Source organism: Pseudomonas sp. HN11 (assembly GCF_021390155.1).
Lineage (GTDB): Bacteria > Pseudomonadota > Gammaproteobacteria > Pseudomonadales > Pseudomonadaceae > Aquipseudomonas.
Genome location: NZ_CP089985.1, coordinates 6,023,283 through 6,080,067, shown reverse-complemented (window position 1 = coordinate 6,080,067; position 56,785 = coordinate 6,023,283). Strand labels below are relative to the sequence as shown.

52 protein-coding genes and 3 pseudogenes (2 of these 55 only partly in view) are annotated in these 56,785 nt (G+C 56.5%); 26 read left to right on the top strand and 29 right to left on the bottom strand.

The window, feature by feature from the left end; all coding sequences use genetic code 11:
- On the top strand, window positions 1-104 hold the final stretch of the coding sequence (locus LVW35_RS28015) for an acetyl-CoA hydrolase/transferase C-terminal domain-containing protein (protein WP_233892943.1). It extends 1,819 nt beyond the left edge of the window; the window shows 104 of its 1,923 coding nt (coding positions 1,820-1,923); the start codon falls outside the window, past its left edge; the stop codon is at window positions 102-104.
- Window positions 105-235: 131 nt separating this feature from the next.
- Here LVW35_RS28015 and LVW35_RS28010 read toward each other — a convergent pair whose 3' ends face one another.
- A complete protein-coding gene (locus tag LVW35_RS28010) occupies window positions 236-808 on the bottom strand; it encodes a xanthine phosphoribosyltransferase (protein WP_025856334.1) in 573 nt (190 codons plus the stop codon).
- Window positions 809-867: 59 nt separating this feature from the next.
- The gene (gene rep, locus LVW35_RS28005) at window positions 868-2,877 is read right to left on the bottom strand and encodes a DNA helicase Rep (protein WP_233892942.1); all 2,010 of its coding nucleotides are present in this window, start codon (window positions 2,875-2,877) and stop codon (window positions 868-870) included.
- A gap of 256 nt (window positions 2,878-3,133) precedes the next feature.
- On the opposite strand from rep, the gene LVW35_RS28000 reads away from it, so the two are divergent.
- The gene (locus LVW35_RS28000) at window positions 3,134-4,807 is read left to right on the top strand and encodes a putative bifunctional diguanylate cyclase/phosphodiesterase (protein WP_233892941.1); all 1,674 of its coding nucleotides are present in this window, start codon (window positions 3,134-3,136) and stop codon (window positions 4,805-4,807) included.
- On the opposite strand, the gene LVW35_RS27995 is transcribed toward LVW35_RS28000, so the two are convergent.
- Complete coding sequence (locus LVW35_RS27995) at window positions 4,804-6,216, bottom strand: NorM family multidrug efflux MATE transporter (RefSeq protein ID WP_233892940.1); 1,413 nt, start codon at window positions 6,214-6,216, stop codon at window positions 4,804-4,806. The genes LVW35_RS28000 and LVW35_RS27995 overlap by 4 nt on opposite strands.
- 150 nt (window positions 6,217-6,366) lie before the next feature.
- Between LVW35_RS27995 and LVW35_RS27990 the strand changes: the two genes are divergently transcribed.
- The gene (locus LVW35_RS27990) at window positions 6,367-7,287 is read left to right on the top strand and encodes a LysR substrate-binding domain-containing protein (protein WP_233892939.1); all 921 of its coding nucleotides are present in this window, start codon (window positions 6,367-6,369) and stop codon (window positions 7,285-7,287) included.
- Window positions 7,288-7,464: 177 nt separating this feature from the next.
- Entirely contained in the window at window positions 7,465-9,441 is a 1,977-nt protein-coding gene (locus LVW35_RS27985) for a methyl-accepting chemotaxis protein (RefSeq protein WP_233892938.1), read from the top strand.
- Between the two features lie 3 nt (window positions 9,442-9,444).
- Here the strand turns inward: LVW35_RS27985 and LVW35_RS27980 are convergent, their stop codons facing one another.
- On the bottom strand, window positions 9,445-10,359 hold the full coding sequence (locus tag LVW35_RS27980; protein ID WP_233892937.1) for an ABC transporter six-transmembrane domain-containing protein: 915 nt from the start codon (window positions 10,357-10,359) through the stop codon (window positions 9,445-9,447).
- Between the two features lie 111 nt (window positions 10,360-10,470).
- Between LVW35_RS27980 and LVW35_RS27975 the strand changes: the two genes are divergently transcribed.
- On the top strand, window positions 10,471-11,055 hold the full coding sequence (locus tag LVW35_RS27975; RefSeq protein ID WP_233892936.1) for a TetR/AcrR family transcriptional regulator: 585 nt from the start codon (window positions 10,471-10,473) through the stop codon (window positions 11,053-11,055).
- Here the strand turns inward: LVW35_RS27975 and LVW35_RS27970 are convergent.
- The gene (locus LVW35_RS27970; protein WP_233892935.1) at window positions 11,052-11,924 is read right to left on the bottom strand and encodes an ATP-binding protein; all 873 of its coding nucleotides are present in this window, start codon (window positions 11,922-11,924) and stop codon (window positions 11,052-11,054) included. The two genes, LVW35_RS27975 and LVW35_RS27970, sit on opposite strands and share 4 nt — an antisense overlap.
- Here LVW35_RS27970 and istB point away from each other — a divergent pair.
- A pseudogene (istB, locus tag LVW35_RS27965) lies at window positions 11,864-12,055 on the top strand (IS21-like element ISPsy14 family helper ATPase IstB); the annotation flags it as partial. The gene LVW35_RS27970 and the pseudogene istB overlap by 61 nt on opposite strands.
- Window positions 12,056-12,611: 556 nt before the next feature.
- Here the strand turns inward: istB and LVW35_RS27960 are convergent.
- From LVW35_RS27960 to LVW35_RS27945, 4 genes are all read right to left on the bottom strand, one after another.
- Window positions 12,612-14,288, bottom strand: coding sequence for a UvrD-helicase domain-containing protein (locus tag LVW35_RS27960; RefSeq protein WP_233892934.1), 1,677 nt, complete (start codon window positions 14,286-14,288; stop codon window positions 12,612-12,614).
- Entirely contained in the window at window positions 14,285-16,210 is a 1,926-nt protein-coding gene (locus LVW35_RS27955; protein ID WP_233892933.1) for an ATP-dependent nuclease, read from the bottom strand. Before LVW35_RS27955 ends, LVW35_RS27960 begins: the two co-directional genes overlap by 4 nt.
- 558 nt (window positions 16,211-16,768) lie before the next feature.
- Entirely contained in the window at window positions 16,769-17,002 is a 234-nt protein-coding gene (locus tag LVW35_RS27950; RefSeq protein ID WP_233892932.1) for a hypothetical protein, read from the bottom strand.
- A gap of 38 nt (window positions 17,003-17,040) precedes the next feature.
- Entirely contained in the window at window positions 17,041-18,603 is a 1,563-nt protein-coding gene (locus tag LVW35_RS27945; RefSeq protein ID WP_233892931.1) for an anti-phage dCTP deaminase, read from the bottom strand.
- Window positions 18,604-18,835: 232 nt separating this feature from the next.
- Here LVW35_RS27945 and LVW35_RS27940 point away from each other — a divergent pair, with 232 nt between their 5' ends.
- The gene (locus LVW35_RS27940; RefSeq protein WP_233892930.1) at window positions 18,836-19,834 is read left to right on the top strand and encodes an SIR2 family protein; all 999 of its coding nucleotides are present in this window, start codon (window positions 18,836-18,838) and stop codon (window positions 19,832-19,834) included.
- 357 nt (window positions 19,835-20,191) lie between these two features.
- Window positions 20,192-20,749: a trypsin-like serine protease gene (locus tag LVW35_RS29295; protein ID WP_442799700.1), complete on the top strand. Its 558-nt coding sequence runs from the start codon at window positions 20,192-20,194 to the stop codon at window positions 20,747-20,749.
- Window positions 20,750-20,823: 74 nt separating this feature from the next.
- On the opposite strand, the pseudogene LVW35_RS27935 reads toward LVW35_RS29295, so the two are convergent.
- Window positions 20,824-21,084 (bottom strand): annotated as a pseudogene (locus LVW35_RS27935) (transposase domain-containing protein); the annotation flags it as partial.
- 153 nt (window positions 21,085-21,237) lie between these two features.
- Between LVW35_RS27935 and tcmP the strand changes: the two are divergent.
- The 8 genes from tcmP to LVW35_RS27900 all read left to right on the top strand — a co-directional run bounded on the left by tcmP (window position 21,238) and on the right by LVW35_RS27900 (window position 30,727).
- Window positions 21,238-22,395, top strand: coding sequence for a three-Cys-motif partner protein TcmP (tcmP, locus tag LVW35_RS27930; RefSeq protein WP_267924876.1), 1,158 nt, complete (start codon window positions 21,238-21,240; stop codon window positions 22,393-22,395).
- 241 nt (window positions 22,396-22,636) lie between these two features.
- On the top strand, window positions 22,637-23,380 hold the full coding sequence (locus tag LVW35_RS27925) for a phage Gp37/Gp68 family protein (RefSeq protein ID WP_233892928.1): 744 nt from the start codon (window positions 22,637-22,639) through the stop codon (window positions 23,378-23,380).
- Between the two features lie 16 nt (window positions 23,381-23,396).
- On the top strand, window positions 23,397-24,686 hold the full coding sequence (locus tag LVW35_RS27920) for a three-Cys-motif partner protein TcmP (protein WP_233892927.1): 1,290 nt from the start codon (window positions 23,397-23,399) through the stop codon (window positions 24,684-24,686).
- A gap of 169 nt (window positions 24,687-24,855) precedes the next feature.
- Window positions 24,856-25,548 carry a TnsA endonuclease N-terminal domain-containing protein gene (locus LVW35_RS27915; protein ID WP_233892926.1) on the top strand — a complete coding sequence of 231 codons (693 nt, stop codon included), beginning with the start codon at window positions 24,856-24,858 and terminating at the stop codon, window positions 25,546-25,548.
- Window positions 25,545-27,467: a Mu transposase C-terminal domain-containing protein gene (locus tag LVW35_RS27910; protein WP_233892925.1), complete on the top strand. Its 1,923-nt coding sequence runs from the start codon at window positions 25,545-25,547 to the stop codon at window positions 27,465-27,467. Before LVW35_RS27915 ends, LVW35_RS27910 begins: the two co-directional genes overlap by 4 nt.
- Complete coding sequence (locus LVW35_RS27905) at window positions 27,464-28,351, top strand: TniB family NTP-binding protein (protein ID WP_233892924.1); 888 nt, start codon at window positions 27,464-27,466, stop codon at window positions 28,349-28,351. Before LVW35_RS27910 ends, LVW35_RS27905 begins: the two co-directional genes overlap by 4 nt.
- Window positions 28,352-28,362: 11 nt before the next feature.
- On the top strand, window positions 28,363-29,409 hold the full coding sequence (locus tag LVW35_RS29290; protein WP_442799699.1) for a TniQ family protein: 1,047 nt from the start codon (window positions 28,363-28,365) through the stop codon (window positions 29,407-29,409).
- Between the two features lie 463 nt (window positions 29,410-29,872).
- On the top strand, window positions 29,873-30,727 hold the full coding sequence (locus LVW35_RS27900) for a hypothetical protein (protein WP_233892922.1): 855 nt from the start codon (window positions 29,873-29,875) through the stop codon (window positions 30,725-30,727).
- A 44-nt stretch (window positions 30,728-30,771) separates the two neighbouring features.
- On the opposite strand, the gene LVW35_RS27895 is transcribed toward LVW35_RS27900, so the two are convergent.
- Window positions 30,772-32,592 (bottom strand): hypothetical protein, encoded by a 1,821-nt coding sequence (locus tag LVW35_RS27895; protein WP_233892921.1) that lies wholly within the window; start codon window positions 32,590-32,592, stop codon window positions 30,772-30,774.
- A gap of 468 nt (window positions 32,593-33,060) precedes the next feature.
- Window positions 33,061-33,252 carry a hypothetical protein gene (locus LVW35_RS27885; protein ID WP_233892920.1) on the bottom strand — a complete coding sequence of 64 codons (192 nt, stop codon included), beginning with the start codon at window positions 33,250-33,252 and terminating at the stop codon, window positions 33,061-33,063.
- Between the two features lie 1,800 nt (window positions 33,253-35,052).
- On the opposite strand from LVW35_RS27885, the gene LVW35_RS27880 reads away from it, so the two are divergent.
- Window positions 35,053-35,211, top strand: a complete 159-nt coding sequence (locus LVW35_RS27880) for a hypothetical protein (protein WP_233892919.1) — start codon at window positions 35,053-35,055, stop codon at window positions 35,209-35,211.
- A 434-nt stretch (window positions 35,212-35,645) separates the two neighbouring features.
- On the opposite strand, the gene LVW35_RS27875 is transcribed toward LVW35_RS27880, so the two are convergent.
- The 5 genes from LVW35_RS27875 to LVW35_RS27855 form a co-directional block, all read right to left on the bottom strand.
- Window positions 35,646-35,993, bottom strand: a complete 348-nt coding sequence (locus tag LVW35_RS27875) for a hypothetical protein (RefSeq protein ID WP_233892918.1) — start codon at window positions 35,991-35,993, stop codon at window positions 35,646-35,648.
- A gap of 78 nt (window positions 35,994-36,071) precedes the next feature.
- Window positions 36,072-36,596: a hypothetical protein gene (locus tag LVW35_RS27870; RefSeq protein ID WP_233892917.1), complete on the bottom strand. Its 525-nt coding sequence runs from the start codon at window positions 36,594-36,596 to the stop codon at window positions 36,072-36,074.
- Window positions 36,597-36,937: 341 nt separating this feature from the next.
- Complete coding sequence (locus LVW35_RS27865) at window positions 36,938-37,273, bottom strand: hypothetical protein (protein ID WP_233892916.1); 336 nt, start codon at window positions 37,271-37,273, stop codon at window positions 36,938-36,940.
- A 371-nt stretch (window positions 37,274-37,644) separates the two neighbouring features.
- On the bottom strand, window positions 37,645-37,857 hold the full coding sequence (locus tag LVW35_RS27860; protein ID WP_233892914.1) for a hypothetical protein: 213 nt from the start codon (window positions 37,855-37,857) through the stop codon (window positions 37,645-37,647).
- A gap of 437 nt (window positions 37,858-38,294) precedes the next feature.
- Window positions 38,295-38,924, bottom strand: a complete 630-nt coding sequence (locus LVW35_RS27855; RefSeq protein ID WP_233892913.1) for a hypothetical protein — start codon at window positions 38,922-38,924, stop codon at window positions 38,295-38,297.
- A gap of 879 nt (window positions 38,925-39,803) precedes the next feature.
- Here LVW35_RS27855 and LVW35_RS27845 point away from each other — a divergent pair.
- A complete protein-coding gene (locus tag LVW35_RS27845) occupies window positions 39,804-40,274 on the top strand; it encodes a hypothetical protein (protein ID WP_233892912.1) in 471 nt (156 codons plus the stop codon).
- Between the two features lie 232 nt (window positions 40,275-40,506).
- Here LVW35_RS27845 and LVW35_RS27840 read toward each other — a convergent pair.
- Together LVW35_RS27840 and LVW35_RS27835 are read right to left on the bottom strand one after the other, a co-directional pair.
- Window positions 40,507-41,358, bottom strand: a pseudogene (locus tag LVW35_RS27840) (YifB family Mg chelatase-like AAA ATPase); the annotation flags it as partial.
- A 138-nt stretch (window positions 41,359-41,496) separates the two neighbouring features.
- Window positions 41,497-41,757: an accessory factor UbiK family protein gene (locus LVW35_RS27835; protein WP_233892911.1), complete on the bottom strand. Its 261-nt coding sequence runs from the start codon at window positions 41,755-41,757 to the stop codon at window positions 41,497-41,499.
- 422 nt (window positions 41,758-42,179) lie between these two features.
- Here LVW35_RS27835 and glnK point away from each other — a divergent pair, with 422 nt between their 5' ends.
- From glnK to sutA, 4 genes are all read left to right on the top strand, one after another.
- Window positions 42,180-42,518 (top strand): P-II family nitrogen regulator, encoded by a 339-nt coding sequence (gene glnK, locus LVW35_RS27830; protein WP_002555808.1) that lies wholly within the window; start codon window positions 42,180-42,182, stop codon window positions 42,516-42,518.
- 34 nt (window positions 42,519-42,552) lie between these two features.
- Window positions 42,553-43,890, top strand: a complete 1,338-nt coding sequence (locus LVW35_RS27825) for an ammonium transporter (RefSeq protein ID WP_017736993.1) — start codon at window positions 42,553-42,555, stop codon at window positions 43,888-43,890.
- A 210-nt stretch (window positions 43,891-44,100) separates the two neighbouring features.
- On the top strand, window positions 44,101-44,526 hold the full coding sequence (locus tag LVW35_RS27820; RefSeq protein ID WP_233892910.1) for a secondary thiamine-phosphate synthase enzyme YjbQ: 426 nt from the start codon (window positions 44,101-44,103) through the stop codon (window positions 44,524-44,526).
- A 102-nt stretch (window positions 44,527-44,628) separates the two neighbouring features.
- Window positions 44,629-44,955 carry a transcriptional regulator SutA gene (gene sutA / locus LVW35_RS27815; protein ID WP_233892909.1) on the top strand — a complete coding sequence of 109 codons (327 nt, stop codon included), beginning with the start codon at window positions 44,629-44,631 and terminating at the stop codon, window positions 44,953-44,955.
- A gap of 192 nt (window positions 44,956-45,147) precedes the next feature.
- On the opposite strand, the gene LVW35_RS27810 is transcribed toward sutA, so the two are convergent.
- From LVW35_RS27810 to lptM, 6 genes are read right to left on the bottom strand one after another with little or no spacing between them, the layout of a single operon-like run.
- On the bottom strand, window positions 45,148-45,843 hold the full coding sequence (locus LVW35_RS27810) for an HAD family hydrolase (protein WP_233892908.1): 696 nt from the start codon (window positions 45,841-45,843) through the stop codon (window positions 45,148-45,150).
- Window positions 45,840-46,739, bottom strand: coding sequence for a tyrosine recombinase XerC (gene xerC / locus LVW35_RS27805; protein ID WP_233892906.1), 900 nt, complete (start codon window positions 46,737-46,739; stop codon window positions 45,840-45,842). The genes LVW35_RS27810 and xerC overlap by 4 nt, the downstream gene beginning before the upstream one ends.
- Window positions 46,740-46,741: 2 nt before the next feature.
- Complete coding sequence (locus tag LVW35_RS27800) at window positions 46,742-47,458, bottom strand: DUF484 family protein (RefSeq protein WP_233892905.1); 717 nt, start codon at window positions 47,456-47,458, stop codon at window positions 46,742-46,744.
- 13 nt (window positions 47,459-47,471) lie between these two features.
- Entirely contained in the window at window positions 47,472-48,302 is an 831-nt protein-coding gene (dapF, locus tag LVW35_RS27795; RefSeq protein WP_038843551.1) for a diaminopimelate epimerase, read from the bottom strand.
- Window positions 48,303-48,305: 3 nt separating this feature from the next.
- Window positions 48,306-49,553, bottom strand: coding sequence for a diaminopimelate decarboxylase (gene lysA, locus LVW35_RS27790; RefSeq protein ID WP_233892903.1), 1,248 nt, complete (start codon window positions 49,551-49,553; stop codon window positions 48,306-48,308).
- Window positions 49,554-49,562: 9 nt separating this feature from the next.
- Complete coding sequence (lptM, locus tag LVW35_RS27785; RefSeq protein WP_233892902.1) at window positions 49,563-49,733, bottom strand: LPS translocon maturation chaperone LptM; 171 nt, start codon at window positions 49,731-49,733, stop codon at window positions 49,563-49,565.
- A 238-nt stretch (window positions 49,734-49,971) separates the two neighbouring features.
- Here lptM and cyaY point away from each other — a divergent pair, with 238 nt between their 5' ends.
- The 3 genes from cyaY (at window position 49,972) to rnk (ending at window position 51,085) form a co-directional block, all read left to right on the top strand.
- Window positions 49,972-50,319: an iron donor protein CyaY gene (cyaY, locus tag LVW35_RS27780; RefSeq protein ID WP_233892901.1), complete on the top strand. Its 348-nt coding sequence runs from the start codon at window positions 49,972-49,974 to the stop codon at window positions 50,317-50,319.
- 2 nt (window positions 50,320-50,321) lie between these two features.
- Entirely contained in the window at window positions 50,322-50,540 is a 219-nt protein-coding gene (locus LVW35_RS27775; RefSeq protein ID WP_233892900.1) for a DUF1289 domain-containing protein, read from the top strand.
- 131 nt (window positions 50,541-50,671) lie between these two features.
- On the top strand, window positions 50,672-51,085 hold the full coding sequence (gene rnk / locus LVW35_RS27770) for a nucleoside diphosphate kinase regulator (protein WP_010207444.1): 414 nt from the start codon (window positions 50,672-50,674) through the stop codon (window positions 51,083-51,085).
- Here rnk and LVW35_RS27765 read toward each other — a convergent pair.
- From LVW35_RS27765 to LVW35_RS27755, 3 genes are all read right to left on the bottom strand, one after another.
- Entirely contained in the window at window positions 51,082-53,922 is a 2,841-nt protein-coding gene (locus LVW35_RS27765) for a class I adenylate cyclase (RefSeq protein ID WP_233892899.1), read from the bottom strand. The two genes, rnk and LVW35_RS27765, sit on opposite strands and share 4 nt — an antisense overlap.
- Before the next feature lie 169 nt (window positions 53,923-54,091).
- Window positions 54,092-54,346 carry a TIGR02647 family protein gene (locus LVW35_RS27760; RefSeq protein ID WP_010207442.1) on the bottom strand — a complete coding sequence of 85 codons (255 nt, stop codon included), beginning with the start codon at window positions 54,344-54,346 and terminating at the stop codon, window positions 54,092-54,094.
- A gap of 96 nt (window positions 54,347-54,442) precedes the next feature.
- Window positions 54,443-54,727: a hypothetical protein gene (locus LVW35_RS27755; RefSeq protein WP_016975869.1), complete on the bottom strand. Its 285-nt coding sequence runs from the start codon at window positions 54,725-54,727 to the stop codon at window positions 54,443-54,445.
- 126 nt (window positions 54,728-54,853) lie between these two features.
- On the opposite strand from LVW35_RS27755, the gene LVW35_RS27750 reads away from it, so the two are divergent.
- Window positions 54,854-55,513: a glutathione S-transferase family protein gene (locus LVW35_RS27750; RefSeq protein WP_233892898.1), complete on the top strand. Its 660-nt coding sequence runs from the start codon at window positions 54,854-54,856 to the stop codon at window positions 55,511-55,513.
- Window positions 55,514-55,638: 125 nt separating this feature from the next.
- On the opposite strand, the gene argH is transcribed toward LVW35_RS27750, so the two are convergent.
- Window positions 55,639-56,785 carry the 3' portion of an argininosuccinate lyase gene (gene argH / locus LVW35_RS27745; protein ID WP_233892897.1) on the bottom strand. It continues 248 nt past the right edge of the window, so the window shows 1,147 of its 1,395 coding nt (coding positions 249-1,395); the start codon falls outside the window, past its right edge; it ends in the stop codon at window positions 55,639-55,641.

The window sequence follows — 56,785 nt, the reverse complement described above, 5'->3', positions numbered from 1 at the left end:
ATCCGGAGCATTTGAAGCGGATGCGGTTGGATAAGCCGGAGGGGCTGAAGGAAGACCTGTATCAGCGTTTATTGCTCGCCGGCCTCCAGGCCACCGCGCACTGACAGCCAGCACAAAACCAATGTGGGAGCGGGCTTGATCGCGAACGCGGAGGTCAGTCGCTGAATCTACTGACCGATCCACCGCATTCGCGAGCAAGCCCGCTCCCACATTTTTAATCGGGTTCAGGCATCGGTTATTCGATGAAGGTAACGACGCCACCTTCCAATGACTTCACCCGCGCCAGCGATTCAACCCGATAACCCTGCGCATCCAACTCGGCGCGGCCACCCTGGAACGACTTCTCTATCACAATCCCCAGGCCGGCAACGGTCGCGCCCGCCTGCTTGATGATCGAAATCAGCGCCTGGGACGCCTTGCCGTTGGCCAAAAAGTCATCGATCACCAGCACGCGGTCGCTGCTGGTCAGGTGGCGCGGGGAGATCGCCACGGTGCTTTCGACCTTCTTGGTGAAGGAGTACACCGTCGCCGACAGCAGGTTTTCCGTTAGAGTCAGGGACTGCTGCTTGCGCGCGAAGATCACCGGCACACCCAGGTTCAGGCCGGTCATGATCGCCGGAGCGATGCCCGAGGCTTCGATGGTAACGATCTTGGTGATGCCCGAGTCCTTGAACAGTGCGGCGAATTCGTCGCCGATCAGTTTCATCAGCGCCGGGTCGATCTGGTGGTTCAGAAAGGCGTCGACCTTGAGTACCTGATCGGAAAGCACGATGCCTTCTTCGCGAATTTTCTTATGCAGTGCTTCCACGGAAAGCTTCCTCTAATGGCGCGGTGTGCGCCGAAAAGTAGATTAAAAAGTAGTCGATTCTAGCGCTTTAACATCGCGCGTATATCCGCCAAGGCGGTATTGCCGCGAACGGCCTTCACCTCGGTCGGGGTGTCGTCATTGCCTTCCCAGGCCAGGTCGTCCGGCGGCAGTTCGTCCAGGAACCGGCTGGGGGCACAATCGATGATTTCTCCGTATTGCTTGCGCTTGGCAGCAAAGGTGAAGGCCAGCGTCTGGCGCGCGCGGGTAATGCCCACGTACGCCAGGCGGCGTTCTTCTTCGATGGTGTCGGCTTCGATGCTGGAGCGGTGTGGGAGGATTTCCTCTTCCATACCCATGATGAACACGTAGGGGAATTCAAGTCCCTTGGACGCATGCAAGGTCATCATCTGCACGCCTTCGGCGCCGTCTTCCTCTTCCTGCTGGCGCTCAAGCATGTCGCGCAGCACCAGCTTGCCGATGGCGTCCTCGACGGTCATTTCGCCGTCTTCGTCTTTTTCCAGGGTGTTTTTCAGTGCTTCGATCAGGAACCAGACGTTGCTCATGCGGTAATCCGCGGCCTTGTCGCTGGAACTGTTGGTGCGCAGCCAATTCTCGTAGTCGATGTCCATGACCATGCTACGCAGGGCGCTGATCGGGTCTTCGCCGGCGCACTGCTCGCGGACCTTGTCCATGAAGCGCTTGAAGCGCGACAGGCGATCGATGAAGCGCGAATCCAGGTGTTCGCCCAGGCCTATTTCGTCGGTGGCGGCGTACATCGAGATCTTGCGTTCAGTGGCATAGTTGCCGAGCTTTTCCAGGGTCGTGGAGCCGATCTCGCGGCGCGGTACGTTGATCACGCGCAGGAAGGCGTTGTCGTCGTCCGGGTTCACGATCAGGCGGAAGTAGGCCATCAGGTCTTTGACTTCCTGACGTCCAAAAAAACTGTTGCCGCCCGACAGGCGATACGGCACCTGGTGATGCTGCAATTTCAGCTCGATCAGCTTGGCCTGGTAGTTGCCGCGGTACAGGATCGCGAAATCGCTGTAGGGCCGGTCGGTACGCAAGTGCAGGCTGAGGATTTCCACGGCCACGCGCTCGGCTTCGGCGTCTTCGTTGCGGCAGCGGATCACGCGAATCTCGTCGCCATGGCCCATCTCGCTCCACAGTTGTTTTTCAAATTCGTGGGGGTTGTTCGAGATCAGTACGTTGGCGCAACGCAGGATGCGACTGGTGGAGCGGTAGTTCTGCTCCAGCATCACCACTTTCAGGGACGGGTAGTCGTCCTTGAGCAGCATCAGGTTTTCCGGGCGAGCGCCGCGCCAGGCGTAGATCGACTGGTCATCGTCGCCTACCACGGTGAACTGGTTGCGCTTGCCGATCAGCATTTTCACCAGCAGGTATTGGCTGGCGTTGGTGTCCTGGTATTCGTCCACCAGCAGGTAGCGCACTTTGTTCTGCCATTTTTCGAGGATGTCGGCGTGTTCCTCGAACAGCTTCACCGGCAGCAGGATCAGGTCGTCGAAGTCCACCGCATTGAACGCCTTGAGCGTGCGCTGGTAGTGGGTGTAGACGATGGCGGCAGTCTGTTCCTTGGGGTTGCGAGCGTTCTCCAGGGCCTGCGCGGGCAGGATCAGGTCGTTTTTCCAGGCGCCGATCATGTTCTTGATCTCATCCACGCCGTCGTCGCCTGCGTATTCCTTTTGCATGATGTCGGTCATCAGCGACTTCACGTCGGTCTCGTCGAAAATCGAGAAGCCCGGCTTGTAGCCCAGCCGCGCATGTTCCTTGCGGATGATATTCAGCCCCAGGTTGTGGAAAGTGCACACGGTGAGGCCACGGCCTTCGCCACCCTTGAGCAGGGTGCCGACGCGCTCTTTCATTTCCCGCGCCGCCTTATTGGTAAAGGTCATGGCGACGATGTACTGGGCGCGGATGCCGCACTGCTGGATCAGGTGCGCGATCTTGCGGGTGATCACGCTGGTCTTGCCGGAGCCTGCACCGGCGAGCACCAATAGAGGGCCGCCGACGTAGTTCACGGCTTCTTGCTGCCGGGGATTGAGTCGGGACATACAGAATTTCAGGAGTCGTTGTTCAAAAGGGCGGGCATTTTAACAGGCTCGCAGGATTCTGCTCTGCCAGAACGACAGTGTGACGTACCACTCGATCTAAATTTGCCGGTTTTGATACTTTGCCGCAGGATGTCGGGGGGTATTTGCGACTAATGTTTACAGTTCGCGTGTTTGGTAACCCCTATCATTGGTGATTATCCGGCCGCACGTCATACTGCCCGCCGCCACGAAATTTTGCAGAGTCTAGGGAGCTAGCTTGTCTACGCCTGTCGAACCCTTGCGTTTGCTGCTGCTGGCCGATGAGCCCGCGTGGGCAGCGTTGTTGCGCGAGTGCCTGGCGCCGATGGGCGATGGGGCTGTACTGATCAGCGCGCCAAACTGGGAGTCCGTGAGCCGTCTGTTCGATGACGACCATAGCGCCGTGCTGTTGACCACACCCAGCCTGCAGCCCGGACCTGGCCGTTGCAGCCTGCCGTGCGTGTTGTTGCTGGAGCAGGAACCTTTGGTTTCGCCGTTGGGCGTCAGCGATTGGCTGGTGCGTGACGTATTGGATGCCGATACAGTGCGCCGCTGCCTGCGCCACGTCCGCGAACGCGGTGTGTTGGAAAACACCCTGCAACGCCTCGCCGAGCAGGACCCGCTGACCGGGATCGCCAACCGCCAGGGCTTCCAGACCTTGCTCGCCGCGCGACTGGCCGAGAACGAAGGTCGTGGCCTGGCCCTCGGTCATTTGGACCTCGACAATTTCCGCCACGCCAACGACGCCCTCGGCCACCAGGCCGGCGACCGGCTGATCCTGCAAGTGGTCTCGCGACTCAAGAGCCAGCTTGAGGTCGGCGACCAACTGGCGCGCCTGGGCAGTGACGAATTTGCCCTATTGATCGACACCCGCCGCGCGCCCCAGCGTGCCGATTGGATGGCCGAGCGCATCACTGAAGTCATGGCCGAGCCCTATTGGGTGGATGGCGAGAGCCTGTTGATCGGCTGCAGTCTGGGCGTTGCACATGCCCGCGCCCGCGCCGGTGCCGACCCGCTGATGTGGCACGCCCATATCGCCATGCAACAGGCCAAGAGCACTCAGGGCTGTACCTTTCATATCTTCAACGAACGCATCAATCGTAACGCGCGCAGCCTGGCCGACCTGGAAAGTGAGCTGCGCCGCGCCCTGCGTCGTGATGAACTGGAACTGCATTACCAGCCGCGCCTGGACCTGGACGATGGGCATATCGTCGGCCTTGAAGCTTTGGTGCGCTGGCGCCACGGCGAGCGCGGCCTGTTGCCTCCGAGTGAGTTTGTGCCCCTGGCCGAGCAAAGCGGCCTGATCGTGCCGTTGGGCTACTGGGTAATCTCCCGCGCCCTGCGCGACATGCAGGACCTGCGCGAACGCGGCCTGCCGCCGCTGCATATGGCCGTCAACCTGTCGTTCCGACAGTTTCAGGACAGCCAGCTGCTTTCCACACTCAGCCGGCTGATTGCCGAGCGGGGCGTTGAGGCGCAATGGCTGGAGTTCGAACTCACCGAAACCGCCGTGATGCGCCGCAGTGACCTGGTCAAGCAGACCATGGATGCCCTCGGCCGGCTCGGCGTGCGGTTTTCCCTGGATGACTTTGGCACCGGCTTCTCGTCGTTCGTGCACCTCAACAGCCTGCCGATTGCCCTGTTGAAGATCGACAAAAGCTTTGTCGGCGGCATGGAGGAGCGTGAAGAGAACCGTAAGCTGGTGCATGCCATGATCAACCTGGCTCACAACCTCAACCTGGAAGTGGTGGCTGAGGGCGTGGAAACGCCAGAGCAGCTTGCATTGTTGAGGCTGTTTGGCTGCGACCAGGCCCAGGGTTACCTGATCAGCAAGCCGCTGCCGTTGCCGGAGTTGGTTGACTACCTGACCTTTGGCAACGGCCAGCAAGCCCGCGTGGGCGAAGGGCTTTAATCCGGCTGTGCAGCCTGGAACCCACCGCGGGTTTCGGGCTCGACACCTTCCTGCCGAATCATCCGCTTCATCTTCGCCTCAAACGCCCACGTCAGGCTGACCGCCGCGCACGCCAGGCCCAGCGCCAATCCCCACCACACACCGGTTGGTCCCCAGCCGAGGATGAAGGCCATCAACCAGGCCGACGGTGCGCCAATCAACCAATAGCAACCCGCGCCGATCAGGAAAGTGGTCTTGGCGTCCTTGAGCCCGCGAATGCAGCCCATGGCGATGGTTTGCACGCCGTCGAACAACTCGAACCACGCGGCCACGGCGAGCAGGCTGACGGCCAAGACAATCACGTCATGGAACGCCGGGTCGTTATGGTCAATGAGCAGTCCGATCAGCGGGTCGGAATAAAGCCACAGCACGGCGGCAAATCCCAACATCACCGCTGCGCCAAATCCTATGCCGACGCGCCCGGCCAGACGTGCCTGCAGCAACTGCCCGGCACCGTAATGCTGGCCGATTCGCATGGTTACCGCATAAGACATCCCTGCCGGCACCATGAACGCCACCGAGACAATCTGCAGCGCGATCTGGTGCGCGGCCAACTGCGTGCTGCCCATGGTGCCCATGCACAGCGCCGCGAACGCAAACAACCCGACCTCCACTGCATAGGTGCCGCCGATCGGCAGGCCCAGGCGCCACAACTCGCGCAGGTACTGGGTATTGAGGCGTAGCAGTCCATTGCTCAGCGGGTAGGCGGCATAGCTGCGGTTGCTGCGGATGTACCACATCAACGTCAGGGCCATGCCGTTGGCAACGATGGCCGTGACCAGGCCGATGCCCATCAGGCCAAGCTTGGGCAGGCCGAACATGCCTTCGATCAGTGCGTGGTTGAGCAGGTAGTTAAGTACCGTACCGCCGAGACTGATCACCATCACCGGAGTGGCCTTGCCGATCGCGCTGGTGAAACCGCGCAAGGCCATGAAGCTCAGGTAGCCGGGCAGGGCAAACGGCAGGATCGTCAGGAATTGCCCGGCCGACTGCACGTTGGTTTCAGTCTGGCCGAACACCAGCAACAGCGGTTTTAGGTTCCACAGCAGCAAGCCGGCCGCCAAGGCCATCAGCCAGGCCAGCCACAGCCCGGCCTGGGTCAGGCGGGTGGCGCCTTCGATATCACCGGCGCCATGACGGATAGCCACCAGGGTGCCCACGGCGGCGATCACACCAATGCAGAAAATCGACACGAATGAATAGCTCGCCGCGCCCAGGCCGCCACCGGCCAGGGCTTCGGGGCTCAGGCGCGCCATCATCAGGGTGTCGGTCAACACCATCAGCATGTGCGCCAACTGTGAGGCAATCAACGGCCCTGACAGCCGCAGAATGGCCCAGAGTTCGGTACGTGCCGGATGCTGCATGATCATCACACTCGAAAAATAGGAGGGTTGGGGGAGGGTGGATTCTCGGCGCTCTCAGCCTATTGCACAAAGGGATAAATGCGATCGTTCACATGATTAAAACTCATGCTGGATGAATCTGATACGTTACGGCATCGCCTTGAAGGAGTTTTCCAGATGTCACGTCGCCTTCCTCCGCTTTATGCCCTTCGCGCGTTTGAGGCGGCATCCCGGCACAACTCCTTCACCCGTGCGGCGGAGGAATTATCGATTACGCAAAGTGCAGTCAGTCGACATATCCGAACATTGGAAGAGCACTTTGCATGCCGCCTGTTCCAGCGCAGCGGCCGCACCTTGCAGCTCACCGAGGCCGCACGCCTGTTATTACCGGGCGTGCGCGAAGGTTTCGCCGCGTTGGAGCGGGCCTGCCATACCTTGAACGCTGAAGACGACATCCTGCGCATGAAGGCGCCGTCGACCCTGACCATGCGTTGGCTGTTGGCGCGGCTCAGCCGGTTTCGGGCCTTGCAGCCCGGCAATGAAGTGCAGTTGACCAGCGCCTGGATGAGTGTGGACGAAGTGGACTTCAATCAGGAGCCGTTCGACTGCGCGGTGCTGCTGAGCTACGGGCATTTCCCGGCGGATTGGGAGGCCAGTTATCTTTTCCCGGAATTGCTGATTCCGGTAGGGGCGCCAAATCTGCTGGAGGACGGACCTTGGGATGCGACTCGTCTGGCCACCGCCGAACTGCTGCACCCTACACCCGACCGCCGTGATTGGCGCAACTGGCTGGAGCGCATGGGGCTGTCATCGCAGGTGTCGCTCAAGGGTGGGCAGGTGTTCGATACGCTGGAATTGGGCATGATCGCCGCCGCGCGGGGTTACGGCGTGTCCATGGGCGACTTGCTGATGGTTGCCGAAGACGTGGCCCAGGGCCGACTGAGCCTGCCGTGGCCAACGGCCGTAGCCAGTGGCGAAAATTATTACCTGGTGTGGCCGAAAACCCGTCCCGGCGGCGAACGTTTGCGACGCTTGGCTGAGTTTCTGCAGGCGGAAGTGAAGGCCATGGAATTGCCCCCCGTCCAACGCCTGGATTGAGTAATTGCAGACCGTTTGTGCAATCGTTTGCGTGATACCCCTGTGATTCGCTCAAGTATTGCTTCGGTCCGCCGAAGTAGGTGTGTTGGAACCATCGTGCACCAACGTTTCCCACTAGATAATTTGCCGAGCATCGCTATGAGATCAGGATGATCCTGGCCTCGGCCAGGAGCTGTCATGTCTCAACCTCGTGCTCGGATTGCCTCCCAATTAGGTCTCGCGCTGGCCGTGATCCTGGCTGTTGCCATTGGCGGCAGCACTGTTTTTGCCTTGCGTTCGCTTGATGCTGCCAACCTCGCCACCCGTGAGGAACACTTGGCCAGCGAGGCGCGGCTGCTCGCCGACCAACTCAACACGTTTCATAGCACCCTGCGCGAAAGTACCCAGCGACTGACGGGGCTTTTTGAAAAGCGCTTCAGTGCCGGCTTGAGCGTGCGCGCCGACCAACCCGTCGCGGTCGCCGGCGTACAGGCTCCAAGTCTGTACCTGGGTAGCGATCTGCTGAACAACAACTTCGATGAAGTGGATGAGTTCAAGCAAATGTCTGGCGGCGTGGCCACGGTGTTCGTGCGCAGCGGCGACGATTTCATCCGCGTCAGCACATCCCTCACCAAGCAGGATGGCAATCGCGCCATCGGTACTGTGCTTGACCGCAATGGGCCAGCTTATCCGCGAGTATTCGGTGGGCAGACTTATATCGGTCGTGCGGTGTTGTTCGATCGTTCCTACATGACCCAGTACAGCCCGGTGCGTGACAGCAGCGGCCAAGTCATCGCGGTGCTGTTCATCGGTTTCGACTATACCGACGCCCAGAACGCGCAGTTCGAGAACCTCAAGCGCTTCCGTATCGGCCAGACCGGTTCCCTGGCCCTGCTGGACGAGCAAAAGCGTTGGCTGGTGCCGCCGGCTGGTGTGCAGGTGCCGGATCAGGCGATCCCGGTGATGCAGGACCTGGCGAAAAAGCCGGGTGAAGGCCGTTTCTGGAGCGACAAGAACGAAGATTTCTACAGTGTCTCGGTGCCCTTCGACGGCGGGCCGTGGGCAGTCGTCGCGAGCATGCCCAAGGCCGAGATTCGCTCGGTGACCTGGGACGTCGGTATCCGCCTGGTGATCGGCAGCGTGCTGGCCATGCTGCTAGCGGTGGGCGCAACGGTCTGGCTGCTGCGCAGCAAATTAGCGCCGTTGGGCGACCTGGTACGCCAGGCCGAAGCCTTGGGGGCGGGCGACTTGAGCGCACGCCTTAATGTGTCCAGCCATGACGAAATCGGTCAACTGGCGCGCAGCTTCAACCAGATGGGTGATGCGCTGTCGACCATGGTCTCGCATATCCGCAAGGCGGCCGAAGAGGTCAACAGCCGTGCTCAGGCGTTGTCTGGGTTATCCGGTGGTGCTTATGAAGGCATGGAGCAGCAGTCCGGCGAGATCACCAGCATGGCTGGCGCGGTGGAAGAGTTCAGCGCTACTTCGCTGAACATCGCCGACAACATGGGCAGTACCGAACGTCTGGCCCAGGAAAACGCCCAGCAAACCCGTATCGGGCGTAACTCGATGCAAGAGGCGTCTGCGTCCCTGGAACACATCGCCACTGCGCTGAACAGCACGGCGACGGTGATCAATACTCTGGGCCAGCGCTCCCAGGAAATTGGCGGGATCGTCGGCGTGATCACTTCGATTGCTGAACAAACCAACCTGCTGGCGCTCAACGCTGCCATCGAAGCCGCACGGGCGGGTGAGCAAGGCCGGGGGTTTGCCGTGGTCGCCGATGAAGTGCGCAACCTGGCGTCGCGTACCCGAGAGGCTACCGATGAAATCTCCGGGATGATCCAGAGCATCCAGCAAGAAACCGGCAACGCCATCAGCACCATGGAGCGCGGCAACGTATTGATGCAGGAAGGCCTGTCGCGCAACGCCGATGTGGCATCGGCACTGGCGCGTATCGACGAGCAAAGCCGCTCGGCCGGTCAGCAATTCGCTGCGATCACCACCGCCACCCAGGAACAGAGCAGCACCGCGACTTTGCTCAGCAGCAACCTTCAGAGTATTGCGCTGGCCAACAGCGAGCAGCGCGAAGTGGTGTCGAACCTGGCGATTACCGCCAAGGAACTGGAGACCCTGGCGGCGGGCCTGCGACATGAGGTGGATCGGTTCCGCTGAGGCCTAGCGGTCGGCCAGCCCTGGGTCCACGCGCTTGCCGATGTCCTTGAGGCGCGCCAACTGGTCGACCATGCCGGGTGCTTCGTCCATGCTGGTGACGAAGGTCCACAGGTAGGTCATGACCGCGTACACGTGGCCGGCCTTGACCGCGGGGGACAAGGCCAACTGGCTGATGGCGACCACAAAGAGCAAGGCGGCCAGCGTGCCGAGAAACAGGTACGCAGCGGCCTCGCGGTCTGACAGCCAGATCCGCAGGCGCGACAGCACCTGGTAGTGACGTCGCAAGGTCGGTGCGCCGACTTTTTCCACCAGGCCGATTTCCTTTTCCAAACGGTTGTTCAGGCGCTCATGCAGCTCTTGGTTACGTTGGGCAAAGCGCGGCAACAGCGTGATACACAGCCCCAGTGCGCCCAGGCACGCGAGGCCGACCCAGGGCTCGATCACGATCAGCATCACCGCCGCGCCAATAATCGACACCAGTGCCGTGGCTATGATCGGCACGTGCTTCTCAAAGAAGTCGACGAACTCCCGTGCGAGCACTACCCGTGCTGCCGATTTCGAGGTGCTGTGATGCTGCAGGCGCTGGTTCAGAATCACCGGCACCGCCAGGTCGGCGTAGATTCGGGTGAAGGTGCGAGTGTCCAGCGCACGGCGTGCTGCGCCGACGACCCAGAACGCCAGGACCACGGCGGCATAGAACAGAGCGTTGCTGGCATCGCCACGGATGATCGCATCCACCGCAAATCCGGCAAACAACGGGTACGCCAGCAGCAGGGCATTCTCCAGGGCGACCAGTGACAGCGTACCGCACAGCTTGCCGGGATAGGCTTTGGCGATGGCCTTGAGGGTCTGGCCGGCGGATTGCTGGCCGATTTTCTTGCTTTCTTCGATCAGGACTTGAGGGGTGACGGATGTCATGGGTGCACCAAAGGGATGATAGACGCTATTATTGAGCGACTGCTCAAGTATCCTTGAGCGACCGCTCAAAAAGCAAGCGCCGCTTATCTGCCGGTGCCAAAAGGAATACCTATGTCGCGTATCGACCGTAAAGACCAGATCATCGCCGCCGCGCTGGAGCTGTTCCGCAGCAAGGGGTTTGCCGATGTGTCCACCCGCGACCTGGCCGAACATGCCGGGCTGTCCCGTAGCCACGTCTATCACTACTTCAGTGATTGGAAGGAGCTGCGCCGCGAAGCTTTTGTGCGGTTTGCCAACGAACAGTTGGACGAAGTGCGTGCGCCCCTTGCAGAAGCCCCCCCCCTGGAAGCCTTCATGGGTTTTTTGCGTGACTGCCTTCCGAGTACCGCCGATGCAGGCTGGGCACTGTGGCTGGATGCATGGGACGAAGCGATGCAAGACCCGCAAATGGCCCAGGCTTACCTGGTGATCAATGCTCAATGGCAAGGCATGCTCGCCGAGGTGATCGAGCGAGGTGTCGCTGCCAATGTCCTGCGTTGTGACTCGCCACAACGCGCTGCCCGCCAGATCTTTGCCGTGGCGATGGGCTACGCCGACGACCTGATGCTCAAACCCTCCAAGGAGTCGGCCGAAGCGGCCTTGGATGAAGTGATGGAAGTGGCGCGGTTGCTGCTGCACTTTCCAGAGTCACTCTAGCCTACAGCCGCGGGCCGATACTGCAACGCCTCCGCCAGATGCGGCCGTGTGATGTTATCGGCGTGCTCAAGGTCGGCTAGGGTACGTGCCACTTTGAGCAGCCGATGGGCTGCGCGCAGGGAAAGCGTCAGCCGTTCACAGGCGTTTTCCAGCCAGCTTTCGTCCATCTTCGCCAGCTTGCAGTGCTTGCGTAGCCCCGGCAGATCAAGGAAAGCATTCGCACAGCCCTGGCGTTGCTGTTGGCGATCGCGGGCATGGGCAACCCGTGCCGACGCATCGGCCGTGTTATCGCCCGCCTGCTGGGTAGGATTCAACGCGGTGGCTTCTCGCGCTACAGTAAGGTGCAAGTCGATGCGATCCAGCAGTGGTCCGGAGAGCTTGTTGCGATAGCGCTGGATCTGCTCCGGCGTACAGCGACAACGTCCGCTGGGTTCGCCCATGTACCCGCAAGGGCAGGGGTTCATGGCGGCGACCAGTTGGAAGCGGGCCGGGAAGCTCACGCGGTCGCGGGCACGGGAAATCACGATGTGCCCTGATTCCAGTGGCTCGCGCAGCACCTCCAATACTTTGCGGTCGAACTCCGGCAGTTCATCCAGAAACAGCACTCCGTGGTGGGCAAGGGTGATTTCTCCTGGCTGCGGTTTTGATCCACTGTAGGTTTTATCAATTAATGCGACTGAAGTGCTCTGGAAGCCGCTTTTTCTGGGCTTGCCTAAAGAAATAAAGTGCGACCGCTTTTGGAAATAGATGCGACTACGTCTAAAAACGCTGCCATTAGGTGCGACTATCCTAAGAGGAGATTTGGAGCCGTTACGGCAACCGCTCGACGCTGGTGACCAGCCAGATGCTGGTGGACAAATGGCATGCACTGATCGGCGATCCGACCTTGGGCGATGCGATCCTCGACCGGCTGGTGCACAACGCATATAGGATCGAACTGAAGGGCGAATCGATGCGCAGGCGCGCAACGAAATTGACGACGGCAGGGACTTCAGACTAACAATGCAAAACTGCGTCGCCGCGCTCCGACTGCCTGTCCAAGTGGACGTGGATCAGATGTCCAAGTGCGCGTGGAACGAGTGTCCAAATGATCGTGGGCTGAGTGTCCATGTGTCGTGGAATCCGCAGTCTTTGAAGCGTCCGGCCAGACTGATCTGCGGTTTGGGATAAGTAAATGCGCAGCGGTTGACCGAATGCAACCAGGCAGGCTCCAGCCTAAAAGGAGCTTGATCGTAAAAATTTAATGTTAAATCTGACAAGAACCACCTCAAATTTACATCCGCAACAAGGCTGCGCTGCATGCCTCCTGCACGGAACATTGCATTCGTGCCTCAGCCCATCACAGATTCTGCTTCATACGTAAGGCAAACAATTCTTTGCGTTAATGCCGATTTCAGCCGGTTAAGCAAAATATTCTTTGCTTTACAGCAATGACGACAATCCACTGCTGAGAAATTTTGGAATCAACCGTTGACCAACGCGATCGTGCAAATTGGCGGGTGTCCACATTCCATGAAATGTGGACACCCGCCAAGGATAGTCAAAAAAATAGTCAATCAATTCGTTACTGTGGTGGATACGAAAGGCGTGCTGTAGGAGAAAAACTCCACCTGCTCAGTCCGATGGACACTCCACTTTTTTGTATAACCCTCTGGTCTTTCTCGTACTGCAGCATGCGTGATTACCAACCGCCTCTTGGCACGAGAAACTCCTACAAAAAATGCACAGCGATTCGCATCTTGATCACCGAAGAAAATTTCGTTATCGACGGCCATGATGATGACGGAATCGAATTCCAATCCTTTGCTTTTATGGATGGTTAAGATTCTGACTGCTTGATCGTCCGAGAAGCGCAGCAGTGCCTTGGGAAGCTCAGGCTCAAGCTTAAGCAAATCTTCAATGCGAGTTCTTGTGTCGCGCAATACTTCCCCTAACCGATCCTGTGATTCGTAGTCTGGAGAGAGCGCAGTCAGCGTATCTAAACCAATATGCTGGAGAAGAGCTTTCGCTGTTTCCCACCACCCCTCGAATGACTCACCGATTAAGTCCGCTATCGCGACGTTCTTACGCTGTGCTTTGATGAACCGGCCTAGATCCTGCCGCACACTGGCCTGTAATTCTTCATCTGCGTATGGAATCAACTGGTCCATCAGTCTCATCCACGCCTTGGGCTCGCGCTGGCCATAAATGCACAATAGGTAGTCCACAACTAGGCGCGCAGCAGGCTCAACGGTGATGTCCTGCATTTGCTGTTCATTTCGGTAAGGGATGCCCCGCGCCTCCAAAGCGCTCATCAGTTGAAGGGCGTATTGGTCAAGGAGTTTGGACACCAAAATGGCGATTTGAGAAATAGGTACTGACTCTTTGCGGACCCATTCAGAAATCAGATCCGCCAGGCTCTCAGCTTCAATCTCGCTATTTTCATACCTATAGGCGAACACCTCGCCTTCGTCTCCCTCAAGCTGGTCGTCAGTCATGACCGAGGCTGGGTCAAGCACTCGGATAATCTCATTCTGCATTCGCAGTAAACGGGGTTTGGAGCGAAAATTGCGATACATATTGAGTGGGATTGCATTGAAGTCCTCGGCAAACGTCTTAAAAATTCCGTCAAGTGCGCCTGCCCAACCCATAATTTTCTGCTTGGTATCCCCAACTGCTGTCAGTCGAATGGACGTGCCAATGAATGCAGTTTTAATCAGCCGATACTGCTGATCAGTGCAGTCTTGGAATTCATCCAGAAAAACATCGCTGTAAGTTTGCCGAATCGCATTTCGAGCGATGGCCGATTTCTCGAGTATCTGAATAGCCAGAGGAACAAGGTCACCGAATTCAATCTGTTTACTGCCAATTTTTCTATCGCCGATTTTGTAGCCTGGATCGAGACTGTCGTTACCTGTTAGAACTGGCCGAAATCTATCGATGATCCGTTTTGCGAAGGCGTGGAACGTGTGGCTATCGAAGCGTGATGAAAGGTCGTTCCCGCAACGCCGCTGAACACGCTCCTTGAGGTTTTTACTCGCATCTACCTTGAATGAGATTGCCAAAATCCGCTTTGGATACCGGCAGGTGCCGGTTCTTAAGAGGAAGTCTGCGCGCTGAGCGAGCATTTCTGTCTTGCCCGCCCCAGGGCCAGCGGTAAGAGCCAGGCAGCGCTCTTGTTCCCTTGCAGCGAGGGATGCATTGGGTTCGAGCGTCAGTCCGTCTGCTGGTTGCCACGCATCAATGGAGATCACTCAGGAATCTCCTCAAGCATAGCGATGACTGCATCGGCCAAATCATTGAGTGACTTAGGCATTCCTATGAGCAACTGATCATCGGTTAGCTTGGCCAGTGCCTCAAGGTGTGCTGCGGGCTTGCTACCTAGCTTGAAGCTTTGATGATACGTACCAAATAACTTCAGCTCCTCAGGGGTGTATTGAGCTGAATTGTGATGGCTCTTACCCAGGACTGCCTTGATGGTCTGGGCATCTGGATCTTCTTTAACCACTTGGTAGGCATCTGGGTACGCAAGAAGCAATGCAAAATCCAGGTCCATTGGGAAGGAGAAGAAAACACCACGCTCTTGTAGTGCGGCGAAGAAGTCCTTGTTGTCCTCACCAAAATAATGGTGAGTGCGCAAAGGCGTGACGTCATCGTCCCACTTCGGAATTGTCACTAGATTGGAAAGCATTTTAGTGGGCTCGAATTTAGCGAATTGGTCGTTCACATATTTTATCCGCCCCCATCCCGCCGCATATCGAGCAACATCCAGATCCAAGAGAGTCACGTACGGGATTTGCAGCTCTGACAGCAGGCGCCAGAAGTGATTCACATGCCTGCCACCCAATGGCGCAATCGTGATCGCTGATTCATCCACTGGTGTGCCTTTGGCGCGTAGCAGCCGGGGTAAAACGATCTCCTCACTATCTCCTTCACCCAAGACAACCAACCGGGAAAAATAGACTTCCGGAAATGCTTGAACGGCTTCACGCACATACTTGTGAGCATCGTCGGTCTTTTCAGGAAGCTTGATACATGTGACTCGCGTTTGCCGAGCATCCGTTAGACGGAGGTAGCGGATATGTTCCGGCTCCACTCTGCGCAGCATGGAGGGCGCATGTGTTGCTATCAAAGCCTGAGCATCGGGATGTTTCACCATCGAGTTCAATGCGTTGACGATACGGCCCAAGTAATGGGGGGAAAGACTATTCTCTGGTTCCTCAACCGCGATGAGGGTAAAAACAGGTGGCCGCAGCCTGTCAGGGTCGAAAGACGTATTTTCTCCAGACAAGACTGCCCGGCCAATAGCCTGGGATGACAGAACCAATGACAGATAGAGCATCGACTTCTGGCCGTCACTCAAGCGGGCAAAGTCGACGAGATTGTCGTCATGCCCAGGGGAAAAGGAGACGGACAAATGCCGGAGAAGGGACTCGATTTCGGAGGCCACAAAGGTGATCTTGGGGTCCGTGAAGAAACGGCCCTTATGCAGCTCGCCCCATACAGCCCTAAGACTGGTACTAAATGCGTCAATGCAAGGGTTGGCGGCTAAGCTTTCGCTGATTTGATCAGTGAGTCCCTTGATAGTGGATCGCTCACTGTCCCATTGCACTGAGCGCAAAATCCGCCCGAGTAATGCATTGGCGCCATAGGCGATGTGATCTGCGGGGTCACGTCTGGCTGGGAGGTAGTGCACGTGGATGTGGTTGCGTTCTGGACGTGCAACCTGTGCTGTGTTGAGTGGAGCTCCCTCTGTATCCACATCAAGCACATACACCAGGCTTTCTTCAATATCGCCATCTATGCCCATAGTTGCTTCGAGGCGGTAGCGAACACGTGGGATGCCATCCAGCTCATCAAGCCGCATGTGCCCGAAATGGGGAGCAACGGTGCTGTTATCTTCGTCTTTGGTCAGCTCGGGAAAAAGGAAGTCGGCTTCTATCCAGAGCTTTCGCTCTTCTGGAGCTTCAACTTCAATGTGTGGGACATGGAAGTCGGAGCGCTGGATGCGCCGCAGTGAAGGATCGAAAGCGAAAAGTCGGCATAGAGCTTGTAGAGCAGCCGTTTTACCCGAGCCGTTCGGACCAATCAGATAGGTGATTTTGTCAAAACTCAGCTCTGTAGGTTTCAGTCCAAAGGATTGAAAGTTAGACAAGCGTATAGATTGTAATTTCATAGCTCGACTGGACCATCCCTTCCATATTCATCTTGGGTTCGCTTCCGAACCCCCACCGCTTAATTTCCCATAGTGGCTATCAAAGTGCCATACAGACGATTGAATAGGGTTAGCGAAAACATATGCTAAGCACCGGTTTTTACGACGCATTGGGCAACCCGAAATCTGAAACGCGGTTGCCCCAGAGAACCCTAGGGTGTCTGGCTGACCTAGCGAGAGACGGCAGCCTCTCCGGATTCACCGTTAGCGAGGCGGCTGAATGAGGGCGACGTAGGTGCAGAGAAGGGTGATGAGGATGCTCGTGAAGGTGATTGTGTTGGTGTAACTGGAGAGGAATGCTTCCATGTTGGTTTTTCGGTAAGGGCACCTTGAAGATTGCCCAGGTTAAAAAACCTTTTCAAGCTCACGATGAGGCGCGGGCTAGAACATTACCGTCCCGAAAGCAGACGCTTTGAAGCGCAGGTTTGAAGCTTCGGATGCAGGTGGGAATTATGGCCGGGCCGAGTCTGGCTCAGAAGGCCCAGCCCAGGTACAAGCACGCCGAAGTCGCCAGGAGGCTTAGACGAAGTGCCGCGTCCTCTGCAAAATCCTTGCAATTAATCCGGCCTCAGCTGGAGACACCCGTTGTTTGGGAAATGCCAGCACTTTGCGTTCAGTCAGCGGGAACGCTCTCGCAGATTCGATGAACGCGGGTAGGGGTAGGTGTGACTGATCTTTGGAGTCATATGCGTCAAAGCTGAGCGCCAACTGTACTCCGACTTCATGCTGGCCCGCTTCGTCAACGTTCTTCATAAAAATGCTCCACAATTCCTAGCAGCAAACCGGATCCGCTAAATGCCGCGGGAGGATAGTCCCTGTACGATGAGAGATTCAAGGGTCGGAATAGCTTCTATTGTGACGAAAGCGACGGGATGCGCTTCCCTGGAGTGCATATTTCCTTCGGCATTTTTTCGCCCCTGCGGGTGAGCAGAGAAAAAACGAAGGAATCGAGAGGGGGCTACACCGTCGAACGGCATCACTCTGACCTTATCTATCTCGTTTTCATTTTCAGTTATAGCATCCTCGTGTAGCTTGGTTGCGAGGCTCTTTCTGTAGGGTTCCAGGAAATAAACCTCTCGGACGCCAGCTGCCACGATGTGCCGAGCACATGAGTGACAAGGATAGGTGGTGACAAACAACTTTCCACCCCGAATTTTTCCCCCATCGGTACCGCCAGCACTCAGCAACGCGTGCATTTCGGCATGCACAGCTCTCGAAAACTCAATAAGGCTCTTGAGCTGTGATTTTTTTCGGATTACCTGATAGACCTGCTCGCGTTTATCTTCCTCGATAAGGCCTTCGCTGGCCAGGAGATCGACAATTGCGTTGGACATGACCCTTTTTTCTTGGTCATTGGAGCAAAAGCCACCATTTAGGTTCCAGCAGCGCCGATCTTCATCGGGTGAGCTGCCATATGTCTCAGTTTGATAAAGCCCACCGAATGCTTTTGGTACATCGTTCCAGCCGGTGGCGAGAATCTCCCCATCAGCACTTGTGATTGAGGCTCCTACCTGCCGGGAAAGACAAGCCGAGTTTCTTGCTGCTGAGAATGCTGCATACATCGCCCGCTCATTCAATGTTGGAGTCGCAATCACCGTTCCCAGCATGAGGTCAAGAAAGCGTTTTACTCGACCTTTACGATGTGTATCGGTAGTTTTTTCAACACGCAGGAAGAAGTCAGCTTGAGGGAATGTGTCTTCGACCCGCTGACCGTGGTCGATCTCTTCACCAGAATCTCTATCGATTAGATCATGGATGTGATCGCCTGGCCCTTTAGTGCGTTCGAGCCTGGTGATCCGCATCTCAATGGGTGAATACACGCCTACAACATGGAGCATATCTCCGTATACGGAGCGCAGGAGCTTCAGCTCGTCGATATGTTTGATCGAATCGATTATATGGCAGTATCGAACAGTGACCTTAGGCACGACAGCTGATGCTGGAGTTTCGAAAAGGTCAGGTTCATGACTTTTTTCTGATTCTTGCTGAGCCTCTTCGCGTTCCAAAGTGATTCGCCTTATAGCGAATCGAGCCAGGATTTCGTTGCCATACTCCGCGCGCAGCTCATTTCCCGCTTCGATTAGATTGCGTATCGATTTTTCAGAGGCCAAGGTTTTTTGCTTACGAATTTCATCACTCAGCCTGATGATGTTTACTTTTTCGTAGCTATAGTCATGGCCAAGCAGAAGTTCTTGAAAAGTCTGCGCCACGTCGTGCAGGGGGGTACCCATCGGACCGCAAAGAGCAATGACGATTTCAGGTGTGATGGTCTTCCCAATTGCACCGATGTCGTCGAAATGTCCGCTTTTTTCGCTATTCGCTGAAGCTATGAGCCGAAAGTCTGGTGCTGCCATAACGAGTCCCTGTCAGGTAGTGCGCGTTTGGCTTGATCATCGCATACTGCCATCACTTGTACGCAGTTTCGCGACGAAAGAATGAGTCGTGATCGATTCGTAACTCTATTACTCAGCGCGGCTTGGACTCCGCCGAGTAGAACCAGCGCTACAGGGTTCACTGTAGGCTATTTTTGACACCCCTATTCCTGCAAACGTTAATACTTCAACTCCAGCATAAAATGGATACCTTATGCATAGCCTTCTTCTTGGAAATGGCATTAACCGCGTAGCGATGCAGAGAGGATGGAACGAAATCCTTCAGGAGCTAGCGCTGGCATTTGATGGTCTGGATTTGGTCCCCGGCATTGAATCAAAGCCACTGTCCATGTTCGTAGAGGAGTTATGTGCAAGATCTAACCTTTCATTCCAGAAAGCTGAGCATGCTGTGAAGGTTGAGTTCGCCAGACTGCTCAAACAAATTCAGTCAGTCGAGGCCCACGAAAGAATTTGTAGTCTATTCAGTGTGATCATGACCACAAACTATGATTTCACGATTGAGGAGGTCTTTGCAGGACCACTCCACTCCCCTACGTTCCTTGCGCCTGAATCGAGATACAGCCTCTTTCGCCGGCATACCGCCGGAACGAAGGATGTCTGGCATGTGCATGGTGATGTAGCCCGACCTGGTTCAATGGTTCTAGGGTTTGACCATTACGCTGGGTACCTGCAGAAAATCCGCAACTACGTAACAGATTCGGTCGAGGTCAAAGGTCATCCACACGGACGCGTTGGAAGTCCGGTAAAAGGGGGAAACCTCGACTTTACTGAAAATCGCTCTGTCTATTCTTGGGTGGATTATTTCTTGCGTGATCACATACACATTGTGGGGTTAGGCTTGGATTTTACGGAGATCGATCTCTGGTGGCTCTTGTTGCACAAACGGCGACGTCGGCACCAAACGGGGCAGGTTTTTTACTACCACGTGTCACTCGATACGGAAGCAAATGAAACGCCTGTCACGTCGTTACTCCGGTCACTTAATGTCAGCGTGGTTCCAGTCGTCGCGGGGAGCTATCACGACGGTTACCTAAAAGTGGCTGACCTTATAGAACGGCAAATCGCATTTTTTCCTGGTCTTCACCCCATTCCACCACGTTATGAAGAAAGCCAATCATGCGCGCCAATGGTGGCCAGCATCCACTCTGCGCAGGGCACGCTTAAGTTTCCGAAACGGAAAAAGCTTGGGTGAAGGGGGCTCATATTGGTTGGGTAAGGGGCCGGATAGTGGTATCTGGTCTATAAATAAAATAGGTAAAAACCTCAAGGAGATCCTACGGTGTTGACGCTGACATCGGATTGACCAGGTGCCGACGCAAGACTGCCCCATCTCCAAGAGAGAAGAAGTCGAGTAAATACAGTGAGTAACGAGATGTCAGACTGGATCAGTGAAATTTCGGCAACTGGGTCAATTCGGCATGGGCGCTAACAGGTTACTGCTGCAACGAGCTTGAGCCAGGCCCTTAAACTCGGTGCTGAAGGTTACGCCAAGGCGCTGCCAACCGGCCTGCCGCAAGTTCAATCAGCTGCGGTTGCTTCTTTTGCGGTAATGGATGTGGGCGCCGTCGCACAAGGTCGAAACTTGGGCGGCCGTGACTTGATGGTGATCAAGATGAGAACTGGATTCATCTCTCCCGCTAATCCTATAGCAATTTCGTCACTGAGTGGCCTTAACGACGCGAGGTATGTACGAATCGTCGGCTTCGGGGATGACGGACAAGCGAACGCTGGCCGCAAACTGTTCGCCGATGTGCCGATAGCGTCATCAAGGTGCACCCCGAGTCCTGTATTGGGGGCGGCAAGTTGCAAGGCCGATCGCGAATTGTTTGCAAGAGACCCGCAAGGTGCATTCGACGCCTGCCCAGGTGACAGTGGTGGCCCAGTCTATGTGAGGAGCCAATTCGGCCGGTACCGCTTAGTTGGGATCGCTTCTCGGGCATCAGGTTTCTCTTCCCAATGCGGTGGGGGAACGATAGTGACGCTGCTCGATGCAGAGCGCTTAAGTTGGATTAGCTCGCAAGTAGGGGTGCAGGTCAACGCGCAACCGTTGAAGCCGGAACTACCCGTGGCCACGTCTTGCGAGCCATCGGCTTGCTATTATAAATAGCTGTCGCAGTAGGACATCGAACAAAAACGGAGTAAGCGTCCGCCCAACTCACCCAGCGCAAGTCAGGCAGGCAACTACTGATTCGGCAGTAGATGATGAGTTTCACGCGCTCGCTGCGTCGGCAACCGTATGAGCACATCTTTGAAATAAGCATACGGATCATGCCCACTCATTCGCGCCGATTGGATCAAACTCATGGTAGCCGCCCGTTTCCTGCGTAGCGACCCGGCAAACAACCAGTTTGAACGCCCAAGTACCCAAGGTCGCATCTGATTCTCCACCTGATAGTTGTCGATGGAAACAGCCCCATTGTCCAGGTACCGCGTCAGCGCTATCTGGTGAGCCCTCACCGGTGCTTGCGAAACATATGGAAAGTCATAGCAGAGTCCAGTTGTACCGACCGTGCGGGAGCTCACTCGAGCACTATTCGCACGTATAATTTATAAGGTAGTGTCCCGGCACAACGAGAAAACACATGGAGTGAAAACTTGCCAATACCTAAGGAATATCATGGCCGCGAGCAGGCATACGTCAAACACACGATTCTGAAGACGTACCTTCAGTGCTTATTCATGATCATCGGGCGCAAGGAAACCGTCATCAATTACGTTGACTGCTTCGCGGGTCCGTGGGCAGAGGAGTCGGATGATTTAAAAGACACCTCCATCGGTATTTCGCTTCGTCAGATGAGGGAATGTGCAGAGACGCTGAAATCTAAGTTTGGCGCCAATGTAAAATTTCGCGCGCTTTACATCGAGAAGGACAAAAAAGCCTTCGGAAAGCTCGAAGCGTTCCTCGCTGGGAACAAGCAGGCTTCTGTAGACGCCTCCTGCATTCAAGGTGACTACACCAGCAAGATCGATGACATCGTTCAGTGGGCGTCAGGCAATTTCACGTTTTTCTTTATTGATCCCAAGGGTTGGAAAACTGTAATCAGCGCGCCAGTTCTGGCCCCGCTCTTGGCACTGAATAAAGTCGAGTTCCTCATTAACTTGATGTACGACTTCTTCAACCGCGCTATGTCGATGAAGCCGCATCAAGCAGATGTTGAAGAACTTTTAGGAAGGCCGGTTGTTTTAACTGGAAATGAAACCTCATCCGAACGGCAGTCGCTGGTAATTGCTCAGTATCGCGAGGTCATTGGGGACTTGTATGGTGGAAAGACGGCATATGTATCAGTTGAGCGCCCAGGCATGGAGCGGGTGCTTTATTTCTTGGTATATCTGACTAGGCATCCTCTGGGCATTATCAAGTTCAAACAAGCAGCTGAAGAAATGGAGATGGTTCAGCGCATCAGCCACTTTGAGTCGAAGGTTCGAGCACAAATCAGCAAATCTCCCATCGGCGATTTGTTCGGCTCGGACCAAGCTCTACAGCCTGTTGAAAAAATCAAAGACAATCGACTGGCAGCAAAAGAGTTTCTTCTGACGAGACTGTCAAAAAAACCTCTGCTGATAGATTACGACTGCTGGTCAGAATTTCTCATACAGACTGATTATTATCCGACCGATCTTCAGCTGGCCTTTAAGGAATTGGCAAAAGAAGGCCGAATCCTAAATCTTGATGCAAATATTGCCAGGCGGAGCAAATTTCCGGTTAAGCCCGATTGGCCTCGAAAAAGTGAGCGCTGGATCCTTAATGACTGACCAGTGAGGGAATATATGGCGATATTTAGGAAACACTTGATATGATAATTGAAGGCATGTCAGTCGAAAAATCACGTCATTCTTGCGTTTTTTTAAATCGAGCTACGATTGGGCTAAGATTTTCACTGAATATATAAATCGAAAAGATAGTATGGGGTGAAGTCAGAAACGCTGAGTGATGTCAATTTGACATATCTTGCGGCATCTTACTAATATCGCGCACGAAAGGAGCGACAGTGCAATGAGTACCCAAACAAGCATTGAGTGGACCGAGATGACTTGGAACCCGGTGGTGGGTTGCACCAAGGTCTCACCAGGCTGCAAACATTGCTACGCCGAGAACATGGCTCACCGCCTGCAGGCGATGGGCACACCTGGCTACGAGAATGGCTTTCGGTTGAGCCTGCGTCCAGAAAAGCTTCAAGAGCCTCTTCTGCGCAAGAAGCCGACGATTTACTTCGTTAACTCCATGTCTGACCTCTTCCACGAGCAGGTGCCTGATGCTTATATCGATCAGGTCTTCGAAGTGATCCAGCGTGCCTCTCAGCATACGTTTCAGATCCTGACCAAACGAGCTGAGCGCCTGGCTGAGTATTTCAGCACGCGAGAAACGCCGACCAATGCCTGGTTAGGTGTTTCGGTAGAGGACAAGGCCTACGGGGTGCCGCGTATTGATTGTCTGCGTAAGGTTGATGCCACCATCCGCTTTCTGTCAGCGGAGCCTTTATTGGAAGACTTGGGCGAGATTGACCTGACGGATATTCATTGGGTGATTGTCGGGGGTGAATCAGGTGCGAAGGCGCGCCCAATGCAGCAGGAATGGGTCGACAACATCCACCGTCAATGCGATGCCTCCGGTTCTGCTTTCTTCTTCAAGCAGTGGGGTGGCTGGGGCGCTGACGGAGTAAAACGATCCAAGAAAGCCAATGGCCGCCTATTGAACGGTCAGACTTGGGATGAAATTCCCTTGCTAAACCTAGCCTGAGCTAAAAGGATTTCGCGTGGCCAAGGACGAAAAATACAAATGGGATTTGTCGGCTGGTATCTATCCGAACATAGACCCTCATAGCAAAATAAAACATCAGATTATTCATGACTATATCCGTTCGTACATCACGGTGGTCATGAGTAATCAAATGATTCCGCGCATTGGCATTAATATCGTCGATGGCTTTTGCGGTGGAGGCGTCTATAAAGATGATTTGGGGCGTCGTGACCACTACGGCTCACCCATTATCGCGCTAGAGGCAGTTCAAGAAACTGTCGCTGAGATAAATATTCAGAGAAACATGCCGCGGGAAGTATTGGCGCAGTATTTTTTCATAGATATCAAAAAGGCCAATATTGATTACTTGAAAGCCGTACTTGCCACCAAAGGGCATGGCCATCGCTTGGATAAAGATATTTACGCTCTTCGCGCGAGATTTACGAATGCGCTTCCGAGCGTTATTAAAAAGATAAAGGATTTCAAGTTTTCCGAGCGCTCATTGTTTTTGCTTGATCAATACGCCTACAAAGATGTACCTTTCTCTAGCATACGAACTATTTTCAATAGTTTGACGAATGCTGAAGTTCTATTGACTTTCAATGTTGATAGCCTTATCGACTACCTCTCCGAGCGGGATGAAAACAAGAAGGCATTACAAAATATCGATTTGGAGAAGTATATTCCTTGGGAAAAGCTGCGATCTTTTAAAGCCACCATGCGTCACGAGTGGCAGCATTTGATTCAGCGGTTTCTTGCAGAGGGGATCTTGAAAGAAAGCGGTGCTGATTTCATGACCGTTTTCTTCATTACTCCTGGTGGGCCGAATCCGCGAGCCTATTGGTTTATCCATTTGGCGAAGAGCTACCGCGCCAACGCGGTGATGAAAGAAATTCATTGGAGATATGGCAACAACTTTTCCCACTCCATGACGCCGTCACTTTTTGTGGGCTATGACACCAATAAAGATATCCAGATTACGGATCAACACGCGTTCGGATTTGGAGAGGAGCATAATTTTTGTGGTGTTACGAGCAAACGCATTGAAGTGGAGCTCTCTGAGGTGCTGCCAAGGAAGATCTACGATCAACCGCAATTGTCCTTCGAACAGATGATGATGGGTATGGCCAACCACACGATGGCGGATGAGGCCATCGTAAAACAGTCCTTGCACGGTCCGATCATGAATGGCGACATTGAGGTCTTTGATAAGAACAGTCGAACGAAGCGACGCAAGGGCAGCAGCATAAAATCAAGTGACATCATTATTCCTTCCCTGCAGCGGACCATGTTTTTCACTCGCTGACGCTCCTACGCCGTAGGCCTCCTAGAATTTCGGGTCAGGCGTGCCTTCTTGGGGCGGCGAAATTTCTCGTTCGCGCAACGCTTCGCCCCCTGAACGGGGCCGAATTGCCGACATTTTTGGCCTACACTCAAAGCATGATTCCTGGAATTCGGTTGACCAGGTGAACATCATGCAGACCCACAGTATTCCCGTCGTCGCCCACCAGCAGACGCGGCCAATTGCGCCGACGAGACGAAGCCTTTCCGGCACCTATCCGCTGCGTAATGGCGATGGCATTCCCTATGAGTCGTTGCTCGAGCGTGATTTCCTTGCGCGAATGACATTTTCCAGCCATGTGTGTGACGTTATCGCGCAGCCGGTTCAAATCCCTTTTCACGGTGACGGCGCGCGCATCCATACCTACACGCCTGATTTCCTCATCAACTATCAACTGTGTGACTGTCAGTTTGGTAACTACCCGGTGCCTTTACTGGTCGAGGTCAAACCTCGCGACCTCTGGGTTAAAAACTGGCGCAAATGGCTGCCGAAATGGAAAGCCGCCTGGCGATATGCGCGGGAACAAGGATGGGCGTTCCACATTTACGACGAGTCCCGAATTCGTGACACGGGCTTTGCCAACATCCAGTTCCTCGACCGCTACAAAGCGATGGACTTCTCACGTGAGGAGAGTGAATGGGTTGTTCAAACGGTTCGTGAGGCCGGATCAGTGCCGGTGCACTACTTGCTGGCGATTCATTTTGCCGGCATCTACCGCGGGCGCGGCATCAGTCACATCTGGCACCTGATCGCGACGCGTCAACTCGACTGCGACATCCGTCAGCCGCTGAACGATTTTCTGGATGTCTGGATCCCCTCGCCATGAACAAGACAAATACTCACGAGGAAAAACCTCAGGCTTTTGTGCCTGATCGCGCACGTGTTTCCCTCGAGCGAAATGCATTTGTTCGTTATGGCGAAGACGTCTACCGAATCAACCAGGTACTGGACTTCAAGACGGTGGTCGGAATTGACGTATACAGCGGCCGCGCCTCGGCGTTGCCGGTCGAAGGCCTCAAACCGGTTGCCCAGGAGCGACTGGACGGCCTCTATGTCAATTACGACACGGAAAGCATCACCGACGAGCAATGGGCGATTGCGAGGAAGCGATTTGAGGCCATTGAGCCATTGCTTGGAGACGTTGTTCGAACCAAGGCTGAGATCAAGACTCGCGCGCTGCTGTACCAGGTGAATAGTGCGACGATCTACCGCTGGATGGACCGTTACAAAAGCTGGGGAGAATTGTTGGCCCTAATTCCAAGAAAACGCGGCTGGCAGGCTGGCAACGTCCGTATTCCAGCCGAGGCCGATACGCTCATCGATGAGGTGATTCACGATTATTATCTCAGCAAGACACGTCCCACAGTCAGCAAGGCGGTCAGTGAATTTCGCATTCGTGCCGAAGCACGCGGTGTTCCCATGGTGGCCGAGTGGACTATTCGTCAGCGCATTAGCCGTATCACTGATAAGCAATTTCTTCGTGGTCGGGGATTTGCAGATAAAGCACGCAACGCATACACCCCTTCCCCTGGCGCGTTTCCCGGCGCCGATTACCCGCTCGCGATTGTCCAGATTGACCATACGCCGATCGATGTAATGGTCGTCGACGACGTGCATCGTAAATCCATCGGGCGTCTCTGGCTGACACTGGCCATCGACGTACATTCAAGAATGATCACGGGCTACTACCTGGCGATCGACGCGCCCTCGGTAATCTCCGTCGCCATGTGCGTGGCGCATTCGATTATTCCCAAGGAAGAATGGTTGCTTGCGCACGGCATCGAAGGTGATTGGCCTGTCTGGGGCTTTCCTCGCATTTTGCACAGCGACAACGGTGCTGACTTCAGATCTGAAAGCCTGCGCAGGTCCTGCTCTAACTACGGGATTGAGAACCGATTCCGCCCCATCAAGCGGCCAAAGTACGGCGGTCATATCGAACGGCTGATGGGCAAGTTTATGCAGGCCGTTCATGGCCTGCCTGGCACCACTTTCAGCAATATCCAGCAGCGCGAAGGCATCGACTCCGACGCCCAGGCCGCGCTGACCGTTTCGGAGTTTGAAGTCTGGCTGGTACGAGAAATTCTCAAGTACAACGCCAAGTATCACTCGAAGATCTTCATGAGTCCGCTTCACAAGTGGAATGTCGGCATTTTTGGAGGGCGTGATGACACTCCAGCGATTGGCATGCCTCCGCGGCCAGCAGACCCTTTCACCATTCAACGAGACTTCCTGCCCGCTTATGAGCGAACCGTCCAGCACTACGGCGTGGAGCTCGATGTGACGTACTACTCCGAAGCGCTGAGACCGTGGATAAACGCCAAGGACGAGTCGGGTAAGACGCGAAAATTTATCTTTCGGCGTGATCCACGCGATATCAGCCAGCTCTGGTTTTACGATCCGCACCTAAAGCAGTACTTCAAGATCCCTGTAGCCAATCAGTCCTTCCCTGCGACCAGTGTGTGGGAGTTTCGCGCAGCCAAGAAGCAGGCCGTCGAGCGAGGGCTGGCCAATATCGACGATGACCTCATCAAGCGGCTGATCATGGAGAACCGCGAGCTGGTGGAAAGCGCCAAGACCCACACCAAAAAGACGCGTCGATTGGCCCAGCGACAGAAAATTCATCAAACAAACAAAACGCCCGCAGCGCCCGCTGCTCCAGCACCCCTAGAGCCAAAAACGATCGTTCCCCACGGTTTGCTGGGATTGCTCGACGATATGGACGAGGTGTTTGAGGAAATCCTATGAGCGATTACCCGCACATTCATCCAGATTTTCGTGCCGTCATGAGCCTGTCTGATGACGAACGTATCCGGTTTATTCAGGAGCCCAGGTGGATTGGGTACCCCGCCGCGCACGACATCATTAGTGCCATGAGGGCGCTACTGACGATCCCCTCTCGTCCGCGAATGCCGAATCTGTTGCTGGTCGGGGACTCCAACAATGGCAAGACGACCATTATTCGGCGATTTGTGGAGCTGTACGGCCAAGGCTATGTGAACGCCCAGAGTGAGCCTGTCAAACCCGTGATTTTGGTGGAGTCTCCTCCCGCGGCTGATGAGAAAGGGCTCTACATCTCGATTCTTGAGAGTTTTTGGGCGCCTTACCGTGCCAGTGATGCCACAGCAAAATTGCGCTACCAGGTGGTTCACATGTTCCGCTCGTGCCATGTTCGCCTGTTGGTGATCGATGAGTTTCATTCGCTCCTGACCGGCTCGGCGATCAAGCAAAGGGAGGTCATGAACGCTCTCAAGCTGCTGTGTAACACCCTGGCCATACCGATCGTAGGTGTTGGTACCTCTGATGCCGTTCGGGTGCTGCACACCGATCCGCAGCACGCCAGTCGTTTTGATGTGGTTGCTCTTCGCCGCTGGGAGCCGTCTCCAGAGTTTCAGCGCTTGATCAGATCTTTTGAGTCGATTCTTCCTCTGCGACAGGCTTCCGTGCTCAGCAAACCTGAGCTTGCGCTGGCTTTACACTCGATTTCGGGCGGGAACACAGGTGATCTTCATCGCTTGCTCATGGAATGTGCCAAGGACGCGATCATCACGGGCAGCGAGAAGATCACTAAATCCACCATTGAAAAGCATGCTTGGCTGCAGCCTACGCGCGGGATCCGGGAGCGGGTGTGAACCGTTGGCCGATGTATCAACCGATCCAGAACGATGAGCTGCTTACCTCGTGGCTCCTCCGTAATGCGCTTGCCCATGGTTGCGCGCCGTTGGCTTTTTGCGGAGCGCTCTGGCCAGGCGCACGTTTATGGACAAAGGATCTGGATTGCGGACTGGATGAGCGTTTTCTGCGGCAGTTTGATAGCGCGGATTTTCCGGGCGTTGCTTTATCAGCGAACCGGTTCAAGAGTGCGATCAAGACCCTTTCCGGCGTTGATGTCAGACATGCCAATACCCGCTGGTTACTCTCGTTAGGCATGCGTAACCGACGGCATTCCTGCGGACTTCAGTATTGCCCGATGTGCTTTGCAGAGGAGATACCTTATCTGCGATTCCAAGGGCGTTATGCCTGGTATACCGGTTGCCCGATTCATGGCTGTAGTTTGTCCAGTCGATGCCCCCGGTGCCATGCACCTGTCCAGCCTCACCTGCTCGTCCCGCCCGCAATCAACTGTTCCACCTGCCATGCATGCGGTGCAATCTTGGGGTCTGTATCAGAGCTAGAACCCTGCCTCCCTAATGCACTGGTTCTGCAGTCAATGGCGGACAATCAGCTTTATGGCCGTTCTGACTCAGCGCAAGAGTGGTTTGAATACGCCTATCTGCTGGTGTCGCTGTTGCGGTACGCATTGCGCAGCCGTAGTGCGCCTACGCTGAACTTGCTGAGTCAGCTGGGGGTTGAGCTCGGATCCGGGCACAAAGTGAGTAGCGGCCTACCCATGGAGTTGCTGGAGGTAAGCGAGCGAATGCAACTCATGGCGTGGTTGGCCCCATTGGTCGCGCACTCTCCTGACCAGGTCGCGCAGGTAATCGCGAGACACCGCTTGCCCGCGTCTATATTCGGACGAAACTGCAAAAGAACTGCGATCGGAACAATGGCTGGGATGTTGTGTTCAGCTGCGGCTACCCTTACCCATAAAGCTTCACCGACGGATCGCCACTGGCATTCAAACCGGAAAACGGTGGTACGTGAGTGGACCCGTTTGCAACGCAAGATATTTGCCTATGTCCACTCTTGACCAATCTAGCGGGTGCGATGAATGCGGCAGGTTGATGACAAAGGCCAAAAGAGTGCACGCCGCAAAGCGCTATTGCGCGACGTGCTATGCACGGCTGTTTAAGCGAGGTCTGTGTAAGAGCTGCGGTAACTTTTCACGCTTGCCTGTGTTCGATCCCCAGGCTGAATGTAGTCGATGTTTAAGCGCGCGCCCTTGCGTCAGGTGCGCCCGTGTTGGTCGCCCGGTCGGTAAGCTGACGGATTATGGTCCGGCATGTAATTCCTGCGCCCATTACTTCAAGGCTCCCCGTCCTTGTGAAAAATGCTCGGTACTGTCGACGCGCTTGGTGAGTATCCAGATTGACGATTGCACATTGCGTTGTTGTCCCCGTTGCGCCCGGTGTGATGAGCAAACGTGCCCTCAGTGTCACAGGTATCGAAAGCTGGTACATCAGGCAGACGGCAGGGCGATTTGCCGACAGTGCATGCTGACCTCCGGTTCACTTTGTACCGAGTGTCATTGTGAAATTCCTGGCGGGCGGGGGAAGGAATGTGAAAATTGCTATTGGTCGAGGACGTTTCAAAAACGCCTGCTGCTAGATGCGAATGCTCTGGGTGCTCAGGTGGTGGTAGACGACTTCTTGGCATTTGGCGCGTGGCTTGCCGCCAAAGGTGGGAATCAGCGTGCGGCCCTGAGCATCCATCGCCATTTTGAATTCTTCGCAGTGATTGATGCCCAGTGGGCCGGGATGCCACCAGCCAAACAACTACTGGAGCATATCGGATGTGAAGGGCTGCGACGGACGCGAGCTCCTATTCGTTGGTACAAGCTCGCCAAGCAGTTCGTTATCAACGATGAGTTACTGGAGCTGCATGTTGAGCATGAACGGGTGCGTAAAGTCCTTTCAGGTATATCGTTCGGCGCGGACCGTGCGTTGCTGGATGACTATCTGACAACCCTGAAGCATGGGAAGGTTGAGACTAGCTTCATTGCGTGGCAGGTTGAACGCGGCAGCGCACTTGCTACTGCTGGCCCGATCAGAGGGAGCGAGTGTTCTCGAGCAACGTCATGTGGACCGCCTCTTGAAGATCAAGCCAGGTATTGCAGGCAACCTGTGGGGATTCGTTACCTTTTGCAATGCCCGACAAGCAGGCAGGCCGTTGATCACAATCGAAAAGCACAAAGTCCAAGCAGCCAGGCGCCTCAAGCTGGAGGCGCAGATGATAAAACTGGCTATCGCTGCCAACCGCGGACGCGATGTACAGCGCACATGGATTTCACGCTCGTTGGCCTACTTTCATCGCTTGAGCTCGAGCCAATCAAAGGCCGCTGTACCTAATCCGGATCCAGCCGGAAACGGCTGGCTAGTAGACGTGGATAGCGTTACCTATTGGGTACCTGACCCGCGGTATCTTTCCTTGGTGCAAGAGGTGAACGTTTCGGAAAATTAACACCCAATCTTTGCAGATTGTTCCTCATGCAAGTGAGATGCAGAACCTCGTCCCCTTTAGTTTTGGAGTGATTGAAGGACACGCCGGGATTGTCCATGTTGTCGACAAAGTCGCGAAACGCGCCTTCAAAAAAGCGTATCAGACCGAGCACTATTTTTAGCTGTACCAGGGCTTGCGAGAAAGGGATTGATAGTTCAATGAGCATCCCTTGCGCCTTCTGTTCCGTGGTTTTGCCTTCGGCCTTCCCACTCCCAGGCCGACGTTGAATTTCAAAGAGGTAAAAATGACGCTGGCCGCAGACGATGCGCAGTATCTGCACGCCACGCACTATTTTATGTTTGGGGTCGAGGAAGACCCAGGATCTTTGCTTTGGTGTTGCGGTTTCGTCCTCCTCAAACTCTTTTATAGGTACCAGCTTGGCCGGTGCTTGAGTTCCCCTTTGGCCGTCCAGCGTCATCCACTCGACCCTGTCGATCACCGTGGGAAAATACGTTTGCAGCTTATTCAGTGCGACCCATACATCGACCAGAACGCCTGATGATTCCCATGGCTCCATGTCTATGATTTCAGCTTTTCCAATCCCCGAACCTCGGGCGCCAGGATCACCACCTGACAAGACCTCCGTTTCGCCAGTAGGAAGAACTTTTTTACCACGCTCCCCCGGCTTGTGATGCACGTAGCGACTGGTAGCCCGACGCTTGCCCAGTACTTCAAAACTCTCGTGCTCCAGGATGTGCCTTCCCAGATCCGGGTCTGATCCGGAATCGTTGGTCAGCTCGAACTTTTGATTGAGCGGCAAAGTTACGGTCGGGCGGGTGATAAAAAGACCTTGATCTTCCTCGTCACCTGGCTGGAAATTTTCTGTGTGGTATTCCGCCCGATGAATTTCAAGCTCCGGACCATCAGGCTCACTTGCGCCGGTTAAACGCAGGCAGAGAAAGGTTTTTTTATTGAGCCAGTAGCCGCGGCCCTTGATCGTCGCGGGTCCCTGAAACCAGGGTGCAATTTGCAGGTTGCCAAAGGGCACGTCCGAGACTGGCGAGCTGCTGAACTGGGACTCAAGGTCCGCATAAAGCTTACGGCACAGGCTTTTCGTGTAGCCGTCATGCCTCATGTGGTTGAGAAATACAGCTTCACTTTCCCTAACCGAACGCTGCAGCTTCACCACGTTTTTTGCCCAGGTCTCTTCAGGATCAAAAAAGAAGCGAGCTTGCACCTCCTGCCAAGGATAAGTGGTCAGAATCCGGCTGGTCTCGGAACTGCGTCCATACAATCGGATCAGGAGCTCTACGCACGGGACCAAGATGGTCTGGTCTTTGGCTCCGGTACGCAATCCTACCAACCAGGTGTCTGCCGACATTGGAAGTTTGTAAGGGCTGCTAGTGTTGGTCAGTCCCAGTTGCGAAGCCGTTACATACGTCCAGCTTTGCGGGCTGAAATCCACTTCCAGTTCTGGAAGTGACTCCGACAACGTGTCGGAATTGATCGAGCCCGCACGCCAGATAGTACCTATCTGGAAAAAACTGAGGTAAGGCAGTCCAATCGGAACGGAGTAGAACGCGCCCAACGTGCCGTCCAGATCAACAGACCGAAAATGCACGTTGACGAGGGGAACGGTTTTTTCCCTGCTATTCGGCGTGAATGTGCCGTACCACAGCACGAGCAAATCACCCGAAATGTCCTTGAAGCGGCCACCTAGTGACACTTGCGGCTTGGCAAATGGGAGCGGACTCCGAATGACCGAATGCGACAAAACACGCTCCTGCGACATAGAAAACTGATCATAGGTATTTCGTGTTAAATCTGACAAGGGTCAGTTTGACATCTTCGGCATAGGCGTCTTGTGGTGCAAACTAACGACTCACGGCAGGTTTGCAAAATGTAGTGGTCAACTAATCCAGGACACGACGTTAAATTTTTCTTCGGCCCGAGCTGGCGTCAGCCCACCGTTGAATTGATGGGGGCGAATCCAGTTGTACTGACGCCATGATCGGTGAGGCGATCCAGTCGGACACCCTGAAAGCCCTAGTGCGCCAGCACGCCATCCGTGAGGCGGAGGTGGGCCAGGTGGCCGGCAATGATGCCAAGAGGACGCTATCTATTCGCCTGGACGGCCCCACCGCGGTCCCGGCCTGAGCCACTGCGTACCTTGGCGAGTCTGACGGCCGTAGGGCGGTTTGCCGACGCGGTAGGGCTGCGCGGGTTCACCGTGGAGCTGTGACTACATGCCCTGGGCGCGCGCGGCGTCCAGGGCTTCGGCCAGGATCTGCGCGGCCGTGCTGACCGCGCTGTAACGGCGGGCCGGTTCCGGCTCCGGCGTACTCGACGTGGTGCGCTGGTACTCGGCGTGCATCTGGCGGAATTCGGTCAGGGTCTGCACTTCGAAAGGGGAGAGGGCCAGGGTGATCAACATCGGGCTACCTCGGCGGTGTCACGAGTAAAGGGTGCATTTAGCAGGCGAAAAAAAACCGCCCTGAGTAGGCGGTTTTTTCGTTGCAGGCGCTGGTGAGGCCAGTGCTTGCTTTACCTCGGTGGATACATTCGCGTGGGATTTATACTACTCAGGCTTGACGGGGTGTGCAAACGAAAATACTGCATAAAGTAATACGATATCGTGTTATTCGTCGCCTGATGCACCGCCAAGGCGTTTACTGGCGCTTCCCAGGGGGAGCCACAGGTCCGACAAATTAACGTTTTATAAAATTGCCCAGGGCCGTTATTGGCAGTGTGCCTGGCTGCCCGCTAAATGCTGGCTTTTTAGCCTTTCACAGTCGAAAAAGTGCGCTACTATGCCCTGAGACGAGACCTCTACAGGTGAGCTATTCGTTAGGTGTGGCCGGTGCAGAAACGGTTTCCTATGCCCTTCTAGACGGGGTGAGAGCCGTACCGGTGTTGCTGAGGGGTTCACACTCGGCCGCCTTAGTGGATACATTCGCGTGTATTCCCGAAGACAGCGGTAAGCCGGATAAGCTGTTGGAGGTTTGGCCCAACCAAGGGAGGGCCAAAAGTATGTCTAAGCTTGCGAAGCGTACTTGGGATCTCGTTCGGAACGGATTGGGGGCTTATCGTCTCTATGAACTTCTGCGGGACCATTGGGACGATCTGCTGTAACGGATTGAACTGAGGAAAAAACCGCTTTGGCCTCGGCCTTAGCGGTTTTTTTTGCCTTCAGAAACGCCGCGCCGAAGGTGGCCAGGTTTCGGGCTGAAAATGCGGCTGGAATTTGGGCACAAAAAAACCGCCGTTGGAGGGGCGGTTGATTTGTGCATACCGAATTGGAGTTCGGTTTGCGGTTCGCTGAAAGCGCTGACGAATCGAGCATAAATTACGGTTACGCATTTGCGCAATACGTTCATGGATAATAACGGAGCTTCATCGTAGGTCAGTAAGGCTCATTGAATTTTATAGAGAGGTTCAGAGATGCCTCATTGAATCGTCAATGGAAACCATTGAACTGCGACGAACTCCACGAAAATACGGCGTATCTAGCCGTATTCAGCTAAATTGAGCCGTCATTGTGCAAATTCCTAGATCGTCACGAGTGCGCGCAGTCAAGGGCTTGACGCGAAATTGCATATTTATTTCAAAAAACCACTAAAGTGCTTTTTTCTGTCGTGGGTTTTGCGGTATTACGTAAGTCGTGGGCAGGGAATGCCCTGGCCCCTTCTGCCGCGTCTGGAAACCGCGCCGGGATTGGGAGGGCCGACAATCACCTGGCTCGCTGAAAGCGCTGACCCCTTTCAGTAGAACCGCTGCCTTGCCCGGTAAGGGCGGCGGGGCCAGGCTTCTTTGAGGAAGCCGCTTATGCGTCTCATCAAATTGAGTTGCCGCGCTGCGTGGGAAGGCTTCTGCGCGCTCGTAAAAGTCGCCCAGGGTTACAAGTTGTTCGCCTGGATGCGCGATCACTACGACGACTTTTGACCGGAACAGCCCCGCTACGGTGGGGTTTTTTTCAGCCGAAAAAAAGCCCCGGCACTGGGCAGGGGCTTTATTCAACCGTCTGTCCCGGCTAGGCTTTCGAGCGAAGGATTTGGTCATTCGTGTATATCCCGACGCAACAGCGGTGAAAGAGACTGGGACATTTGCTGGTGGGAGGGAGCGATACAAAATTTTGATTACACCCAAATAGCGCAAGGTTACTGGTTGGGGACAGCGCGAATCTTGGGTCTGGACCGAAGCCGCACGAGAACTCAAATTGATGTAGGAAAATCACATGAGCATGAAAGCGATCCGCGAGACCCATGGTGTGCCCGCAAAGCGCGGTCAACGAGTTCGCTTCACGCTTGAGGGTAGCGCTCCACGACTTGGAACAATTCGCAGTGCCAACGGTGGTTCGCTCTATGTCCAGTTCGACGGCGAAGGCTTCACCTGAGGTTTACACCCGACCTGCGTTATCGAATATCTTGACGTTCAACAGCAGAACACAATCGAGTAGGAGAAATCGCCCCACCACCAGGCCGCTGAGTCGCAGGCTTGACAGTACCAGGGCGCGGGTTTCGCGTCCTCCGAACGAGGATAGCTCTGTGACTATAACCCTGCTGGAACAATCCCTGGTCGACAACGCTAGGGCACATCAGGAGGCGTTGGCAGTCTATTATCCCAAGCAGCAGGCAGGGCGATTTGCCGACAGTGCAAGCTGACCTCCGGTTCACGTTGTACCGAGTGCCATTGTGAAATTCCTGGCGGGCGGGGGAAGGAATGTGAAAATTGCTATTGGTCGAGGACGATTCAAAAACGCCTGCTGCTAGATGTGTCACCACCGATGATTTTGCGAGCCGGTCCTACCCGGCCCGCATGAGTATTGATTTAGCCGCTGCGCGTGCGCGGAATAAACTCAACTACTTCGGTCTGAATGGACGAGCCAATATGCCAAGCGCAGTGCCCGCCCTCGTCCAGTTCGCCCGGAGCGTAGATCGGGATGAGATCTCCGAACAGGTGGAAAGACATGACTGTGACCTTTCGGCCTGTTTCGCACCCGGCGCACGACATCAAGCCTGCGAGATAGGCGCATTTGGAACAGAGAACTAGATGTTCGTCGGGATCGTGCTCACCGGTGGATGTGAGTTCGATATGAGTCGCTTCATGATCCCAGCAGTGGGCGCAGCGAATGGCCTTATCCGAGGCGTGCTCGGGGGCGATGGTATGTATATTCATGAGATAATTCCCAAAAAAGACGTTTAAGTAGTCATTTTTTGCTGCGAATGCAGCGGCAGCGGAAGCTGCAATAGGGAATTACCGAAGTCGGTGTCGATATCCGCTCAGCTCTGGGCCGTAGGCGAAAAGAGGTACGCGGAACCAAGCGGTATCCGAGGCTTTGCGAAGGCGGAGAATGGCGGCGGAAAGAAGCTCATGAGACCAGCGATCCACAAGATGGATAGCAAGATGAGTCAGGCGGCGATAGCCGTCAATGAAAGAGTCCAGGCTCGCGAACGCTTTTTCTAGCGCATCATGGAGCCTTTTGATGACTTGAACGGTTTCGTGGGGGGAAAGCGCCTTGTTGTGGATCAGCCGCCCTGCATAATCGGCATAACTCTCTCGAAGCTCACTTTCTATCTCCAGCAGGGCTGGATCATCGGAGCCTTCGTAAGCCGAAATTAGCAGTTTGGCTTGGGAGATATGCGTCTCGGCCATATGGGCTTCAAGGAACGCAATCTGTCTAGCTAGGCTAACTTGTGCCTCCTCCAACCCGCTCGCAACCCAGCCAACGAAAGATTCGCTTGCTTCCTCGGTTGAGACATCGGTTTCGGGGCGGTCCATGGTCAAATTACCTCAGGGCTATGCTGATTTGTTTCCACAGCACTTCCAATATATTTCGAAACCTGCCGCGTATTCAACAAATTCCTATTGGTGCCCTCATTTACTCGAGGTGCTCACGTGCGCAAGGATTGGCTCGTCGGAAAATGGTCAGGCAATCGTCGAAAGAGTGTGAGGTCTTGAAGCGTCTGAGTGATATGGTCATCTGACGCCGCTCTGCAGGTTGAAGCAGTGGGCATGGTGATCCATCAGCTTATCAAGATGGCAGTGCAGGTCTTCTCATGCGGCTTTGGACGATGCAGTCCACATTTGCCGATTTGTTCCTTGGCCGCTGTAGAGCCGGTTTATTTCACGATATGGAGTCGTAGTTTTGTTGTGATACGACGGCTGGATTTTGCGGTCTCAACGGCTGCGCAGATAGCTGCCACAGGCTGTACGCCCTGGCAAACGGCCTCCATTATGATCTCTGCGAGAGACAGGTTGTATCGCACGGCGGCGTTGATCATGACTGCAAGATGTGCGTGTCCAATGCGCTCGAGCGTCTCGTTAGTTACCACGCGACGGGCAGCATCCATGTGACGCTCGATGTTAGCCTGAAGAGCAGCTTGGTTCTCCTCGGCTGCAGCTTGGCGGCTGAAGTCAATGGTGTATCTAAGGACCTTGCTATCAATGTCGCGCATAAGGTTGACGACGCTCCCTGATTAATCAGTTGAATATTTCAGTCTTGGGCGGCGTGTAAACTATTATGCCGCGAGCAAAGTAATATTTACATTGTGGATCTTGGAGTGTCTAGAAGTGCTTTTTATCAAAGCGGCACCACAGGATCTCATTACCTATCGCCGGCCAAGTCGCACCCTTCGGTCATTGAGCGGCTCAAAAGCTTTTTTTCACGCTGCTACGTCAGATCTTAGCCATGAGCCTTCTGTGCACGACACGAGTTTCAACCTCCGTGCATGTTTTTCTTCTGTGGAAATCGACGCTGAATTTTTCAACAGAATCGGCTGAAATCAGCCGCTCTATGAGTGAAGCATAAAGTCAGGAGCGACCCGGATTAGAGACCTCTGGCTTTCAGTTTCGCCAATCCTTGCTTGATATGGCCAGAGTTTTCACCAATTGCATACAACGCACCACGAGCGTTGTCACCGCATTCACTGAGTCCCTGTTTTTCGGCTTGGAGCGTTAGCTCCATCAGCGCCGCCTCCAGCGCGAGCTGGTTTTCGTACATTCTTTCCAGTACATCCGATAGCGAGTATTCACCTGACATTGCTTTGGCCCCGTTCGAGAAAGTCCAAGCATAGCAGTGGCTCTAGTGGTCAACTTGTCAGATTTGGTAGAGCGCTTTCGGTCTGGTCAGCAGCCACCCAACCTGACCTTTTAGAGTCCAGTTGGTTGTCTTGGCTTTACGTTTACCTTTCGTGGGTTGCGCTCATGAAGCGCTAGGGCGGTAATGCTCGAAACTAACAGGCAAGGAAGAGTCTGTCGTGACAATCCATGAACCTCGCAGTGTTTCCTCAACCTTCCCAACTACCCGGCATGATCCATTCGGTAAGGGCAGCTGCAAGAACTCACAGATCTGAGGCAGGTTTACGAAAACAGTGGCCTTATCGACCACTTGCATCGAAAAACCTAGCTGAACTACTCCCCAAAATACTAGGGCCTGCCAAGCGATTGAGGTGAGAAAATTGACCATTAAAAAGATTCCTATCGGGGTCCCTTTAAGCCCAATTTATTACTATTCGTCGGCGTTTGCGTCGGCGTTTGCGTTAGCGCTGGTGGCGCCAGAGTCGGTGCGTACTCCTGAAGCGATGCAACACCAGTGATTTTGCCAGAGGTATCGACACCAACTACCGCTCCCATAAGCTCAGGCGATACGTGGCCACTACCCCCGCCACGCCCGTCAGGGTATTTGAAAGCCGAGAGACGTTTCAGATAATCATCGAACACAGTCTTGTCAGCAGCGAAATGCAAAATTTCTAGCGCTGGTAAATCAATATCAGATCCGAAATACAGTTGGGCGTGGAGCTCCAGTTTCGGAGCTTGCTGCATCGATGCGAGCTCTTCGGCAAAAACGACGAAATGGTGCTCAAATTCTTGAAGCGCTTCCTGAGCTTCAACAAAATTCATAAAAAGAGACTTTTCAGTCTTAACATCGTTTTCTGTTGCCTTGAATTCGACCAGCACCAGCTTCGAATTTTGACCAAAGATGGCATCGCCTGCCGTTCTCTCATTCTTACCCGATAATGGCGCAGCAAAGTCTAACTTGTGGCTCAAGGCAGCCTGTGTCACGAAAAGCCACTCTACTGTCTTCTCCCACCACTTGTTATCGCTCATTTCTTACGGCTTCCGTTTCGATTAGTTCGTTAAGTTAACGCATCATCGCCGATGCGCCAATTCAGGCGCCGGCCGATCCAGATCATTCTGGAGTGGGTTTCCATACAATATCAGAGATAGGCTGTACACCATCGATCATTGCCAAGGCCATCCGCAGCCTGTTTAGAACCTGACTCGTACCATCATGCTCGTGACTTACAAATGCTACCTGATCAAGTAGAGAGATTGCGCTGGCCAGCGCAGTAGAGACCACCGCGGCGTTCGGTACAGATGCCGTGAGCTCGGCAATCTGTGCGGTCACTTGGGGATGATTAGGGCCATGCCTGACCCATCCACGATGCATTGCCGCCTTGGAGGGGTGGATCGCAGTTCGCTTGCACGTCGCTGGGGCTTTTCCGGCACTGACGAATACCGAGGCCTCCGCCCAGGTTCGAAGCTGATCACCACACACAAGGGCCAAGCCTTTGAACTGGCGTTTAGGCACCGTGAGCTGAACGGAGGGCCAGATGTTTACCGGGCCTGTGATTCGCTCCAGCAGGCCATCAGCAGGCCCTACCGGCAGGCCGGTATAAGTATGGATCTTCGCACAGCGGCAGGCGCTCCCTGACGGCCAAGGTGCTGGCGGTAACAGGCTATGTTGAGATGGTGCAGACCATTCTTGGCCATTCCTGCCTTGATCACAGCAAGCATTATTTGACCGTCGACCAAGCGACAATTCGACATGCATTCGAGAATGTACTGGCATAGAGGCATCATTAGTGTTTGTTGGATTAATCTTTGCCCAGGAATCGTCGCTGCACCCACAAGCCCGCCGCCGTGCGGGCTACGCCCGTAGGAGAGGGACGCTTTCCGCTCCCCAGGATCGAGCAGGAAAATCGCATGGAAGACGTCGATGAGGTGTACCAGATCCTTCGAGACATCAAGGTTTTGGCTCGTCGTTATTTCCAACTCACTCGCAAACCGCTGGGTGTGACTGGGGAAATCGCAGAGTACGAGGCAGCTCGGCACCTCAACGTCGAGTTGGAACTGGCTAGGCAAGCTGGATACGACGCGACAGAAGTGAGAAATGGGCTAACAGTCAGAATTCAAATCAAGGGGCGGTATTTCACCAGTCCACGAATGCGAAGCGGCCGAGTGGGATCAATCGATTTAAGGCAACCCTTCGATACTGTTTTACTGGTTCTTCTCGATGCGGATTACAACGCTTTCCAGATTTTTGAAGCTGATCGCTCTGCGGTTGAGGCGTTACTGACAAGACCCGGGTCAAAGGCTCGAAACGAACGTGGCTCAGTCGGTATCAGTCAATTCAAAGCGATCAGCAGACTGCGCTGGGCGCGGTCTGAACTATAGGAAATGTTAAACAAATGAGCATTTCAGAAGCCGTTTGCGAAGAAACGCAGAGATTCTATGAACGCCTCTACGTCGTCGCCGAGGATCTGGGTCTTGCGCGCCAATACGCTCAAAACCTACTGAAAAAAGGTTGGCACTCAGCGCCTTGGGAACGTCACCGGTCCGTTAATGCGGGCTTTTTTCTGTCTTTGAAGTCGCATCTATTTCCAGAGTTTCGCATTTATTTCCGAAACCGACATCCACCCCCCACTAATGCTGGCCCTGATGCAGAATGATGCGGCTGGCGAAACGGTCGGTGCGGCCAATGACTCAACGGTGCCAGGCTGACTACCGACTGAATCGCCGCCACTTCCAAGGCTTCCTGCTCACTCAACGGTGGCAACAAGCCCGGCAGGCGACTGGCGAGCAATGTCTTGCCAGTGCCGGGTGGGCCGCTGAACAGCAGGTTATGCGCCCCCGCCGCAGCAATCAGCAATGCGCGCTTGGCGGCGAGCTGGCCCTGTACTTCGCTCAAGTCCGGGTAAGGCTTGTTCAGGTACAGCAATCCGTCGGATTTGTGGGGCTCGATAGGCTGATGCCCATTCAGGTGCGCCACCACCTGCAGCAAATGATCCACCGCGATGACTTTCAATCCCGATGCCAGGCAGGCTTCTTCCGCATTCGCCCGCGGCACTATCACGGTGCGCCCGGCCTTGCGCGCCGCCAATGCTGCCGGCAGCACACCTTTCACTGCCCGCACTTCGCCAGACAGTGCCAGTTCCCCCAGGCATTCCACCTCATCGAGCATCAACGCCGGCACCTGCACGCTGGCCGCCAGGATTCCCAAGGCAATCGCCAGGTCAAAACGCCCGCCGTCCTTGGGCAGATCGGCGGGCGCCAGGTTCAGCGTGATGCGGCGGGCAGGGTATTGCAGGGCGGAATTGAGAATGGCACTGCGCACCCGGTCCTTGCTTTCCTTGACCGCCGTTTCCGGCAAGCCCACCAGCGTCAGGGACGGCAGGCCATTGGCCATGTGCACTTCAACGGTGACGGCAGGGGCTTCGACGCCAATTTGGGCGCGGCTGTGGACGATGGCGAGGGACATGCTCGTTCCTTGAAAAGAGGGCCGCTTCCTGCGGTTTTTCAAGGGTAGTCGAGGTGGGGAAACGCGAGGCGGAGAGGTTTTACAGAACGTATCGGCAATCCGTGGGAGCCGGCGAGCCGGCTCTTAAGGGCAAGGCAGTTATTCGGCGGGTGGGTTTAGCCGCGCTTCCAGTTCTGCCACCTTCGCCTCCAGGCTCTCCAATCGCGCACGCGTGCGGGCAAGCACCACCATCTGGCTATCAAACTCTTCGCGGCTCACCAGATCGAGTTTGCTGAAACCGCTTTGCAGCAATGCCTTGAATTGGCTTTCGATTTCATTGCGGGGCAACGGGGTGTCACTGCTGAACAGGCGAGAGGCGTGGCCGCTCAGGGCGTCGAGGAGGTCTTTGGGCGCGAGCATGGGAAATATTCCGGAAAACTGTTGGCCGGCAGTGTATCACGCAGCGTCTATAGTCTTTTTCACGACGGCGGGCGCACGCTTTTCGCGCAGAGGGCTGGGCGGCGACGCACTGTTTTTGTGCGCATTGGCGTCGTTGAAGAGCGCCGAAGGTGGGCATAAGTGGGCAAGGGACTGATTTCAGTGATTTTTACGGAGCTGGCAAGGTTTCTGCTTAGACGATCATGACCCATGCACTGATGCAGTCGCTGTGACGAATGCAGTGCGCCGACGGATCAGGGGTACAGGTTTCGTCATCAGTGGTTCGCTGGCGTCGCAAAGGCCAATGCCGAGGCGACGACGCGTTACAAAGCCAGGCACTGCGCTTAGACTTGAGACGGGTTTGTTTTCCTGGGGCAAGTCCACCAATTCGGGAGAGAGTTTTCATGAAGCTAGTCACTGCCATCATCAAGCCGTTCAAGTTGGACGATGTGCGCGAGTCGTTGTCCGAGATCGGCGTGCAGGGCATTACCGTTACTGAGGTCAAAGGCTTCGGTCGGCAGAAGGGTCACACCGAGCTGTATCGCGGCGCGGAATACGTAGTCGATTTCCTGCCGAAGGTGAAGATTGATGTCGCGATTGACGACAAGGATCTTGACCGGGTTATCGAGGCGATAACCAAGGCCGCCAACACCGGCAAGATTGGTGACGGCAAGATCTTCGTGGTCAATCTGGAACAGGCTATTCGCATCCGTACCGGCGAAACCGATACCGACGCAATCTAAGCCGCCAAACCCCAACGCCCCAGGAGAAAACAATATGACTCTGCGTAAATTCGCAGGGCTCGGAGCCCTGTTGTCCATCGTAATGCCAAGCCTGGCCATGGCGGCAGACGAAGTGGCTGCTCCAGTCCTCAATTCCGGCGACACCGCCTGGATGCTGACCGCCACCGCTTTGGTGCTGTTCATGACCATCCCTGGCCTGGCGCTGTTCTACGGCGGCATGGTCCGCTCCAAGAATATTCTGTCGGTGATGATGCAGTGTTTCGCGATCACCGGCCTGATCAGCATCCTCTGGGTCGTCTACGGCTACAGCATCGCGTTCGATACCACCGGTATGGAACAGGGTGTGGTCAACTTCAACTCCTTCTTTGGCGGCATGGGCAAAGCGTTCCTGGCGGGCGTAACCCCGGCCAGCATCACCGGCCCTGCGGCATTGTTCCCGGAAGCCGTGTTTATCACCTTCCAGATGACCTTCGCGATCATCACCCCGGCGTTGATCGTCGGTGCCTTCGCTGAGCGTATGAAGTTCTCCGCGATGCTGATCTTCATGGCTATCTGGTTCACCCTGGTCTATGCGCCAATCGCGCACATGGTCTGGAGCGGCAACGGTGGCCTGATGTGGGACTGGGGCGTGCTGGACTTCGCCGGTGGCACCGTGGTGCATATCAACGCGGGTGTGGCTGGCCTGGTGGCGTGCATCGTGCTCGGCAAGCGTAAAGGCTTCCCTACCACCCCGATGGCCCCGCACAACCTGGGTTACACCTTGATTGGCGCGGCGATGCTGTGGATCGGCTGGTTCGGCTTCAACGCCGGTTCCGCCGCTGCGGCCAACGGCACCGCCGGCATGGCGATGCTGGTCACCCAGATCGCTACTGCTGCTGCGGCGCTGGGCTGGATGTTCGCCGAGTGGATCACCCACGGTAAGCCAAGCGCACTGGGCATTGCTTCGGGCGTGGTCGCCGGCCTGGTTGCAATCACCCCAGCCGCAGGTACCGTGGGCCCGATGGGCGCCCTGGTGATCGGCCTGGTTGCCGGTGTGATCTGCTTCTTCTGCGCCACCAGCCTCAAGCGCAAGTTGGGTTACGACGATTCCCTGGATGCGTTCGGCGTGCACGGCATCGGCGGTATCGTCGGTGCGATCCTCACCGGCGTGTTTGCAGCCCCTGCATTGGGCGGCTTCGGCACCGTGACTGACGTCGCTGCACAAGTCTGGATCCAGTGCAAAGGTGTTGGCTTCACTGTTATCTACACGGCGATCGTGACCTATATCATCCTCAAGGTGCTGGACATGGTCATGGGCCTGCGGGTCACCGAAGAGGAAGAGGCGGTTGGCCTCGACCTGGCGCAACACAACGAACGCGGCTACAACTTGTAAGTACGCGAAAAAAAATGCCCGGCTTGCCGGGCATTTTTTTGTCTGGTGTTTGTCAGTCATAGCAATGTGTACCGGTTTTTACGCGGCGTTTGTGATGGGATGCACACGGTACTTTTCAGTGTGCGAATGTCTTACAGGCATGTAGGTGTATTCGGCACTTTGTTTTTTCCCAGAGCGCGCTAGAATGCGCGCCGATGGGCGGAGAACTGTATGTGGCAACAGACCCTGATTACCCTGCGGGCCAAGCCCCGGGGCTTTCACCTGGTAACCGATGAGTTGCTGGCCGGCTTGCCTGAGTTGAAGGCTTGTCGCGTGGGCTTGTTGCATCTGTGGCTGCAGCACACCTCGGCCTCGTTGACCGTCAACGAGAATGCCGATCCGGCGGTTCGCCGTGACTTCGAGCGTTTTTTCAACTCGCTGGTGCCGCAAGGATGTGCAGGGTTCGAACACAACGACGAAGGTCCGGATGATCTGCCGGCGCACTTCAAGGCCAGTCTCCTGGGCTGCCAGCTGAGTTTGCCGGTGAAGGCCGGCCGCTTGGCGATGGGGACTTGGCAAGGTGTTTATCTGGGCGAGCACCGTGATCATGGCAGTGCTCGTAAAGTCCTCGCCACCTTGCACGGTGATGGGGCATAAGCCACTGGTTATCCAGTGGATGTTGATTTTCTTCCGGCTGCCTCGACAGAGGGTGATGCTGGGCTATAACTAATCTGCTTTTCGCAAGTCATGAGGTAGAACATGAGCGACGATGATCTGGAAAACGACGAACTCGAAGTAGGTGACGAAGACGACACCGAAGAAGGTCTTGAAGCGGCGGCGGAAGACGTTGCTGACGACGACGGTGGCGACGATGCACCTGCGCCGGTTGCCAAAGGCAAAGCCAAGGCAGCTGTGTCGGTAGATGAATTGCCGAGCGTTGAAGCCAAGAACAAAGAGCGTGATGCTCTGGCCCGTGCGATGGAAGAGTTCCTCGCTAAAGGCGGCAAAGTGGTCGAAGTTGAGCCTAACGTGGTTGCGGACCCGCCCAAGAAGCCGGATAACAAGTACGGCAGCCGACCTATCTGAGGTCAGCCACCTGCTTGAAGAAAAAGCCCGCCGTCGCTGCGGGCTTTTTCATGCCTGGAACAAATTCTCATGGTTCTCCACATACTAATGTGGGAGCGGGCGTGCTCGCGAAGACGTCGGCCCAGCAAACATTGATGTTGACTGTCACACCGCTTTCGCGAGCAAGCCCGCTCCCACATTTGATCGTCGGTGTTACTGCCAGCTTTGCAGCAAGGGCGGCAACTCGTTCAGGCTGCGAATCTGCGCATCGGGGCGTTTTTCCCCTTCCCAGGCCTTGCCCGTCGGGTTGAACCACACCGCCCGCAGCCCCGCCTGCTGCGCTCCGGCAATGTCATCCCCTGGGTGATCGCCAATATGCACAGCCGCGCTGGCATCCACGCCACCGCGTTGCAATGCTTCTTGAAACAGTCGCGCATCCGGCTTAGCGATGCCGATGTCTTCAGCGCGCAGGGCAAAGTGAAAATAGTCCGCCAGGCCGACGCGCTGCACGTCGGCATTGCCGTTGGTGATCACCCCGAGCAAAAAGTGCTGGCGTAGTGCTTTCAGCATGGGCTCCGCTTCGGGGAAGGGCGTTAGTTGGTGGCGCGCATGAATGAATGCTTCATAGCACACGTCCGCCATTTCCGTGGCTTCAGGCTGTGGATAACCGGCCTCTTCAAACGCATGCATCAACACCCGGTGGCGCAGAATGCTGATGCGGTGTTTCAGCTCGGGATGGCGTTCCAGCACCTGTTGGCGAAGACTGGCGAAGTGCTCCAGCGGCAAGTCGCCGACCTTGGCGGCGTTAATCGCCAGCCATTCGCGCATCGACGCTTCGGCACTGATGATGACGGGTACGTTGTCCCAGAGTGTGTCGTCCAGGTCGAAGGTGATCAGCTTGATACTCATGAGTCGCCGTCCTTGATTCGTTTGGCCCGTGGATGGGCGCTGTCGTACACCGTTGCCAGGTGTTGGAAGTCCAGATGGGTGTAGATCTGTGTGGTCTTGATGTCGGAGTGGCCGAGCAGCTCTTGAACCGCGCGTAGGTCCTGGGATGATTCCAGCAGGTGGCTGGCAAAAGAGTGTCGCAGCATGTGTGGATGCAGGTTCTGGCCCAGCTCGCGCTCGCCGGCGGCCTTGACCCGCACTTGAATCGCCCGTGGCCCCAGGCGCCGGCCTTGCTGGCTGACAAATACCGCGTCATCCGCGGGGTTGGTCAGCAGGCGCAGCGGCAGCCACAGTTGCAGGGCTTCCCGCGCTTTGCGCCCCACCGGTAATACGCGGGTCTTGCTCCCCTTGCCGAGTACTTGCACCAAGCCGTCCGCTAGGTCCAATTGATCGAGATTCAGGCCGGTCAGCTCCGACAGGCGCAAGCCCGATGAGTAGAACAGCTCCAGGATCGCCTGGTCGCGATGGGCCAGGAAGTCATCCTCGACCGCACCATCGAGCAATTGCAGGGCGCGGTCGGTGTCCAGGGTTTTGGGCAGGCGCCGTTCGCCCTTGGGCGGCGACAGGCCGTTGGCCGGGTCGTGATCGCACAGGCCTTCGCGGTTCAAATAGTGATAGAGCCCGCGTACAGCCGAGAGCAGGCGCGAGAGGCTGCGCGAAGATTGGCCTGCCTGGTGCAGGCGTGCAATCAGGCTGCGCAGGCTCTGGATATCCAGCGCCTTCCAGCTGCTGATCTGGTGTTTCTCGCAGTAGGCCAGGACCTTGTTCAAATCCCGCCGGTAGGCTTCCAGGGTATGGGGCGACACCTGGCGCTCATTGCGCAGGTGAGCGCAGTAAGCGTCCAGTTGCCTTTCCATGGCTAGCGCACCGCGCGCAGGGCGGTGGTGAAGCGCGGCAAGACGCGGCCCAGTACTTCGGCGATGTAAGTCAGGAACAGCGTGCCCACAGAGCTCTTGTAGTGCGCGGGATCTCGGCTGGCGATGGCCAGCACGCCGTGCAAGCCCTGATGGCTGAGGGCGACAACGGAGGTGGAGCCGATCTGCTTGCGCTGCTCGGCACCAAACAGGAAGTCCAGCTCATGTTCGCGCAAGGTGCCGCTGATGGTCTTGCCTTCGGAAAGCAGGCCGCCGATCGCGGTTTGTGCGTCGCTGCCACTGACCCAGCGACCCACCGGCATCGGGTTGTCGCTGAACAGGATCAGGCTCACGAATGGCACCTGGAAGTCCTGGCGCAGGCTGTCCTCCACGGCGATCACCGTTTCTTCCAGGCTGGTGGCGTCCATCAGGGCCAGGATCAGGCGGCGGGTTTTCTCGAACAGTCGGTCGTTGTCGCGGGCGACGTCCATCAGGTGCGAGAGCTTGTGGCGCATTTCGATGTTGCGCTCGCGCAGGATCTTCATCTGCCGCTCCACCAGCGACACGGTGTCGCCGCGCTGGTGGGGGATGCGCAAGGCCGGCAGCAGTTCCTCGTGCTCGACGAAGAAGTGCGGATTAGCCTCAAGGTACGCCGCGACGGCAGCGGCCTCCAGACTTTCGCTCGGGAACGCTTCTGCGGGTACTTGGGGCTTATCGGTCATTGGATTGGCTCACTCATAGACGGACCTGTCCTTCGTATACGCGCGAGGCCGGCCCGGTCATCATCACCGGGTGGCCAGGGCCTGCCCACTCGATGGACAAGCGTCCACCGGGCAGGTCGATCAGCAGGGGCGAATCCATCCACCCCTGGCTGATCGCGGCCACGGCAGCGGCGCATGCACCGGTGCCGCAGGCCTGGGTTTCGCCGGCGCCGCGTTCCCACACACGCAATTGCGCGCGGGTACGGTCGATCACCTGCAGGAAGCCCACGTTGACCCGCGCCGGAAAGCGCGGGTGGTGTTCGATCTTCGGCCCCAACTCATGCACGGGCGCGTTGTTGATGTCGTTGACCCGCAGCACGGCATGGGGGTTGCCCATGGATACGGCGGCGATATCGACGGTCTTGCCGTCAACGTCCAGTGCGTAGCTGACAGCCTGCTCGGTGGCCTGGAACGGAATGTCCGCCGGCACCAGGCGTGGCGCGCCCATGTTGACGCTGATCTGGCCGTCACTGCGGATATCCAGCTCGATCACACCACTTTTGGTCTCGACGCGGATCTGCCGCTTGGCGGTCAGGCGCTTGTCCAGCACAAAACGGGCGAAGCAGCGGGCACCGTTGCCGCACTGTTCCACTTCGGAACCGTCGGAGTTGAAGATCCGGTAACGGAAATCCACCTCCGGGTTGCTCGGCGCCTCGACGATCAGCAACTGGTCGAAACCAATGCCGGTATGCCGGTCGCCCCACTGTTTGGCGTGTTTGGGCAGGATATGCGCGTGCTGGCTGACCAGGTCGAGGACCATAAAATCATTGCCTAGCCCGTGCATCTTGGTGAAACGCAGCAGCATGGCTTACTCCGGCAGCAGGCTTTCGCCAGCATACAACTCGGCTACCGTCTCGCGGCGACGCACTTCAAACGCTTGATCACCGTCCACCAGCACCTCGGCCGTACGGCCGCGGGTGTTGTAGTTGGAACTCATGACAAACCCGTAGGCACCGGCCGAATGCACGGCCAGCAGATCGCCTTCTTCCAGGGCCAACCGACGATCCTTGGCCAGGAAGTCGCCGGTCTCGCAGATCGGGCCGACGATGTCATAGGCGCGGGCTTCGCTGGCGCGAGGCGTCACGGCGGTGACATTCATCCAGGCCTGGTACAACGCCGGGCGGATCAGGTCGTTCATCGCCGCATCGACGATGGCGAAATCCTTGTGCTCGGTGTGCTTGAGGTACTCGACCTGGGTCAGCAGTACGCCGGCGTTGGCGACGATGTAGCGACCAGGCTCGAACATCAGCGTCAGGTCACGGCCTTCGATGCGCTCGCGCGCAGCCTGGATGTAATCGGCGATCAGCGGCGGCTCCTCGTCGCGATAACGCACGCCCACGCCCCCACCCAGATCGATGTGGTGCAGGTAGATGCCGCATTCACCGAGACGGTCGATCAACGCCAGCAGGCGGTCGAGCGCATCCAGGAACGGCGGCAGCGTGGTCAGTTGCGAGCCGATATGGCAGTCGACACCCAGCACTTCCAGGTTCGGCAGTTGCGCGGCGCGGATGTATACGTCCTCGGCGTCGGCAATGGCGATGCCGAACTTGTTCTCCTTGAGACCGGTGGAAATGTAGGGGTGGGTGCCGGCATCGACGTCCGGGTTGACGCGCAGGGAGATCGGCGCGCGAACGCCCATTTCGGCGGCCACGACCTGCAGGCGTTCCAGCTCGTCGGTGGATTCGATGTTGAAGCAGTGCACGCCGACTTCCAAGGCCCGGCGCATGTCTTCGCGGGTCTTGCCGACGCCGGAGAACACGATCTTGTCAGCCTTGCCGCCAGCAGCCAGTACGCGTTCCAGCTCGCCACGGGACACGATGTCGAAACCAGCGCCGAGGCGCGCTAGGACATTCAGTACGCCGAGGTTGGAGTTGGCCTTGACCGCGTAGCACACCAGGTGCGGCACGCCGTCGAGGGCGTCGGTGAACGAGCGGTACTGGGCTTCGATATGTGCACGGGAATACACATAGGTCGGGGTGCCGAAGCGCTGGGCAATCGCGGACAACGCCACGCCTTCCGCGAACAGCTCGCCGTCCCGGTAGTTAAAAGCGTCCATGAAGTACCTTTATTCGTAGGTGTCGTGCTTATGCGCTTTGGAAGGTTTTTGCGACGATTGCGCCTGTTCATTCGGGTCTTTGCTGTCATCGGGCAGGTACAGCGGGCCTTTTTGACCACAGGCACTAACGAGGCAAGCGAGCGCGACGAGCGCAGCAAGGGAAGAGATCAGGCGCTTCATGGCGAAATCCTTGAATAAGCATTAATTGCGCCCGAGTATACCGACCACCCGCCAGCTTGCCTATGCGCTGGAATACCCGTCCGGCGGGGGTTTGCCGACACGGCCGGGAAGCGAGCTACGCTGTTTGAGGATTTCTCACACCGTCAATCGTGTTGAAATCGGTATTCTTTGCAATCGGCGGGGCTCGCCCGTATCGTGCGGCGCTTGAGCAAAACCAGACACTTTTGAGGTTGCCACAATGAGTTTGACCGAAGCCCGTTTTCACGACCTGGTGGATGCGACCCAGCAGGCGCTGGAAGATATTTTCGACGACAGCGGCCTGGACGTGGACCTGGAAAACTCGGCCGGCGTGCTGACCGTCAAGTTCGAAAGCGGCCCGCAACTGATCTTCAGCCGCCAGGAGCCGCTGCGTCAGCTGTGGCTCGCGGCACGTTCCGGTGGCGTGCACTTCGACTACGACGAAGAAAGCGGCAAATGGCAGTGTGACAAGAGTGAAGAGCTATTGGGCGAGATGCTCACGCGCCTGGTCCAGGAATATACCGGCGAAGAGCTGGACTTTGATGAATTGGGGCAGGACGAGAACTGATCGTGACCCAGCCTGCACCTGTCCGCCCGCCCAAGCCGCTCTTCAGTAATGTCAGCCCGGCGGTGCCGACACCTTGTATCAGTTTGTGTCGCCTGGACGAGCAGAAAGTCTGCCTCGGGTGCTTGCGCCACGTGGAAGAGATCCGTGAATGGCGCTCTGCCGACGATGCCCGGCGCCGGGTGATCTGCGCCGAGGCCGAGCAGCGCCGGGCCCACACCTGAGGCCGTCTTGTTTATTTGTGACGCTGTGGTAGTGTCCGGGTACGCCTCAACTCATCGAGGCCCGTGAGAACCCCGCCTTTTCCTGGCGGGGTTTTGCTTTTTTGTGCAGAAAAAAGGAGTCTGCCTGAATCATGACCACCGCACCGTCCATCATCCTCACCCGTCTTGACGTGCAGCGTCTGGAGCAACTGATCGACCGCCTGGGCGACGAATCTCCCGGCGTCGAAGCGTTGCAAGCCGAACTCGACCGCGCCGAAGACGTGGTTGGCCACGATGAAGTGCCTGCGGGTGTCGTGACCATGAACTCCAGCGTGCATTGCCGTGAGCAAGGCAGCGGCAAGGACTACCACCTGACCTTGGTCTATCCGAAAGACGCCAATGCGGATGAAGGCAAGATCTCGATCCTGGCGCCAGTGGGCAGTGCCTTGCTGGGCCTGCAGGTTGGCCAGCACATCGACTGGCCCGCTCCGGGCGGCAAGACCCTCAAGTTGGAATTGCTCAGCGTTGAAGGCCAGCCCAAAGATGGCGGCGCCTTCCCTCTCTAAATATTACTCAGCGCTTCGTTGAGCGACAGCTCCAGCTCGGCCTTGTAACGAAGATACAGGTTGCTCGGGCTTTGCACATCACCGAGCAGGCCGGACAAGTCCAGGTCGGTGATGTAGCAGCGGTAACGCTCGGTCTCCCGGCGTTGCCCGACGATTTGCTGGGCGACCACTGCAAACAGTTGGTCGCCAAATTCCAGTTCGGAAAACTCCCGCTGATTGCAGTACAAGGTAATGCCCACCTGGCCTGGTGCGGCTTTGCCGATAATCGCCTGCACGTCGTAAAACGGTTTGTTCGCGGGGTTAAGCGGTGCGGGCCGAGGCTCGATGCCGCGCGCGCGGCCACTACCTGATGGCAGTAGCTGGTAATACAAGATTTGTACCGCGCCCAGCGGTTCCTGCTGGTCCAACGGCGACAGCGCATCCCGGCGATAAATGATCGACTGCAAGAAACGCTGCAAAGGCGCCAACAGACTCTGTTCATCGTGAAACGGCAGGCGCTGCTGCCAGAGCGCGTTGAATTCATCCAGGACATACAGCTCTGCGAAGCTTTCGTTGACCCGGTAGAACACCTGCACGCAATCGGCCATGCCCATCGGCAGCAGCAACGCCAGGTCGTGTTCTTCCAGGGCCATGGCGTCCAGGTGCAGCGGGCTGTAGCTGGCCAGTTCTTCGCTGAGGTAGGCGATCAGCGCATCCTGGGTCGCCAGCGATACATGGTTGGCCTGGCCCGGTATCAGCTCAATGACGTGATAATGCTGCTGCACCTGGAGCAAATAGCGGTGATTGCCCTGACCGAGCAGCAGGTTCTGCGCGGTGTCGAAAATTTCTTCCACACGCTGGGCAATGAACTGTGCACGGTTGTGGCAGAAGCAGCGTACTCGCAGGCGTGGCAGGTGGTCCGACGGCAGCTGATTAAGGTAATCGCGTAGGCAATCGAGCAGTGCGTGGGGACCGTCGTAGCGGCTGACCATCACCTCGTTCCAGCTATTGAGCGTGACCTGGTCCAGAGTCAGCACCAGGTTGTCGCGCGCACCGGCATAGCTCAGGGAGTCGGTGCGCTCGGTGGTCATCAGGATGTTCAGGTCGCGGTGATGTTTGAGCGGGTCTACGCCGACGTTGATCAGCAGCAACACTTCCTCGGGTACCGCTGAGCGCAGCAGGCGCTCTTCATCAACGCTGGCCAGGGGCAGGGCAATGGTTTGTTGCAGGCTGCCCAGCAGGTTGAACAACTCGAATTCGGTCATGTCGCTGGTGCCCGGATGGAGCGCCAGGCGCGTGCTGCTGTCGATCACGCCGTTGCGATGGCACCAGGTGAGCATCTCCAGCAGGTCGCGGCTGCGCTTGATCGGCGCGAAGTGTTCCCATTCCAGCGCCGTAAGGTTGCCATTGTACAGGCCCCAGTGGTGCTGGCCCGGCTCCTTGCGGTTGGGCGATTGCACCAGGGTCAGGGTGTCTTCGGCCAGGTCCGGGGCAATGCCGGGGTTGATGAACTCGACTTTGCCGGCCTTGCGCTCAAAGGCAGCGTACAAGCGTCGACCCAGCACATTGAGGTCACGTTTGTTGATCAGGCTGACGGTCTGTTCGGTGCGGGCAAATTGGGTCAAGAAGCGATAGCTGTAATTAAGCTCATTGACCAGCGCTCGGCGCTCAGAGGCGACCTGGCGCACCTTCCATTGGCTGCGGCTGTCCAGCAGCGCCAATTGGCGCTGGTCCCAGCCCCATTCATGGGCCAGGCGCTCCAGTAGCAGGCGTTGCCAACTGGTGGTGCGCTGGCCGGCGCTGAGCTTGCGATTGACCTTCAGATATAGCGCGCGCCGCACCAGTTCCAGCCGCTCGGGTTCGTTGCGGGCCTTGAGGTATTCTTCGATGCGGCGGTACACCACGATGTACGGGTCCAGCTCATCCAGGTCCATCTGGTTGGCGAACACCGCGCGCTTGAAGCGCAGGCTCAAGCAATGCACATTCGGGTGTTCGCTGGCGTAGACCTCGGTCAGCAGCAGCTTGAGCACCGACTTGTAGGGCGACTCGATGCCCTTGAACAACTGCCACAGCCCGGCGCCGATGAATTCGCCCGGGGGGATGCGCGCCAGATGGCCTAGGTCGAGGGTTTCATCGGCGCGGATAAAACGCTTGGAAATCAGCGTGTGGGTGAACTCGGCATAGCGTGTCTCTTCATACACCGGTACCAGCCACCAGATCGGCGTGCGCCCGGCCAGCCAGATGGCGGTGCGATAGAACTCATCCAGCAGCAGGTAATGCTGGGTCGTGCCGCAGTCGTCGGAGCTCAACTGCGTGTCGCGCTCACCGAGCACAAAGCGGGTCGGCTCGATCAGGAAGAAGTGTGCCTCGGCGCCCATGGTCAGCGACCAGGCTTCCAGCAACTGACATTTTTTGCGCAACTCGGCCAGCTCGGTCTCGCTCAGGTCTGCGGCGTGACACACCCACACATCCATGTCGCTCTGGTCGGCCTGGGCGAGGGTGCCCAGGCTGCCCATCAGGAATAGGCCATGGATGGGTCGCGGCGGGTTGCCATGGCGTGGCTTGTAGGAGAACGAGCGAGTCAGGCGCTGGGCTTCGGTCAGAGCTTGGGCGTCGGGTTCGAAATTCGACAAGCCTGCTGGGGTACTACCCGACACATAGCCCGGCAGCAGCGGATGGTTGACGTGGAAAAACAGCGGCAACAGGTTCAGCACGCTTTGCTGGCGCGGCGTCAGCCCCTCAATCGCCCGCGCCATACGGCCTTCATTGAGGGCCATGAACCGCGCGCGCAACTGGGCCAGCACCTTGCGGTCGATGCCTTCGTCCAGGTCGGGGCGGATTTCATGGGTGCGGGTCATGTCGAACTCGGTGGCTCGCAGGGCCCGACGTGGGCGGCCGTGTAGGAGTTTACAGCCAGTAGCGTAGGAGGTTTAGAGGGAAATGGGCTTTGGTGTCAAAATTTTCGCACTTCCACGGCAACGCCCTCGGAACCCGCACGTGGCGGACTCCATGGGCGGTATCCGGTAGTCAGGCGGCTTCTTTGGTGGTGGCAGTGGTCAAGATAGTCAGCAAGGTCTGGGCCTGCTCTGCGGCATCTCGGCCAAGGCTGGTCAGGTAGCCTCCGTCCGGCTGGTCGATAAGCCCTTTCGCGTGGAGGCGTTTGGCAGCGGCGATGGCAGTAGGCGCGGCGGTCTGGTGGACTTTCAGACCTTCCTTGGTGCTGTCCAATGGGAAGAGTACAAGGATTTCCAGTTCGGCAACCAACTCAGGGGTATACGACATAAGGACTCCAGACTTTCTAAGAATTTATTAGAGGCTAGCAGGCCATAAGGTGAACGCACTTTGCCGAACTGTCCAGTGTGTTGCCGCGTGTTGGATTTATTGCTTTTCGGGCGGCAATTCCGGCAGGGCACGCAGTGCAGTTTCATACCATTCGGTATTGAACGCGCGGTCCTCTTCCAGCAACGCGTCGATCTCGACGGCAAGCACGTGGGCCATCAGTTGCAGAATTTCCTCACGTTCGTAACCGACCAGGGTCAGTTTGTTGAACGTGGCCTTGGCCGCCGGTGGGTTTTCGCTTTCGATTTGGTTCTCGATCGCTTCGATCAGGGTGGTTTCGGCGAATGCTTCTTCGTCGTTGTCGATATCGGTCGGCTCGCTCATGGCAGGCTCCTCAAGGAAAGGGCGCCAGTCTACCCCCATTCAGGCAGGTGATGCTGCTGGCGGGACCAGGCCCTGAACGCTATAAAGCGTGCAGCCAACCCCATTCCCGGCCTGGAGGCACCCGCAATGCTCAAGCTCTACGGATTTTCGGTCAGCAACTACTACAACATGGTCAAGCTGGCGCTGCTGGAGAAAGGGCTGCCTTTCGAAGAGGTGCCTTTTTACGCCGGCCAAACCCCTGAAGCCCTGGCCGTGAGCCCACGTGGCAAGGTGCCAGTGCTGGGTGTGAAGCAGGGTTTTATCAACGAAACCAGCGTGATTCTTGAATACATCGAGCACAGCCAGGAAGGGCCAGCGCTGCTGCCGGCCGAGCCGTTCCAGCGTGCACAGGTGCTGGCGCTGTGCCGGGAAATCGAGCTGTACATCGAGTTGCCCGCTCGCGCCTGTTTTGCCGAAGCGTTTTTTGGCATGCCTGTTCCAGACGCGATCAAGGAGAAGTCCAAGGCCGAGTTGCTGCTGGGGTTCGGTTCGCTGGGCAGGCACGGTAAGTTCGCGCCGTATGTGGCGGGGGAGAGCTTTACGATTGCGGATCTGTACTTCATGTACAGCGTTAACCTCGCCTGTGCGGTGGGCGAGAAGCTGTTTGGGTTGGATGTGCTGGCTGAGATGCCTAAGGCCAAGGCGTTGCTGGAGCAATTGCATGCAATGCCCAACGCCCAAAAGGTGGCGGCGGACAGGGAGGCGGCGATGCCGGCGTTTATGGCGATGATCGCTGCCAAGAAATAGAGGGTAGGTGCCTGTGGTGTAGGTGCCTGTGGTGATGCTTTCGCGAGCAAGCCCGCTCCCACACTTGACGGCATTCCTAAAGTGGAACGCGGTCAAGTGTGGGAGCGGGTTTGCTCGCGAAGCTTTTAACGGCTGGCGAGTAATTCCCGGCCGCGCGCCACGGCTGCCTTCACCTGCGCCGGCGCAGTCCCGCCCACATGGTTACGCGCGTTCACCGAGCCTTCCAGGGTCAATACGGCAAACACGTCCTGCTCGATCTGGTCGCTGAACTGACGCAGTTCTTCCAGGCTCATTTCCGCCAGGTCCTTGCCGGTGTCCACACCGTACTTCACGGCGTGACCGACGATTTCGTGGCAGTCGCGGAAGGGCAAGCCACGGCGTACCAGGTAGTCCGCCAGGTCAGTCGCGGTAGAGAACCCGCGCAGCGCCGCTTCACGCATGATGGCGTGCTTGGGCTTGATCGCCGGGATCATGTCGGCGAACGCGCGCAGTGAGTCGCGCAGGGTGTCGGCCGCGTCAAACAGCGGCTCTTTGTCTTCCTGATTGTCCTTGTTGTAGGCCAGGGGTTGGCCTTTCATCAAGGTCAGCAGGCCCATCAAGGCGCCGAACACGCGGCCGCTCTTGCCACGTACCAGCTCGGGCACGTCGGGATTTTTCTTTTGCGGCATGATTGAGCTGCCGGTGCAAAAGCGGTCCGGCAGGTCGATGAACTGGAATTGCGCGCTGGTCCACAGCACCAGCTCTTCGGAGAAGCGCGACAGGTGCATCATCGCAATGCTGGCGGCGGCGCAGAATTCAATAGCGAAGTCACGGTCCGACACGCCATCCAGGGAGTTGCCGCCCACGGCGTCGAAGCCCAGCAATTGCGCGGTATATTCGCGGTCGATCGGGTAGGTGGTGCCGGCCAGCGCGGCGCTGCCCAGTGGCATGCGGTTGGCACGCTTGCGGCAGTCGACCAGGCGTTCGTAGTCGCGGCTGAGCATTTCGAACCAGGCCAGCAGGTGGTGGCCGAAGGTCACAGGTTGCGCGGTCTGCAGGTGAGTGAAGCCCGGCATGATGGTGTCTGACTCACGCTCGGCCTGTTCCAGCAGGCCTTTCTGCAGGCGGGTGATCTCGGACAGGATCAGGTCGATTTCATCACGCAACCACAGCCGGATATCAGTGGCCACCTGGTCGTTACGGCTACGGCCGGTGTGCAACTTCTTGCCGGTCACACCGATGCGGTCGGTGAGGCGGGCCTCGATGTTCATGTGCACGTCTTCCAGGTCGACG

What these genes read in the sequence shown, in the direction of transcription:
- LVW35_RS29290 (WP_442799699.1), top strand. Translation starts at nt 28,363, where the DNA reads ATGTATCAACCGATCCAGAACGATGAGCTGCTTACCTCGTGGCTCCTC.
- rep (WP_233892942.1), bottom strand. Translation starts at nt 2,877, where the DNA reads ATGTCCCGACTCAATCCCCGGCAGCAAGAAGCCGTGAACTACGTCGGC.
- LVW35_RS27990 (WP_233892939.1), top strand. Translation starts at nt 6,367, where the DNA reads ATGTCACGTCGCCTTCCTCCGCTTTATGCCCTTCGCGCGTTTGAGGCG.
- glnK (WP_002555808.1), top strand. Translation starts at nt 42,180, where the DNA reads ATGAAGCTAGTCACTGCCATCATCAAGCCGTTCAAGTTGGACGATGTG.
- LVW35_RS29295 (WP_442799700.1), top strand. Translation starts at nt 20,192, where the DNA reads ATGGATGTGGGCGCCGTCGCACAAGGTCGAAACTTGGGCGGCCGTGAC.
- LVW35_RS27860 (WP_233892914.1), bottom strand. Translation starts at nt 37,857, where the DNA reads ATGTCAGGTGAATACTCGCTATCGGATGTACTGGAAAGAATGTACGAA.
- LVW35_RS27760 (WP_010207442.1), bottom strand. Translation starts at nt 54,346, where the DNA reads ATGTCGTATACCCCTGAGTTGGTTGCCGAACTGGAAATCCTTGTACTC.
- LVW35_RS27995 (WP_233892940.1), bottom strand. Translation starts at nt 6,216, where the DNA reads ATGATCATGCAGCATCCGGCACGTACCGAACTCTGGGCCATTCTGCGG.
- LVW35_RS27870 (WP_233892917.1), bottom strand. Translation starts at nt 36,596, where the DNA reads ATGGACCGCCCCGAAACCGATGTCTCAACCGAGGAAGCAAGCGAATCT.
- LVW35_RS27905 (WP_233892924.1), top strand. Translation starts at nt 27,464, where the DNA reads ATGAGCGATTACCCGCACATTCATCCAGATTTTCGTGCCGTCATGAGC.
- lptM (WP_233892902.1), bottom strand. Translation starts at nt 49,733, where the DNA reads ATGAAGCGCCTGATCTCTTCCCTTGCTGCGCTCGTCGCGCTCGCTTGC.
- LVW35_RS27810 (WP_233892908.1), bottom strand. Translation starts at nt 45,843, where the DNA reads ATGAGTATCAAGCTGATCACCTTCGACCTGGACGACACACTCTGGGAC.
- rnk (WP_010207444.1), top strand. Translation starts at nt 50,672, where the DNA reads ATGACCACCGCACCGTCCATCATCCTCACCCGTCTTGACGTGCAGCGT.
- sutA (WP_233892909.1), top strand. Translation starts at nt 44,629, where the DNA reads ATGAGCGACGATGATCTGGAAAACGACGAACTCGAAGTAGGTGACGAA.
- LVW35_RS27835 (WP_233892911.1), bottom strand. Translation starts at nt 41,757, where the DNA reads ATGCTCGCGCCCAAAGACCTCCTCGACGCCCTGAGCGGCCACGCCTCT.
- LVW35_RS27925 (WP_233892928.1), top strand. Translation starts at nt 22,637, where the DNA reads ATGAGTACCCAAACAAGCATTGAGTGGACCGAGATGACTTGGAACCCG.
- LVW35_RS27985 (WP_233892938.1), top strand. Translation starts at nt 7,465, where the DNA reads ATGTCTCAACCTCGTGCTCGGATTGCCTCCCAATTAGGTCTCGCGCTG.
- lysA (WP_233892903.1), bottom strand. Translation starts at nt 49,553, where the DNA reads ATGGACGCTTTTAACTACCGGGACGGCGAGCTGTTCGCGGAAGGCGTG.
- LVW35_RS27880 (WP_233892919.1), top strand. Translation starts at nt 35,053, where the DNA reads ATGAGCATGAAAGCGATCCGCGAGACCCATGGTGTGCCCGCAAAGCGC.
- LVW35_RS27980 (WP_233892937.1), bottom strand. Translation starts at nt 10,359, where the DNA reads ATGACATCCGTCACCCCTCAAGTCCTGATCGAAGAAAGCAAGAAAATC.
- LVW35_RS27900 (WP_233892922.1), top strand. Translation starts at nt 29,873, where the DNA reads ATGCTGACCTCCGGTTCACTTTGTACCGAGTGTCATTGTGAAATTCCT.
- xerC (WP_233892906.1), bottom strand. Translation starts at nt 46,739, where the DNA reads ATGGAAAGGCAACTGGACGCTTACTGCGCTCACCTGCGCAATGAGCGC.
- LVW35_RS27955 (WP_233892933.1), bottom strand. Translation starts at nt 16,210, where the DNA reads ATGAAATTACAATCTATACGCTTGTCTAACTTTCAATCCTTTGGACTG.
- LVW35_RS27855 (WP_233892913.1), bottom strand. Translation starts at nt 38,924, where the DNA reads ATGAGCGATAACAAGTGGTGGGAGAAGACAGTAGAGTGGCTTTTCGTG.
- LVW35_RS27975 (WP_233892936.1), top strand. Translation starts at nt 10,471, where the DNA reads ATGTCGCGTATCGACCGTAAAGACCAGATCATCGCCGCCGCGCTGGAG.
- LVW35_RS27940 (WP_233892930.1), top strand. Translation starts at nt 18,836, where the DNA reads ATGCATAGCCTTCTTCTTGGAAATGGCATTAACCGCGTAGCGATGCAG.
- LVW35_RS27885 (WP_233892920.1), bottom strand. Translation starts at nt 33,252, where the DNA reads ATGTTGATCACCCTGGCCCTCTCCCCTTTCGAAGTGCAGACCCTGACC.
- LVW35_RS27945 (WP_233892931.1), bottom strand. Translation starts at nt 18,603, where the DNA reads ATGGCAGCACCAGACTTTCGGCTCATAGCTTCAGCGAATAGCGAAAAA.
- LVW35_RS27820 (WP_233892910.1), top strand. Translation starts at nt 44,101, where the DNA reads ATGTGGCAACAGACCCTGATTACCCTGCGGGCCAAGCCCCGGGGCTTT.
- LVW35_RS27910 (WP_233892925.1), top strand. Translation starts at nt 25,545, where the DNA reads ATGAACAAGACAAATACTCACGAGGAAAAACCTCAGGCTTTTGTGCCT.
- LVW35_RS27915 (WP_233892926.1), top strand. Translation starts at nt 24,856, where the DNA reads ATGCAGACCCACAGTATTCCCGTCGTCGCCCACCAGCAGACGCGGCCA.
- LVW35_RS27825 (WP_017736993.1), top strand. Translation starts at nt 42,553, where the DNA reads ATGACTCTGCGTAAATTCGCAGGGCTCGGAGCCCTGTTGTCCATCGTA.
- LVW35_RS27755 (WP_016975869.1), bottom strand. Translation starts at nt 54,727, where the DNA reads ATGAGCGAGCCGACCGATATCGACAACGACGAAGAAGCATTCGCCGAA.
- LVW35_RS27865 (WP_233892916.1), bottom strand. Translation starts at nt 37,273, where the DNA reads ATGCGCGACATTGATAGCAAGGTCCTTAGATACACCATTGACTTCAGC.
- LVW35_RS27950 (WP_233892932.1), bottom strand. Translation starts at nt 17,002, where the DNA reads ATGAAGAACGTTGACGAAGCGGGCCAGCATGAAGTCGGAGTACAGTTG.
- LVW35_RS27800 (WP_233892905.1), bottom strand. Translation starts at nt 47,458, where the DNA reads ATGACCGATAAGCCCCAAGTACCCGCAGAAGCGTTCCCGAGCGAAAGT.
- dapF (WP_038843551.1), bottom strand. Translation starts at nt 48,302, where the DNA reads ATGCTGCTGCGTTTCACCAAGATGCACGGGCTAGGCAATGATTTTATG.
- LVW35_RS27875 (WP_233892918.1), bottom strand. Translation starts at nt 35,993, where the DNA reads ATGAATATACATACCATCGCCCCCGAGCACGCCTCGGATAAGGCCATT.
- LVW35_RS27845 (WP_233892912.1), top strand. Translation starts at nt 39,804, where the DNA reads ATGGAAGACGTCGATGAGGTGTACCAGATCCTTCGAGACATCAAGGTT.
- LVW35_RS27750 (WP_233892898.1), top strand. Translation starts at nt 54,854, where the DNA reads ATGCTCAAGCTCTACGGATTTTCGGTCAGCAACTACTACAACATGGTC.
- cyaY (WP_233892901.1), top strand. Translation starts at nt 49,972, where the DNA reads ATGAGTTTGACCGAAGCCCGTTTTCACGACCTGGTGGATGCGACCCAG.
- LVW35_RS27765 (WP_233892899.1), bottom strand. Translation starts at nt 53,922, where the DNA reads ATGACCCGCACCCATGAAATCCGCCCCGACCTGGACGAAGGCATCGAC.